The 57671-nt window shown below is 38.4% G+C and carries 53 protein-coding genes (2 of these 53 running past the window's edge); 26 read left to right on the top strand and 27 right to left on the bottom strand.

The genetic code is table 11. The features are described from left to right. The 4 genes from ansB to ACSQ7D_RS01400 form a co-directional block, all read left to right on the top strand. Positions 1–32 carry the final stretch of an L-asparaginase 2 gene (gene ansB, locus ACSQ7D_RS01415; RefSeq protein WP_009410063.1) on the top strand. 1027 nt of this gene lie to the left of the window's left edge, so only the last 32 of its 1059 coding nucleotides appear in the window; its start codon lies beyond the left edge, outside the window; its stop codon occupies positions 30–32. Between the two features lie 68 nt (positions 33–100). Then, positions 101–1264 carry a porin gene (locus tag ACSQ7D_RS01410; RefSeq protein WP_437135098.1) on the top strand — a complete coding sequence of 388 codons (1164 nt, stop codon included), beginning with the start codon at positions 101–103 and terminating at the stop codon, positions 1262–1264. A gap of 6 nt (positions 1265–1270) precedes the next feature. Then, positions 1271–2110 (top strand): helix-turn-helix domain-containing protein, encoded by an 840-nt coding sequence (locus ACSQ7D_RS01405; RefSeq protein WP_437135097.1) that lies wholly within the window; start codon positions 1271–1273, stop codon positions 2108–2110. An 83-nt stretch (positions 2111–2193) separates the two neighbouring features. Next, positions 2194–2823, top strand: a complete 630-nt coding sequence (locus ACSQ7D_RS01400; RefSeq protein WP_278590274.1) for a DUF417 family protein — start codon at positions 2194–2196, stop codon at positions 2821–2823. Positions 2824–2910: 87 nt separating this feature from the next. Here the strand turns inward: ACSQ7D_RS01400 and ACSQ7D_RS01395 are convergent, their stop codons facing one another. Together ACSQ7D_RS01395 and ACSQ7D_RS01390 are read right to left on the bottom strand one after the other, a co-directional pair. Continuing rightward, complete coding sequence (locus ACSQ7D_RS01395; RefSeq protein ID WP_002671200.1) at positions 2911–3429, bottom strand: KdsC family phosphatase; 519 nt, start codon at positions 3427–3429, stop codon at positions 2911–2913. Next, the gene (locus tag ACSQ7D_RS01390) at positions 3410–4180 is read right to left on the bottom strand and encodes a Rossmann-like and DUF2520 domain-containing protein (protein ID WP_437135096.1); all 771 of its coding nucleotides are present in this window, start codon (positions 4178–4180) and stop codon (positions 3410–3412) included. The genes ACSQ7D_RS01395 and ACSQ7D_RS01390 overlap by 20 nt, the downstream gene beginning before the upstream one ends. 534 nt (positions 4181–4714) lie before the next feature. Between ACSQ7D_RS01390 and ACSQ7D_RS01385 the strand changes: the two genes are divergently transcribed. The 15 genes from ACSQ7D_RS01385 to ACSQ7D_RS01315 all read left to right on the top strand — a co-directional run bounded on the left by ACSQ7D_RS01385 (position 4715) and on the right by ACSQ7D_RS01315 (position 25124). Beyond that, positions 4715–5317: an LUD domain-containing protein gene (locus ACSQ7D_RS01385; RefSeq protein WP_002671206.1), complete on the top strand. Its 603-nt coding sequence runs from the start codon at positions 4715–4717 to the stop codon at positions 5315–5317. Positions 5318–5323: 6 nt separating this feature from the next. Next, on the top strand, positions 5324–6166 hold the full coding sequence (locus ACSQ7D_RS01380; protein WP_181831986.1) for a phosphatidate cytidylyltransferase: 843 nt from the start codon (positions 5324–5326) through the stop codon (positions 6164–6166). After that, the gene (gene dapF, locus ACSQ7D_RS01375; protein WP_437135095.1) at positions 6166–6960 is read left to right on the top strand and encodes a diaminopimelate epimerase; all 795 of its coding nucleotides are present in this window, start codon (positions 6166–6168) and stop codon (positions 6958–6960) included. The genes ACSQ7D_RS01380 and dapF overlap by 1 nt, the downstream gene beginning before the upstream one ends. Next, positions 6957–7457, top strand: coding sequence for a GNAT family N-acetyltransferase (locus ACSQ7D_RS01370; protein ID WP_437135094.1), 501 nt, complete (start codon positions 6957–6959; stop codon positions 7455–7457). Before dapF ends, ACSQ7D_RS01370 begins: the two co-directional genes overlap by 4 nt. A gap of 8 nt (positions 7458–7465) precedes the next feature. Beyond that, positions 7466–8284, top strand: a complete 819-nt coding sequence (locus ACSQ7D_RS01365; protein WP_009417519.1) for a ZIP family metal transporter — start codon at positions 7466–7468, stop codon at positions 8282–8284. 102 nt (positions 8285–8386) lie between these two features. After that, positions 8387–9661 (top strand): serine hydroxymethyltransferase, encoded by a 1275-nt coding sequence (glyA, locus tag ACSQ7D_RS01360; protein WP_009410053.1) that lies wholly within the window; start codon positions 8387–8389, stop codon positions 9659–9661. A 210-nt stretch (positions 9662–9871) separates the two neighbouring features. Beyond that, complete coding sequence (locus ACSQ7D_RS01355) at positions 9872–16669, top strand: gliding motility-associated C-terminal domain-containing protein (protein ID WP_437135093.1); 6798 nt, start codon at positions 9872–9874, stop codon at positions 16667–16669. A 550-nt stretch (positions 16670–17219) separates the two neighbouring features. Next, entirely contained in the window at positions 17220–18029 is an 810-nt protein-coding gene (gene tatC, locus ACSQ7D_RS01350; RefSeq protein ID WP_002671220.1) for a twin-arginine translocase subunit TatC, read from the top strand. A gap of 8 nt (positions 18030–18037) precedes the next feature. Further along, positions 18038–18691, top strand: coding sequence for a hypothetical protein (locus ACSQ7D_RS01345; RefSeq protein ID WP_009410049.1), 654 nt, complete (start codon positions 18038–18040; stop codon positions 18689–18691). 6 nt (positions 18692–18697) lie between these two features. Next, a complete protein-coding gene (lptB, locus tag ACSQ7D_RS01340; protein WP_009410048.1) occupies positions 18698–19441 on the top strand; it encodes an LPS export ABC transporter ATP-binding protein in 744 nt (247 codons plus the stop codon). Between the two features lie 41 nt (positions 19442–19482). Further along, on the top strand, positions 19483–20706 hold the full coding sequence (pepT, locus tag ACSQ7D_RS01335) for a peptidase T (protein ID WP_437135092.1): 1224 nt from the start codon (positions 19483–19485) through the stop codon (positions 20704–20706). A 98-nt stretch (positions 20707–20804) separates the two neighbouring features. Then, positions 20805–21998 (top strand): pyridoxal phosphate-dependent aminotransferase, encoded by a 1194-nt coding sequence (locus ACSQ7D_RS01330; protein WP_015782704.1) that lies wholly within the window; start codon positions 20805–20807, stop codon positions 21996–21998. 156 nt (positions 21999–22154) lie between these two features. Then, complete coding sequence (gene pfkA / locus ACSQ7D_RS01325) at positions 22155–23135, top strand: 6-phosphofructokinase (protein WP_009419359.1); 981 nt, start codon at positions 22155–22157, stop codon at positions 23133–23135. A gap of 53 nt (positions 23136–23188) precedes the next feature. After that, the gene (gene gap / locus ACSQ7D_RS01320) at positions 23189–24187 is read left to right on the top strand and encodes a type I glyceraldehyde-3-phosphate dehydrogenase (protein ID WP_009419360.1); all 999 of its coding nucleotides are present in this window, start codon (positions 23189–23191) and stop codon (positions 24185–24187) included. A gap of 82 nt (positions 24188–24269) precedes the next feature. Next, positions 24270–25124, top strand: coding sequence for a hypothetical protein (locus ACSQ7D_RS01315; RefSeq protein ID WP_009419361.1), 855 nt, complete (start codon positions 24270–24272; stop codon positions 25122–25124). Positions 25125–25181: 57 nt separating this feature from the next. On the opposite strand, the gene ACSQ7D_RS01310 is transcribed toward ACSQ7D_RS01315, so the two are convergent. Together ACSQ7D_RS01310 and ACSQ7D_RS01305 are read right to left on the bottom strand one after the other, a co-directional pair. Continuing rightward, complete coding sequence (locus ACSQ7D_RS01310) at positions 25182–25796, bottom strand: deoxynucleoside kinase (RefSeq protein WP_002671237.1); 615 nt, start codon at positions 25794–25796, stop codon at positions 25182–25184. Positions 25797–25798: 2 nt separating this feature from the next. Continuing rightward, a complete protein-coding gene (locus tag ACSQ7D_RS01305; protein WP_002671239.1) occupies positions 25799–26287 on the bottom strand; it encodes an Lrp/AsnC family transcriptional regulator in 489 nt (162 codons plus the stop codon). Between the two features lie 677 nt (positions 26288–26964). Between ACSQ7D_RS01305 and ACSQ7D_RS01300 the strand changes: the two genes are divergently transcribed. The 4 genes from ACSQ7D_RS01300 to ACSQ7D_RS01285 all read left to right on the top strand — a co-directional run bounded on the left by ACSQ7D_RS01300 (position 26965) and on the right by ACSQ7D_RS01285 (position 31763). Further along, on the top strand, positions 26965–28047 hold the full coding sequence (locus ACSQ7D_RS01300; RefSeq protein ID WP_437135091.1) for an AMP-binding protein: 1083 nt from the start codon (positions 26965–26967) through the stop codon (positions 28045–28047). Between the two features lies 1 nt (position 28048). Beyond that, entirely contained in the window at positions 28049–29875 is a 1827-nt protein-coding gene (locus ACSQ7D_RS01295; RefSeq protein ID WP_437135090.1) for an ABC transporter ATP-binding protein, read from the top strand. A gap of 347 nt (positions 29876–30222) precedes the next feature. Further along, entirely contained in the window at positions 30223–31518 is a 1296-nt protein-coding gene (gene tyrS / locus ACSQ7D_RS01290; RefSeq protein WP_437135089.1) for a tyrosine--tRNA ligase, read from the top strand. Positions 31519–31604: 86 nt separating this feature from the next. Next, positions 31605–31763: a hypothetical protein gene (locus ACSQ7D_RS01285; protein ID WP_264853836.1), complete on the top strand. Its 159-nt coding sequence runs from the start codon at positions 31605–31607 to the stop codon at positions 31761–31763. Between the two features lie 38 nt (positions 31764–31801). On the opposite strand, the gene ACSQ7D_RS01280 is transcribed toward ACSQ7D_RS01285, so the two are convergent. From ACSQ7D_RS01280 to ACSQ7D_RS01250, 7 genes are all read right to left on the bottom strand, one after another. Next, positions 31802–32407 (bottom strand): IMPACT family protein, encoded by a 606-nt coding sequence (locus tag ACSQ7D_RS01280; RefSeq protein WP_264853838.1) that lies wholly within the window; start codon positions 32405–32407, stop codon positions 31802–31804. 9 nt (positions 32408–32416) lie between these two features. Next, positions 32417–39499: a cell surface protein SprA gene (gene sprA / locus ACSQ7D_RS01275; protein WP_437135088.1), complete on the bottom strand. Its 7083-nt coding sequence runs from the start codon at positions 39497–39499 to the stop codon at positions 32417–32419. A gap of 628 nt (positions 39500–40127) precedes the next feature. Further along, positions 40128–40625: a cytidine deaminase gene (gene cdd, locus ACSQ7D_RS01270; protein ID WP_437135174.1), complete on the bottom strand. Its 498-nt coding sequence runs from the start codon at positions 40623–40625 to the stop codon at positions 40128–40130. Positions 40626–40678: 53 nt separating this feature from the next. Continuing rightward, on the bottom strand, positions 40679–41293 hold the full coding sequence (locus ACSQ7D_RS01265; protein ID WP_002671253.1) for a DUF4230 domain-containing protein: 615 nt from the start codon (positions 41291–41293) through the stop codon (positions 40679–40681). Positions 41294–41366: 73 nt separating this feature from the next. Further along, the gene (crcB, locus tag ACSQ7D_RS01260) at positions 41367–41741 is read right to left on the bottom strand and encodes a fluoride efflux transporter CrcB (protein ID WP_437135087.1); all 375 of its coding nucleotides are present in this window, start codon (positions 41739–41741) and stop codon (positions 41367–41369) included. Positions 41742–41849: 108 nt separating this feature from the next. Then, entirely contained in the window at positions 41850–42464 is a 615-nt protein-coding gene (locus ACSQ7D_RS01255) for an endonuclease III domain-containing protein (protein ID WP_437135086.1), read from the bottom strand. A 268-nt stretch (positions 42465–42732) separates the two neighbouring features. Beyond that, on the bottom strand, positions 42733–43710 hold the full coding sequence (locus tag ACSQ7D_RS01250; RefSeq protein ID WP_437135085.1) for a hypothetical protein: 978 nt from the start codon (positions 43708–43710) through the stop codon (positions 42733–42735). Positions 43711–43828: 118 nt separating this feature from the next. On the opposite strand from ACSQ7D_RS01250, the gene ACSQ7D_RS01245 reads away from it, so the two are divergent. Next, complete coding sequence (locus ACSQ7D_RS01245) at positions 43829–45064, top strand: ketopantoate reductase family protein (protein ID WP_437135084.1); 1236 nt, start codon at positions 43829–43831, stop codon at positions 45062–45064. Positions 45065–45133: 69 nt separating this feature from the next. Here ACSQ7D_RS01245 and ACSQ7D_RS01240 read toward each other — a convergent pair whose 3' ends face one another. Next, complete coding sequence (locus ACSQ7D_RS01240) at positions 45134–45550, bottom strand: nuclear transport factor 2 family protein (RefSeq protein WP_308766481.1); 417 nt, start codon at positions 45548–45550, stop codon at positions 45134–45136. 134 nt (positions 45551–45684) lie between these two features. Between ACSQ7D_RS01240 and ACSQ7D_RS01235 the strand changes: the two genes are divergently transcribed. Then, positions 45685–45942: a winged helix-turn-helix transcriptional regulator gene (locus ACSQ7D_RS01235; protein ID WP_308766482.1), complete on the top strand. Its 258-nt coding sequence runs from the start codon at positions 45685–45687 to the stop codon at positions 45940–45942. A gap of 133 nt (positions 45943–46075) precedes the next feature. On the opposite strand, the gene ACSQ7D_RS01230 is transcribed toward ACSQ7D_RS01235, so the two are convergent. Together ACSQ7D_RS01230 and ACSQ7D_RS01225 are read right to left on the bottom strand one after the other, a co-directional pair. Then, on the bottom strand, positions 46076–46432 hold the full coding sequence (locus tag ACSQ7D_RS01230; protein ID WP_308766483.1) for a hypothetical protein: 357 nt from the start codon (positions 46430–46432) through the stop codon (positions 46076–46078). Between the two features lie 48 nt (positions 46433–46480). Next, positions 46481–46819 (bottom strand): DUF6261 family protein, encoded by a 339-nt coding sequence (locus ACSQ7D_RS01225; protein WP_437135083.1) that lies wholly within the window; start codon positions 46817–46819, stop codon positions 46481–46483. 174 nt (positions 46820–46993) lie between these two features. Between ACSQ7D_RS01225 and ACSQ7D_RS01220 the strand changes: the two genes are divergently transcribed. Next, positions 46994–48643: a hypothetical protein gene (locus ACSQ7D_RS01220; RefSeq protein WP_437135082.1), complete on the top strand. Its 1650-nt coding sequence runs from the start codon at positions 46994–46996 to the stop codon at positions 48641–48643. 520 nt (positions 48644–49163) lie between these two features. Here the strand turns inward: ACSQ7D_RS01220 and ACSQ7D_RS01215 are convergent. From ACSQ7D_RS01215 to ACSQ7D_RS01155, 13 genes are all read right to left on the bottom strand, one after another. Then, a complete protein-coding gene (locus ACSQ7D_RS01215) occupies positions 49164–49613 on the bottom strand; it encodes a MarR family winged helix-turn-helix transcriptional regulator (RefSeq protein ID WP_437135081.1) in 450 nt (149 codons plus the stop codon). Next, on the bottom strand, positions 49588–50040 hold the full coding sequence (locus ACSQ7D_RS01210; protein ID WP_095910636.1) for an EVE domain-containing protein: 453 nt from the start codon (positions 50038–50040) through the stop codon (positions 49588–49590). Before ACSQ7D_RS01210 ends, ACSQ7D_RS01215 begins: the two co-directional genes overlap by 26 nt. Continuing rightward, positions 50041–50415: a DoxX family membrane protein gene (locus ACSQ7D_RS01205; protein ID WP_437135080.1), complete on the bottom strand. Its 375-nt coding sequence runs from the start codon at positions 50413–50415 to the stop codon at positions 50041–50043. A 186-nt stretch (positions 50416–50601) separates the two neighbouring features. Next, positions 50602–51405 (bottom strand): hypothetical protein, encoded by an 804-nt coding sequence (locus tag ACSQ7D_RS01200; RefSeq protein ID WP_437135079.1) that lies wholly within the window; start codon positions 51403–51405, stop codon positions 50602–50604. A gap of 232 nt (positions 51406–51637) precedes the next feature. Next, on the bottom strand, positions 51638–52015 hold the full coding sequence (locus tag ACSQ7D_RS01195; RefSeq protein ID WP_437135078.1) for a VOC family protein: 378 nt from the start codon (positions 52013–52015) through the stop codon (positions 51638–51640). Between the two features lie 76 nt (positions 52016–52091). Beyond that, on the bottom strand, positions 52092–52871 hold the full coding sequence (locus ACSQ7D_RS01190) for an AraC family transcriptional regulator (protein ID WP_437135173.1): 780 nt from the start codon (positions 52869–52871) through the stop codon (positions 52092–52094). A gap of 79 nt (positions 52872–52950) precedes the next feature. Beyond that, positions 52951–53445, bottom strand: a complete 495-nt coding sequence (locus tag ACSQ7D_RS01185) for a 3'-5' exonuclease (RefSeq protein ID WP_437135077.1) — start codon at positions 53443–53445, stop codon at positions 52951–52953. A 44-nt stretch (positions 53446–53489) separates the two neighbouring features. Further along, positions 53490–54308 carry an alpha/beta hydrolase gene (locus ACSQ7D_RS01180; protein ID WP_437135076.1) on the bottom strand — a complete coding sequence of 273 codons (819 nt, stop codon included), beginning with the start codon at positions 54306–54308 and terminating at the stop codon, positions 53490–53492. A 216-nt stretch (positions 54309–54524) separates the two neighbouring features. Continuing rightward, a complete protein-coding gene (locus tag ACSQ7D_RS01175; RefSeq protein WP_009413888.1) occupies positions 54525–54974 on the bottom strand; it encodes a hypothetical protein in 450 nt (149 codons plus the stop codon). 160 nt (positions 54975–55134) lie between these two features. After that, positions 55135–55566, bottom strand: a complete 432-nt coding sequence (locus ACSQ7D_RS01170; RefSeq protein ID WP_308766492.1) for a hypothetical protein — start codon at positions 55564–55566, stop codon at positions 55135–55137. A gap of 107 nt (positions 55567–55673) precedes the next feature. Continuing rightward, complete coding sequence (locus tag ACSQ7D_RS01165) at positions 55674–56366, bottom strand: LytR/AlgR family response regulator transcription factor (RefSeq protein WP_437135075.1); 693 nt, start codon at positions 56364–56366, stop codon at positions 55674–55676. Continuing rightward, positions 56363–57442, bottom strand: coding sequence for a sensor histidine kinase (locus ACSQ7D_RS01160; protein ID WP_437135074.1), 1080 nt, complete (start codon positions 57440–57442; stop codon positions 56363–56365). Before ACSQ7D_RS01160 ends, ACSQ7D_RS01165 begins: the two co-directional genes overlap by 4 nt. Before the next feature lie 49 nt (positions 57443–57491). Next, positions 57492–57671: the final stretch of a DUF6268 family outer membrane beta-barrel protein gene (locus ACSQ7D_RS01155; RefSeq protein WP_437135073.1), read on the bottom strand. Its footprint extends 762 nt past the window's final position; only the last 180 of its 942 coding nucleotides appear in the window; its start codon lies beyond the right edge, outside the window; its stop codon occupies positions 57492–57494.

The raw sequence follows: 57671 nt of genomic DNA, 5'->3' as shown, positions 1-57671 counted from the left end.
AACAAATCCAAAAATACTTTAATGAATATTAAGATTTAGTCTTTAATCGTTAGTACTTAGCTAACGATTAAAGACTAACAATTAACGACTAATTTATACTATGAAAAAAATATTATTGGCAATGAGCCTTCTGGTAGGAGGTGTTGCCACTGCACAACAAGATTTGCAAGACCAAATCAACCAATTGAGGGCAGAAATCGACCAGTTAAAAGCTACTGCTCCTGCGCCTCTACCTATGTCACAAGATGGAGAAGAAAACCCTATTCATAAGAAGTTTAATATGTACTTCAACTTTCAATCGAGCTTTGATCTTGAAAAAGTAAAAGACCAAGATATGACTGCTCAATTCAAAGCGCGCCAATTGCGATTGGAGGTTCGAGGTGATATTACCGACCGTATTTTCTATCGCTTCCGTCATCGTTTGAACAAATCAAATGCAGCAACTTCTTTGGATAATCTCGCCAAAGCTACCGATATGCTCTATGCAGGTTTCCGTTTAGACGATAAATGGGCACTCACTGCAGGTAAAATGTGCCAAGCGTGGGGAGGTTTTGAGTTTGACCTAAACCCAATGAACATCTATGAATACTCTGATTTCATTGAAAATATGGATAACTTTATGTTAGGAGCAATGATAACCTATGCACCTAATAAAAACCACGAGTTCAATTTGCAGATTACTGATGTACGCAATGATAGCTTTGAAACACTTTATGGAACAGCTACGAATACTATCAATGCGAGCAAAGCACCTCTTACTTATATTTTTAATTGGAATGGTAACTTGTTTGACAATCTTATCCAAACTCGTTGGGGAGGAGGTTTGCAAAGTGAAGCCGACGGCTATAACAATTGGATGTTGATGTTGGGTACAAAGCTCAATTTGCCTAAGTTCCAAGTCTTCTTTGATTATATGATGGCTAATGAACAATTGGATAGATTGAAATATACTCCGATGAGTAGCACAGTACTTGTAAAAGATGCTAAGTACAACAGTTTTGTACTAAAAGCAGAATATCAACCTATTCCTCAACTCAATATCTTTGCACAAGGCTTATATGAAACTGCTAAAAATGACCTTACTGATAATAAAATGACAGGTATAGGTTATTTTGCAGGGGTTGAATACTTACCTTTTGAAAAGCAAGACTTGCGGTTCTTCTTGGCTTATATAGGAAGAAGTCGTGAAAACAAGCTTACGAATGTAACTACTGATACCAATCGCGTAAGTATTGGGTTGATGTACCGTATTAAGGCGTTTTAATAAACAGTGAATATAGCTGTTAAACATATTACATTACAACAATTCTCCACACCTGTACGTGTGGAGAATTATTGTGTATTTATATTTCGAGGAGAAGGAACTATTGCCGTAGATACGGTGCCCTATTCCTATGAAGGTAATACACTACTTTTTCTATCACCTTATCAATATTTTCAATGGGTAGAAGGTACTGCGAATGATAACCTACTGTTGGAATTCCACGGTGATTTCTACTGTATTGAGTACCATAAGAAAGAAGTAGCCTGTAACGGACTCCTATTTAACGCTATCTTCTTGCATCCTCATATCAAGGTTACTGATAAACGTTTTGCTGAAATAATAACCCTTTTTGAACGTATAGAAGACGAAAGCAAAACGCCTTCCCTTTATTCAGAACCAGTACTCAAATCATACTTGCAACTTATTTTGGCTTTAGCAAGTAAAGAAAAAAGCCTATTATTAGAGCATACCTCTCTTAAAACTGAACATCATTTAGCTAACGACTTCCAAAAACTCTTAGAAGACCATTTTATTACAGAACGCAACGTGTCCTTTTATGCATCAGCATTATGCCTTACTCCCGATAGTTTTAGCAAGAAAATAAAAACACTTTTAGGAAAAACACCCAATAAACTCATACAAGAACGTGTAGTGCTCGAAGCTAAAAAACTGCTTCATCTCACCTATAAATCCATTAAAGAAGTAGCCTTTGAACTCAACTTTGAAGATGAGTTTTATTTCAGTAGGTTTTTTAAGAAAAATGTAGGTCTCTCACCCAAACACTTCCGAAAAAAGGTGGGAATCTCTATCGTTGCCCAGCCTAAAACGGAAAAGTCTATGAAATAACCTTTTTTATCCATTCGAGATACGAAATAATGCCGTATCTTTGCCCCCGCAAATAAAAAGTTAATTTTAAATATTAAATCACTATGCAAAAATTATTATCATTTTTAGCCGATAGCGAACGTTGCTTTGTAAACTTTATCAGGGTCGCTATCTTTATTGTAATGGCTTGGATTGGTGGACTTAAAGTGTGCCAGTACGAAGCCGATGGTATTGTTCCCTTTGTAACGAATAGCCCGTTTATGAGTTTCTTTTACAACAATTCAGGCAAAACTGCCATTGATGAGAACGGCGTGACAGGTGAAGCAAACAAAGGTAAAGAAGTAGCCCAATACAAGCTACACAAGAATCCTGAAGGGAAGATGGTAAAAGCTAATATTGAATGGCATAAAGAGAACGGTACTTATGTGTTCTCATATGGTTTAGGAGCTTTTATTTGTTTGATAGGATTCCTTACTTTACTTGGTATTTGGTCGCCTAAAATAGGGGTGATAGGAGGCTTACTTACTTTCGGTATGAGTATAGTTACCCTCTCTTTCCTCATCACGACTCCTGAGGTGTATGTGCCTAACTTAGGTGGAGATATGCCTACGCCTGCTTATGGATTCCCTTATCTATCGGGAGCGGGACGTTTAGTATTGAAAGATATTATTATGTCGGCAGGTGGATTGATAGCAGCCTCAGAAGCTGCTCGCCGATTGCTAAAAAAGAAATAGAATTAAGAAAATATTAATTCTATCATCTAATTATAAGGGCTGTCTACCGCAAGGTAGACAGCCCTTTATATAATAAGTAAAGTGGGATTATTTATCTTCAAAAGTCCAATCGCCACGCACTTTAAGCACTTGTTCTATAATATCGCGCACAGCTCCCTGTCCGCCTTCAAGATGCGAAATGTAATCGGATACAGCTCTTACTTCGGGCACGGCATCTACGGGGCAAATAGCCAATCCTGCTCGCTTCATTGGGGGGATATCGGGCATATCGTCACCCATATAAAGTATTTGTTCTCTTTTAAGATGTTTTTCCTTTTGGTATTTCAAAAAGGTTTCGAGCTTTTGGTGACGGAGCATAAAGATATCTTTTACACCGAGGTTTTCGAAGCGTTTTTGTACGCCTACGTTACCTCCTCCTGTAATGATACATATGGTGTACCCTTTGGCGATAGCTGTTTTTACTGCAAATCCGTCCTTCATATTCATACTGCGCAATAGGTCGCCGTCGTTATTTACAAACACTTGAGTATTGGTAAATACGCCATCAACATCAAAAATAAAAGTTGTGATGTTCTTTAAACGTTCTTTATAGTTCTTTCTTTCCATAGGTGTTTATTATTGATTTTGTAATTATATTGTATATTTCTCGTTCATAACCTGCAAGCAAAGCTAAATGGTTAGCAATAGTTTGAGTATCGCCACGTCGTGCAGGTCCTGTTTGTGCTTCGAGGGCGGGCATTGTTTGGAGTTTTTCGAAAGTATTTTTTAGCAAAGGTTCTAATATTTCAAAAGGAATGGCGTGTGCCTCGCATATTCTTTGACTGATAGCCACCAAATGATTGGTGAAATTATTAACGAAAACAGCCGATAGGTGCATTATACTGCGTTGGTAACTACTGAGCGGATACACTTTTGTAGAAAGCTTTTGGGCTAATGGGTATAGAAGTCTTTCCATATCCTCAGTATGTTCAGCCTCTAAACAAAAAGGAATGTTTGAAAAATCGACCTGAGTGCTTTTTGAAAAGGATTGTAAGGGGTAAAACACGCCACGTCGGTTTTTGGGTGAGAGTACCTCCATAGGGGTATTGCCAGAGGTGTGCACAACCAATTGCCCTTCGAAAGGAAGAGAGGCTGAAACTTCACTAATAGCTTCGTCTTTCACGGCTATAATACATATATCGGTGGGGCGCAAGTCGGTAAGGCTGTGAATTTTATCTACCTGAAAATCATTAAACTCAGGGCTAAATTCACTACGGTTATACAACTGCTGAAGGTGCACCTCAGGGAGCTGATAGAGGGCTTTGGTGAGGTGATAAGCCACATTGCCTCCTCCTATGATACTAATATTAATAGCCATATTGACTGCAAAAAAAATGTTAAAAATTGCTTTTTCGCGAATATTCTTCAAAAAAAGATAAGGTTCTGTTTTTTTACCTCAAAAATATAAAAGTTTGATAATCAATGAATATTTTTAGCTCTTATCTTTTACTTTACCTCTACTTTACTCGAACCTAAGACGAAGGTAAGACGAACCTAAGACGAAGCTAAGGCGAAGGAAAGAGGGTATTAAGCTGAATATCAAACGGAAAAAAGCTGCTTTTAGTTTATTGAGAAAAAAATGTTAAAATTGCGTTTTTGGCGAAAAAAACGCAAAAAAATAAATATCATATATTCAGTAAGGGCACAAAGGTAGGAAAATAAAAGCAAATGACAAATTTTATAGAAAAAGTATATAGATTCATTTATTTTGTATATATTTGCAAAAAAATAGGGCTCATTGTATTATCTGCTGGGCAGATATGAATGGAATAAAATACTTCTTTTGTTGATTTTCAATGGATAAGAAGATTAAGTATTAGTTAGATTGCCAATTGTAAAAAACGGATTGTCAATGAATTTATTTAGAAGATTATTTAAAGGGAATGATATAAAAAGTGAAGATGAAGTACGCAAGTTAAATGAACAGCTTCCTGCTGATGAGCAATTTGCGATGAACTTTACTAAAAATGGCGGAAAGTTTATTTATTGCACTACCGAAATACAGGTGCAAGAGGTTTTTCGGCATATACTGAAAGAGTTGGGTGTATATGTGAAGATGAGTAGTAATGCTTCTCACACTATTAAAACAATGTTTGAAGAACACACGCCACTGTTTACTGCTGATATCGAAACTTCGAACGTGTATTTGACGGATTGTGAGTATCTTATCACTACTTTGGGCGGGATTATGCTCTCTTCGCATCAGTTGAGGCATAAGAATATCAATGAATTACCTGAAATATTTATTGTCTTTGCCAAAACGAGTCAGATGGTGAGAGATATCCCCGAAGGAATGAGGGGTATAAAGAACAAGTACCCACAACAATTTCCTACGGGGCTCATTACGCTACAAAGTTTTACCGATGACCCTGAGAAGAATAGTATCAACCATTACGGCACGAGTTCTAAGAGGACATACCTGATACTCTTAGAAGATTTACCTATTGATAAATAATAATTTATGAACGAACTCTTCAAAAGAACCATTACAGGCTTTATTTATGTTTTTCTATTGCTATCGGCGATTATGCTCAATGCTGATGCTTTTGACTTCTTGTTCTTATCCTTTGGTATTATTTGTTTATTTGAGTTTAAAAGGCTTATCAGATTAAAGGAATTGCATATATTTTTGCTTTTTTTGTTGGTTTGGTGGCTGTTTATTCACTTAAAAACTTATCCTTTCTCGGTTTATATACTGCTTTTGGCTACTTTGCTTACCAATATATACCTCACGATGATGCTTTTCAACGAAAAAACGCCTATCCGCAAGCAAAGTAACAATACTAAACTGCTTATTAGCCTACTGTATATAGGAGGCGGTTGTATATTTATGCCTCTGATTTACAAATATGAGAATAACCCGAACCCTAATTATTTTTATCAGAATATATTCAGCAACGAGTCGCAAATTACGATGATAGGACTGTTGTGTATTATATGGGCGAGTGATAGTTTTGCGTACCTTACAGGCAAAGCCTTTGGCAAACACAAGCTCTTTGAGCGCATTTCGCCTAAGAAAACTATTGAGGGTTTTGTGGGCGGACTCATAGGGGCGATGCTTATCGCTACGGCTATTTCGTATTACAGTGGCAGACCACTATGGCAATGGCTTATATTGGCAGTGATTTTGGTGGTTACCGGTGCGGTAGGCGACCTGGTAGAGTCTAGCTTTAAACGAACTGCTAAGGTAAAGGACAGCGGGACGATACTGCCAGGACACGGAGGTTTACTCGACCGCCTGGATAGCCTTATTTTTGCCTCGCCTTTTGCGTACTTAACCCTACTAATTTTTGACCTTTTTTGATGATGAAATTCTACAAATATCAAGGAACAGGGAATGATTTTGTGATGATAGACAATCGCAAAGGGGTATTTCCTAAAAATAATGAAACGCTTGTGGCACAATTGTGTCATAGGCGTTTTGGCATTGGAGCCGATGGATTAATATTGCTTGAGAACGACCCGCAGTATGATTTCCGTATGGTGTATTACAATTCTGACGGGCGTGAAAGTACGATGTGTGGCAATGGCGGGCGCTGTGTGGTGGCTTTTGCAAAACAATTGGGTATTATAGAATACGAAACACTATTTATAGCTGTAGATGGGGAACATCGTGCTACGATTGAAGGCGATAGCTACGTGCGCTTGCAAATGAAAAATGTAACTGAGGTAGAAGAACACAAAGGCTACGTATTCTTAAATACAGGGTCGCCTCACCACGTGCAATGGGTGGAAGAGGTAGATACCGTAGACGTGAAAAACGAAGGAGCTACTATACGCTATGGAGAACTTTATGCTACTCAGGGCGGTAGTAACGTGAATTTTGTGAGCAAAGGAGAGAAAGGCTTTAAAGTGCGCACTTATGAGCGTGGAGTGGAAGATGAAACTTACTCTTGCGGTACAGGGGTTACAGCCGTAGCGATTGCTCTTTATCACATAGGAGAAACCGATGCACAACAGATTACCCTGCACACTCGAGGAGGTGACTTGCAAGTGGCTTTCGATAGAGTAGGAGAGGGGTATGAGAATATCTATTTGAGTGGTAGTGCTCAATTCGTGTTTGAAGGAACAATAGAGGAGTTAAAAGGTAAAGAATGATAAAGTTAAGAGCGTTAGAACCTGAGGATATAGATTTCTTGTATCAGTTAGAAAACGAAGAAGCCTTGTGGGAGGTGAGTGACACCCAATTGCCTTTTGCTAAGCATTTGCTACAAGATTATATACGGAATGCCCAACAGGATATTTACGAAGCTAAGCAGTATCGCTATGTTATAGCGTTTGAAGAGGGAATGCCTATGGGCTGTGTAGATTTATACGATTTTAGTCCGAAGCACCATAGAGCAGCTGTGGGGATAGCTCTTTTGCCCGTCTATCGAGGGAAAGGTTATGCCAAAGAAGCCTTGCAACAGTTGATAGCTTATACACAACGATACTTAGACTTACACCAACTGATTGCTTATATCCCTGCTGATAATGAGGTGAGTATACGCCTTTTTGAGGGAGTAGGATTTTGTTGCAGTGGTGTACAAAAAGACTGGCTTTACAGTCAAGGAGTTTATAAAGATATGTTATTATACCAAAATATTTTCAGATAAGTCATAAAATGATACGAGATATTATTACTTATTTAGAGACCATAAACCCTATACTTGCTGCCTTATACGCTACCATTTTCACGTGGAGTGTAACAGCTTTGGGGGCTGCAGTGGTATTCTTTTTTAAGAAAGAAAACAAGACCGTGTTAGATGGTATGTTAGGCTTTACAGGAGGGGTGATGCTGGCAGCCAGTGTGTGGAGTTTGATAATACCCTCTATTAATATGACAGAAGGTGAAGGCTTTATAAAGGTTCTACCTGCTACGGTAGGGATATTTATGGGAGCACTTTTTCTTTATGTATTAGATAAGTTATTACCGCACTTTCACGCCAACTTCAAACAAACAGAAGGTATTAAAACCGATTGGCAAAAAACTACTTTGCTTATTTTAGCTATCACCTTGCACAACATTCCTGAAGGATTGGCGGTAGGGGTACTCTTTGGAGGAGTAGCCGCTGGTATTCCCGAAGCCTCTATTGCGGGAGCGGTAACTCTTGCCATCGGTATTGGGCTACAGAACTTTCCTGAAGGAATAGCCGTAGCGATGCCACTCAGACGTATGGGGGTGAGCAGATGTAAGAGCTTTTTTTATGGGCAACTTTCGGCTATTGTAGAACCCATAGCAGGGGTATTGGGTGCTTTTGCAGTACTCTTTTTTACTCCGATACTTCCTTATGCCCTTGCTTTTGCGGCAGGAGCGATGATTTATGTGGTCATAGAAGAGGTGATACCTGAAGCCCAGCAAAATGAGAACACCGATGTTTCTACCATAGGCTTTTTAATAGGTTTTGTAGTGATGATGGCAATGGACGTGGTATTGGGCTAACAAATATTTCTTTACAGATGTTTGTGTGATACTGAAAAAAAGCATATATTTGCCCAGAAATAGAAGCAATGAGAAGAGTATTAAACATTAAATAATTTTAATATGCAAAGAGACATTGATATTTTTGAACTAATTGAAGACGAAAGAGAGCGCCAAGAGTTGGGAATTGAGCTCATCGCTTCAGAGAATTTTGTGAGCGACCAAGTAATGGAAGCAGCAGGTTCGGTACTGACTAATAAATATGCTGAAGGTTATCCAGGCAAGCGTTACTACGGCGGTTGTGAAGTGATTGATGAAATAGAGCAAATAGCTATTAACCGCGCTAAAGCGCTTTTTGGTGCTAAATATGCCAATGTACAACCTCATAGCGGTTCGCAAGCTAATGCGGCAGTTTATGCTACTTGTCTTAAACCAGGCGATAAAATTCTCGGTTTCGACCTCTCACACGGCGGACACCTTACACACGGCTCACCTGTGAATTTCTCAGGTAGGTTGTATGAGCCCGTATTTTATGGGGTAGAAAAGGAAACAGGAAGACTCAATTACAACAATATATTAGAAATAGCGGAACGAGAGCGCCCTAAAATGATAGTAGCAGGAGCTTCGGCGTATTCTCGTGATATTGATTTTAAATGCTTTAGGGAAATAGCCGATAAGGTAGGTGCTATTCTCTTTGCTGATATTGCACACCCTGCGGGGCTTATAGCCAAAGGACTCTTGAACGACCCTATCCCGTATTGTCATATTGTAACTACTACTACTCATAAAACACTGCGAGGGCCTCGAGGAGGACTTATCTTGATGGGTAAAGATTTTGAGAACCCTTTTGGTATAAAGACTCCTAAGGGAGAAGTGCGAATGATGTCGTCACTTATAGACAGTGCGGTATTCCCAGGTAACCAAGGAGGTCCTTTGGAACATATCATCGCAGCAAAAGCGGTTGCTTTTGGCGAAGCACTCTCTGATGATTTTCTCTATTACGCTATACAAGTGCAAAAGAATGCGCGTAAATTAGCATCTGTACTTTTAGCAAAAGGCTATGATATCATCTCAAAAGGAACTGACAATCACCTAATGCTTATTGATTTGCGCAACAAAGATGTAAGTGGTAAAGAAGCAGAAGAAGCCCTTGGTAAAGCAGATATTACTGTGAACAAGAATATGGTGCCTTTTGATACTCGCTCGCCTTTTGTAACCAGTGGTATTAGGGTGGGAGTATCAGCAATCACTACTCGTGGACTGAAAGAAGCTGATATGGAACGCATTGCCGACTTTATAGACCGTGCGATTACTAATCGAGATAATGATGAAGTGCTTGAAGAAATAGCAGAAGAAGTAAATATGTTTATGGAAGACAGACCTTTGTTTGCATATTAGTAAATTATAGGCTACTTATATAAAGTATAAACATAGGCTCTTACTAAGTTTTTAGGACTTAGTAAGAGCTTTTTTGTTGCACAGTTTCGTAGAAAAAGTAACAATAGTTGAGAAGAAAAAGAAAATATTACTCAAAATATTTTGTATGTGAAAAATTTTCCCTACTTTTGCACCCCGAAAATCACTAACGAAACAATTATAAAACTCAAAATGTACAAACATTTAACTATTAAGTTATCGCTATTTATTTTACTATTTCTATTTGTAAAAGGACAAGCACAGTCGTGTGATGAAAACGTATTAAAAGGGTTGGAAAGAACCCGTATTTATTACCATAAAGAAGTAACCAAAGACAGTAATGCTTCATTCTTCATTAAAAACCCTCTGAAAGGAACTACCTATTCATTTATAGATAAGGCAACTGGTGTTGCTTATAGCAAACTTTACACAGGTATGCCTGAGGAACTCACTATTGAGATTCCAGTAGGGAAGGTAACTACTGAGCAGAGCTTTATATTTAGGGCTACCAACGGCGATTGTGCTTATCAATCGTTGGACAATCGCGATGTTAATAAGCGATATTATGTAATTACCCCCAATACTCAACTCAAACTTTCTCTCAGTGTCGAACATGAATGGTGTGCACACTCAGGAGCAGTGCATATGAATATGGTGGGTGATGATAATGCCAATTACAATTTCTTCTTCAAAAAGCCTAATGGCAATTTTGAGCAATTGGCAGGACATTCTTATACTAGTTTAGATGCGGGTACCTACGAAGTAAAAGCGGTAAACAAGAATGACAGTAGTAAAACCTATACACAAAAAGTAAAAATAGAGAAGCTTACCAAACATGTCGATTTTCAATTGAGTAGTGTAGCCGATGTGTGTACTGGCAAAATGGCTATTTATGTAGATACTAAAAAAGGAAAGGTAGGAGGTTCAGTTGATAACAGTTATCCCCTATTTTTTACTTTGCTCAAAAATAATGTAGAGATAAAAAATCAAACTTCTCCTATATTTAAAGATGTAGAAGAAGGAGCTACCTATGAAGTGCGTGTGTACGATGCCTGTGGTACCAGTGGTGGTAACTTTTCTACTCAAACTTACAAAGTCACCAAAAGATTAGGGTTCTTCAAGGTTACTAATCACAGTGGCTTCTCGCCTAAAGCCGATTGTCCTTATATGGTTTCGTTTACCTCGGAACTCTACGTGAAAGATGCAAGAGAAATGGTTGAAAAGAACTTGATTCCTTATCCACTTGCTTTTACTTTTGAGATGACTTCTCCTTCTAATAAGGTGTATCACTTCTCTTTTGTGGTGAATAACCAGCAAGAGTTAGAAGATACTTTTAATGTGAGTAGCAATAGTTTCGCACTAAGACCTCTCAAACTTTCTAACAACAATATTCCTTATGAGGCGGGCAAATGGAAACTTAAAGGGACTTATACTATTTGTGGCAAACAGAATGTTATCCCTGAAACTGAAAAAGAGGTCTTTTTGCCTATTACAGGGGTAGGGATAGGTACTGCTCAAGACGATTTGGCTATTAATTGTAGAAACCAAAAACTCGTTCTTACTAATAGTAATTATGTACAAACTTTAAAGAACTTCTATACAGTGTTAGAAAATGCTCCTGCTGGATTTGATTATCAGGCAGCGGGTTTTTATAAAATAACGACTTCTAATCCTCATTTGCAAAACAAATGGGTGAAATTCTTTGAAAGTGCTGATGGTAAAAAAACATTATTGCCTGCAAAGTTTGTAGAAGAAGGTAGTAATTACAAATTTAAAGTGGTAGACGAATGTACGAATACTACTAATGACCTCAGTTATACAGGTTACGCTACTAGTCAAGGACGTTTTACATTAGAGGCTAAAACCTATGCTACTTGTAGTAGTCCTTCGGGAACTCCCGATGATAATTCTCTTTGGAAAGAGGTTGTACTCCAAAGGGGAAATATTGCCGATGGTACCATTACCAAAGTCGAAATTATTTCCTATGAAAAAGATAGTCGCTTTGCCGACTATAGTGCCTTAATGCCTGTTACATTGCCTATCGATATTACCGAAGCCTATAGATCGGGAGCACAACAGTGGAGAATAAAGCTCCCCGCAGGAGTTTACAATGTGCGATGGTCGGGGTCGTGTAACAAGACTGAAACCCTCAAAGTACAAACCGGAGGTACTGAGAACACTGCCTTTGAATGGCAAGATGGTTGTAATCCCAAATTGATAGTGAAAAGAAACACCTCTTATTCGCTTACAGAGGGAATACAGTATATTTTAGAACGCTATGAGACTAAAGAAAACCGATGGGCATCGGTTACTTATGGTTATTATGGAGGAGATACTTTTCTTGATGCGAGAAGAGATAGATTTGAGTTCAATATCCCGAATCCTCAACAAGGTAAATATCGCGTCTTACGCATTATACAACCCGATAGTAGAAATAGATTTAAAGAATGTACCCGTGTGGTAGCTGAACACGAATTTACCGAAGGTGAAATGCAACAGCCTAAAGGAGTACGTATGGATTGCTCGGCAATAGGAGGGACTCAAAAATATCATATAGCCATTATTCCACAAGGGGGAGTGCCTCCTTATACTTTTGAACTATCGGAAGCTGAGATAGATGGTAGCACTACGAATGCTGTGTATCAAAATAATGCCGATAACAATTTCTTTATCAATATAGATGCTTCTAAACCTCAGGCTCGCTATAAGTTTTTGGTAAAAGATTCTTGTGGCAAAGGGAAAGTGTATGAAGAGACTCTTTCACAAATTGCACCTTTTGCTGTACAGAAAAACCAAGATTACTATTGCGTGGGATCTAAAGGAGTACTATCAGTGCCACAAATAAGTGGCGTTAGCTATCAGTGGTATCGCAACGATCAGCCTGCAACGGTGTTGAGTACAAACAATGAGCTTGTTATAAACAACCTTACTCAAGCCGATCTCGACAATACTTTTAGCTTGAAGCTAACACTTACTCATATTACCGACCCTAATGTAAAAAACTGTATAGAGCAAAATCTCAATGGTTTTGACACTATTCGTTTCAATGCTCACGCTCCTTATAGCCAAACTTATAAAGCTCCTATAGCGGTTAATAGAGTGGAGTGTTTAGACGAAACAAATAATAGTGTTAATAACATTTACGATGTAAATAAGCTGTTTAAAAACGTTCCTACTTCTTTTGAAAGTGGCGTTTCTTACGATATAATTGATAAGGATGGATTGATTTCTACTACCAAAATGGATTATGTGGGTATAAAAGATATGATTAAAATGAGTCCGGCACTTGTAGGAAAACATACTTTTATATACCGTATAAAATTGGCTTGTGGTTCTGTGATTACACAAACGGAAGCTACTTTAGAAGTAAAAACTTATAAAGGAATTCCCGCTACAAGTATAAATGTTTGTGAAGCCACCAAAACATTGGCTGAACTCGAAACGATTATTAAAAATACAAACGCAGGTATAACAACATCTATATTTGGTAATAACTTTGAGTTTCAGTGGTATCCTACTTCCGCAGATGCAATTAATGAAACGAATAGAATTACCGCTCCATCGCTGTCTCTATCCGAAGGGAATAATCAATATTACATAAAAGGGAAACACGTAGGCGATAGTTTCTGTTTTTCTTCACCTGCACAAGTGAATATTATGCGCCTTTCATCAGCTTCTAAAGGTGATAAAACCATAATACTTTGTGAAGGAACTACCGTAACCGACTTGAAGAAAGAAATTGCTAAGCCATCTACTTCCGATGTAAATAAAGTAGCTGTTTATAAGGGTACAACCCTACTTTCTAACGATGATGTGTTACAAACAGGCATTCAGTATACTTATACGTATAAAGTGGGCACTTGTGAAACACCTTCGGCTAACATAAATCTCACCCTCACCCCTATAACTCCCATACCTCCAGTAGAGAGTGTAACAGTTTGTGATTACGAGGTGGAAAATCTATCTTATTATACTACTTATGCTGTGGTAATGAATTACCTTCAAGCGAAGTATACAGATAAGACAGTTAAATTGTATCGAAGTTTTGGACCTAATTATATTCCTCAGGTAAAACCTACTGATAAAATATATCTGAATAATGATAGTTTTTCGTATACTTTGCAAGAAGCAGGAAAATGTGAATCAGCTAAACAGAAAATCATCGTTGTAGCCGATATTAATCGTGCTATAGCTACTTCGGTAGATATAAGTGTGTGTGAAGAAGATAAAGTATCGGCTATAAGAGCTAAATTAACAGGAAATAATATCAAAATCTATAAAAGATTAAAGACAAACTCTCAGCAGGCTGTTCTATCTATGGAAGTTAATGATAATGATAATATAGATTGGGCAGCAGGTATGGAATATTTCTATACTATAAAGAACACAGGAGATACTTGTGAAAGTAGAAAAGAAAGGATATACCTTTCAAAATCATTAGGAGGTAAAACTTTAGCACAGCCAGTCTCTTTATCATTGTGCAATAGCAATGCTACTATAAGGGATTTGAAAGTAGCCTTGCAGGGTAATGAAGTGAAAATCTATACACTTAATGGTCAAAATAAATATGTAGAGGAAGCAGATGCTACAGCTCTTAATGCTGTTACCAATTATTACTACACCCTTCGCGATATTGGGAAATGTGTGAGTGAAAAGGCTCCTATTACCTTTACACTTTTGCAGCGTCCTGCCACTCCTACAGTTACCCAAACTACCCAATCTTTCTGTAGTAATGCCACCATAGCTTCCTTGCAACCGCAAGGTGCTAATATAGTATGGTATGCTACAGCTACCAGCACAACACCTCTAGCAAATACAACACCTTTGGTAGCGGGTAGTACTTACTATGTAGCTCAGAGAAATGGCAGTTGTGAAAGTCTCCGTGCAGCAGTGAATGTAGTCTATAGCAATACATTAAGCCTTACTGTACCAGCACCTTTAACCATTGCTTGCGATGATGCTAACATAGCAACAACTGTAGGCAATTGGCTCAACCAAGCTACAGTTACCGATACTTGTGGTACGGCTACCCTTACCCACAACTACACTGCGGTGAAACCGACGGATTGGTGTAACACTTCGATAGTAACTATTACCTTTGTAGGTAAAGACCCATTAGGCAACACCGTTACCAAAACAAGCACTATCAAAGTATTGCAAATTGATGCTGTAGACGATACGCATACGGGTATCATCAATGGAGCCAATGGTGCTAATGATGTGATTGATGTATTGCAAAATGATAGGGTAGAAGGTATGCAAGCTACTACAAGCAATGTACAGCTTACGATAGTAACTCCTGCTACTGGAGGAACCAATGTACCTGCACTTAATACCGCTACAGGTAAAATATCAGTCCCTGCAGGCACTAAATCGGGTACTTATACTATTCAGTACAAAATCTGTCTTACCGAAAATAGTATAACCGTTTGCGACACAGCCACCGCCACTATAAAAGTAGGCAGTACGCCAATTGTTGCCAAAACTGATACTTATACGATAACCAATGGTACTAGCACAACAACTACCACAGGTACGGTATTAGATAACGATAAACTTGGCACTAAAATTCCAACCACCACCGATGTGATTCTTACCGTAGTAACTACCACCACCGATGTAGTAGGAGCAACTAAAACGCCTACGCTCAACAACAATGGTACTGTTACGGTACCTTCGGGAACTAAATCGGGTACTTATGAGATAGTGTATAGCATCTGTGAGCGTTTGAACCCTGATAATTGTGCAACAGCCACAGCTACTGTAAAAGTAGGCAGTACGCCAATTGTTGCCAAAGCCGATACTTATACGATAACCAATGGTACTAGCACAACAACTACCACCGGTACGGTATTAGATAACGATAAACTCGGCACTAAAACGCCAACAACTACCGATGTGATTCTTACCGTAGTAACTACCACCACCGATGTAGTAGGAGCGACTAAAACGCCTACGCTCAACAACAATGGTACTGTTACGGTACCTTCGGGTACTAAATCGGGTACTTATGAGATAGTATACAGCATCTGTGAGCGTTTGAACCCTGATAACTGTGCAACAGCCACAGCTACTGTAAAAGTGTTTGTTCCTACTGTAGTAACGCCAACGACTATTGAAGCAGTGAACGATGGGGTAACTACGATTACAAGCACTGTAGGTGGCACTACACCAAGCGTTCTTACTAACGATAAACTCAATGGTGTACCAAATCCAAGTATCAGTTCTGTAACACTTACTTGGAATACAGCAACTCCTACGGGCTTCACCTTGAACCCTAATGGAACGATTACGGTAGCACCAAACACCCCTGTGGGTATCCATACGATAAGCTACACTATATGCGCCGTAGCAAGTCCTACGGTATGTAGCACCGCAAGTATTGTGGTAACAGTGAGTGGTACAACCACAAGCACCACCCCAGTATTGCCAATAGCAGTAGATGATCGTTCTACAACCACTATCAATACTCCAGTAGTGGTGAATGTATTGGGTAACGATATCCCTAATGGAGCAACAACTCCTAATGTGGTAGCCACCCCTGCTAACGGTACAGTAGTTGTGAATGTAGATGGTTCTATAGAATATCGTCCAAATACTAATTTTGAGGGCACTGATACCTTTGTGTATAAACTTTGCAACACCGATGGTTGTGCTTCAGCTACTGTTACTGTCTATGTAGTGAACAAGATAGTGCCGTACAATGGTATGTCGGTAAATGGCGATGGCAAAAACGATTATTTTCATATCGGTGGCATTGAGCGTTACCCTAACAATGTGGTACGTATCTATAACCGTTGGGGTGTGAAAGTATTCGAGACCGAAGGTTATGACAATGTTACCCGCGTATTTAGAGGCATCTCTAACGGACGTGTAACTATCGAACAAGCCGATAAGCTCCCACAAGGAACGTATTACTACGTGATAGAGTATTATGATAGTAATAACAACAAAGAATCTTTAGTTGGTTGGTTATACGTTAAGAAATAGCATTATATAAATAGAAGAACCTCAAAAAAGGCTGTTCAGCATTTCGCTGAACAGCCTTTTTTGCATAATATATTGTGTGGCTCACATTTCTGATGTAGCTCACATCTAATTTTTCTTCTCTTTTCTTTCGTTTTATTACCCTCAAAGCTACGTTTTTTTCTTCACTCTTAATTATTCAGTATCAATTTTTTATATACCCTTTGTATATCTATCTTCCAAGATTCGTTCAAGCTTCCTATAAGCTTCCTATAAGCTAAGCATACCCAATTTACCTCTCATCTTTTACCTTTTGACTGAATTCTCACTTCTGATATCCTTCGTTTTTCTTCGATAGCACTGAGTCTTTCCGAGCTTCCCCGGAAAGTCTAAAAAGTCCAACTACTTTACTCACTTGCCCATCGTGCTACGACCTCTGGCAAAGATGATTATTGGTATTTTTGATATTACTGGTGGTAAGTTAAAAAAGTTAGTTGCTAATTGTGAATTATGAATTATTTATTATCTTTGCACCATCAAATTTGTTATAAAAGATAAAAACAACAAAGCAACGATGGAATCATCACAAGATGAAATGTCCTTTTTAGACCATTTGGAAGCCTTGCGCTGGCACTTGATACGTGCTATTATAGCTGTTTTAGCAGTGGGTGTGGTAGCGTTTGTGTGCAAGGATTTTATTTTCCAAATCATCTTTGCTCCTAAGAATGGTGATTTCTTTACTTACAGAATGTTCTGTAAGATAGGTCATCTTTTTGGATTTGAAAGTGCTTTTTGTGCTGAACAATTGCCTTTTACAATTCAAAGCCGTACAATGGCAGGGCAGTTTTCAGCTCATATCTGGACGTCTATTTGGGCAGGAGTGATTCTCGCATTTCCTTATGTACTTTATGAAGTGTGGAAATTCATCAGTCCAGCACTTTATGAAAACGAGCGTAAGCTGGCTCGTGGCTTTATTCTCATTGCTTCTTTGCTGTTTTTTATAGGAGTTTTGTTTGGCTATTATCTCATTACTCCACTATCAGTGAATTTCTTAGGGTCTTATTCAGTAAGTCCCGAAGTGAGAAACCAAATAGATTTAAACTCTTATATTTCGGTAGTACGCTCGTCAGTCATTTCGTGTGGCATTATTTTTGAGCTACCTATTGTTGTTTATTTTCTTACCAAATTAGGAGTGATAACACCTGCTTTTATGCGAAAATATCGCCGGCACGCAGTCATTGTAGTGCTTATCATTGCAGCAATTATAACCCCTCCTGATGTAGTAAGCCAAATTATCGTGTCGATACCGATAATGCTCTTATACGAAATAAGTATTTTTATTTCAGCTTACGTTTTAAAAAAAGAACAAAACAAGGTAATTTAATATTTTTAATGGATTGTAATACCTACTTACAGCACCTACCCAACGTAAAAACGTTGAAACAGCTTTGCAAAGGCGAAGCCGTATTAGATTGGATTATTTGTGGTCACGAGTTTGAAGTTTATCACACCTACTACAAAGTAAATGAAGAAGAATATGAAGGCTATGAAGCCCAATGGGGGCACGGCTTTGAAGATGAAGACGGTTCGTCGCTGTCGTTTTATTTTATTGATAAAGCCTGCTTAATCGTTCCCTCTTCGAGCGCCGAAGATAGCAAAGGAGGCGATAATCACGACTTCGAGAAGCGTATCCCGAAGGTGTTCTTGCCGTACTATCGTAAAAACTTTTCAGAAAGTGATATTCCTTTCGTGATATACTCTTTAGATGGCGAAACGTGGCAATGTGTAGAGAACTTCCCTGTGGAAGAACATATCGATAAGTTTGAGTATATTTCTACTGACCCTATGAAATACAAAGAATGGGCAGTGGAATACTTGGGCGACGAAGGATTCTTGCAAGAAGTAATGAGCGAACAAACCATTACCGACCTTTACGAAGGGAAAGTGCTTACCGAAGAGATGGTGTACAGTATCGTAACCGAAGTGCACGATTGGGTAGATTTAGAAACAGAACTCAACGAAATGCCTTATCGCTTTTCGTTTTAAGATTATATGAAATTAGTAGTAAATAACATCATCAAAATATACAAAGGAAGAAAAGTAGTAAAAGGCGTTTCGCTGGAAGTAAACCAAGGTGAAATCGTAGGACTCTTGGGACCTAACGGAGCAGGAAAAACGACTTCCTTTTATATGATAGTGGGACTCATCAAGCCCAACGGTGGTACTATTTTTTTGGATAATACCGAAATCACCAGTTATCCGATGTACAAACGTGCTCAAAGCGGTATTGGGTATTTGGCACAAGAGGCTTCGGTATTTAGAAAGCTGAGTATTGAGGACAATATCAAAAGTGTCCTACAACTCACCAAACTTTCTAAGGCAGAACAACAACGCAAAACCGATGAGCTGATAGAAGAGTTTGGCTTAGGACATATTCGTAAAAATCGTGGAGACTTGCTTTCAGGGGGAGAACGTCGTCGTACAGAAATTGCACGAGCTTTGGCTACTAGTCCGAAGTTTATTTTGCTCGACGAGCCCTTTGCAGGGGTAGACCCTATAGCGGTGGAAGATATCCAACGCATTGTAGCACAGCTCAAAGACAAGAATATAGGTATTCTCATCACCGACCACAATGTACAGGAAACACTAGCCATTACCGACCGCACTTATTTGATGTTCGAGGGAGGAATCCTCAAATCAGGAGTGCCTGAAGAATTGGCAGCTGATGAGATGGTAAGAAAAGTATACCTTGGAAGAAACTTTGAATTGAGACGCAAGAAAATATTAGAAGATTAGCCAATTAACAATAAGAAGAAATAACTAAAAACTATAATATAATGAAAAATTTAGTAGACCGTTTTATTAAGTATATAAAAATAGACTCTCAGTCCAACCCTGAGAGCGAAACAACTCCTAGCACCAAAAAACAATGGAATATGGCAAACCTATTGGTAGAAGAATTGAAAGCTATTGGTTTGCAAGACGTAACTGTAGATGAAAACGCCTACGTGATGGCTACGTTGCCATCGAATGTAGATTACCCAGTGCCTACCATTGGTTTTATTTCTCACTTCGATACATCACCTGACTTCTCTGGTGAAAACGTAAATCCACAGTTTATAGAAAATTATGATGGGGGAGATATCGTCCTCAATAAAGAACAAAACATAGTGTTATCACCTTCTTATTTTGAGGATTTGTTGCTCTACAAAGGCAATACCATTATCACAACCGATGGTACTACCCTTTTAGGAGCTGACGATAAGGCTGGTATTGCTGAAATTGTAACCGCTATGGAATACCTCGTGCAACACCCTGAAATCAAACACGGCAAAATACGCGTAGGCTTTACCCCTGATGAGGAAATAGGACGTGGAGCGCATAAATTCGATGTGAAAAAATTCGCTGCCGACTGGGCTTATACAATGGACGGCGGACAAATAGGCGAACTTGAATATGAGAGTTTCAATGCAGCTGGGGCTAAAATTCACTTCAAAGGAAAGAACGTGCATCCTGGTACTGCCAAAAACAAAATGATAAACTCAATGCTCGTAGCTACTCAGTTTATCAATGCACTACCAGCCGATGAGATTCCAGCTCGCACCGAAGGTCGCGAAGGGTTCTACCACATTACCGATATTTCTGGAGATGTAGAAAATACGGTAGTACAGCTTATCATCCGCGACCACGACCGAGACCTTTTCAACAAACGCAAAGCCTTAGTACAGCAAATTGTAGACGATCTTAACAAGCAAATCCCTAATGTAGCAGTAGCTGAAATAAAAGACCAATACTACAATATGGGTGAAAAAATCAAACCTGTGATGCATATTGTAGAAGTAGCCGAACGCGCGATGAAAGAATTAAGTATTACTCCTATTACTAAACCTATCCGCGGTGGTACCGATGGTTCTCAACTTAGCTTTATGGGCTTGCCTTGCCCTAATATCTTTGCAGGCGGACATAATTTCCACGGTAAATACGAATTTGTACCCGTAGAAAACCTCGAAAAAGCTACCGAAGTGATTATTCGCATTGCTGAATTAGTAGCAAAAAAATAATATAATTAGCCAATTTATCAATTAGCCAATGTGTTAATTGACAAATTGGCTAATTTGCTAATTTTTCCATTAATAATTAACCATTAATCATTAAAAAAATGCCTACAATATCACATAGAGCGCAAATATTGCCTCAGTCACCTATTAGAAAACTGACCCCTTACGCTGAAAAAGCAGCTAAGGAAGGGAAGACTATTTATCACCTCAATATTGGTCAGCCTGACATTAAAACCCCTGAAATAGCCGTACAAGCAGTCAAAGATTTTACCCCTAAGGTATTGGAATATACAAAAAGTGAGGGAATTGATTCTCTTAGAGAAAAGGTGGTGGAATACTACAAAAAACACGATATTAAGGTAGAAAGTAGTGATATTATCATCACTTGTGGAGGTTCTGAAGCTCTTACCTATGTAATTGCTACTGTTGCTAATGCCGATGATGAAATTATCATTCCAGAACCTTACTATGCGAACTATATTAGCTTTTCAGAAGCCTTTGATGCAGTGTGTGTGCCTATTACGTCTTCTTTTGATGATAACTTTGCCTTACCTCCTATAGAAGAGTTTGAGAAAAAGATAACTCCTAGAACCAAAGCTTTTCTCATTTGTAACCCCGGAAATCCTACAGGCTATTTGTATTCTAAAGAAGAAATCTTGCAATTGGCAACAATAGCTAAAAAACACGATATTTTCCTTATTTTCGATGAGGTATACCGAGAGTTCGTGTATGATGGTGCTACCCATTATTCCATTATGCAAGTAGAAGGCATTGAACAAAATGCTATAATGATAGATTCGGTATCTAAACGTTTCAGTATGTGTGGAGCGCGCATCGGGTGGGTAGTCTCTAAGAATAAAGACGTGATGATGTCTGTTTTGAAGTTCGCTCAAGCACGCTTGTCTCCCCCTACTTATTCACAAATAGGAGCTGAGCGCGCTTTTGATGTACCCGAAACTTATTTTGAAGAGGTATTAAAGGAATATACTCAGCGTAGGAACGTGCTCATTGAAGAACTCCGAAAAGTAGAAGGCGTGCGTGTATCGATGCCTAAGGGGGCTTTCTATTGTATAGCCGAATTGCCTGTAGAAAATGCAGAAGACTTCTGTATATGGCTTTTAGGCCATTTTTCAGTAAATAACGAAACGGTAATGTTAGCTCCTGCCGAAGGTTTTTATGCTACCGAAGGTTTAGGGCGCAACCAAGTGCGTATAGCTTATGTGCTCGAGAAGGAGAAGATAGTAAAAGCTATTCACATATTAGGTGAAGCTCTAAAGGAATACAACAAACATTAAGATTTAATGAAGATTTTATAAAACTAACTTTTAACACCTATTTTCTAATTCCTAATAAACTAAACAGTTATATTTTTTAGTGTTAAAAAAATATATAAAATTATTGCTGTATCAAAAATATTTTGTACTTTTGAGGCGGAAAATTAAAAACAGACAATGTCAGTAAAAAAAATAGCAGTATTAACATCAGGAGGAGACGCTCCTGGTATGAACGCCGCCATTCGTTCAGTGGTGCGTACTTGTGCATATCACAACATCGAAGTGGTAGGTGTATATCGTGGCTATCAGGGAATGATAGAAGGCGATTTTGAAGAAATGAACGCACGTAGCGTTCGAGATATTATCAATAGAGGAGGTACTATCTTGAAATCAGCCCGCTCTAAAGATTTTAAAACTCCTGAAGGGCGCAAGGCAGCTTATGAAAAATTAAAAGCTGCAGGAGTAGATTCTTTGGTAGTAATAGGAGGTGATGGCTCTTTCACAGGGGCACTCTTGTTCAACAAAGAATTTGGTTTCCCCGTAATGGGAATCCCTGGTACTATCGATAACGATATCTATGGTACTGATTTTACTTTGGGATATGATACCGCTCTCAACACTGTAATTGAGGCTATCGACAAGATTAGAGATACCGCAAGCTCCCACAACCGCTTGTTTTTCATAGAAGTAATGGGGCGTGATGCAGGACACATCGCCTTGAACTCTGGAGTAGGGGCAGGTGCTGAAGAAATCTTGATTCCAGAAGAGAATATAGGACTTAAAAAGCTACTTGAATCTTTGGAAAAAAGTCGTAGGACTGGTAAAACTTCCAGCTTGGTAGTGGTTGCTGAAGGCGATAAAATAGGTAAAAACGTATTCGAACTTAAAGAATATGTAGAACAACACCACCCCGATTACGATGTGCGTGTATCAGTATTAGGACATATGCAACGTGGAGGTGCTCCTTCTTGCTTCGACCGCGTATTGGCAAGCCGTATGGGGGTAAAAGCAGTAGAATCACTCCTTGAAGGGAAATCTAACTATATGGTGGGTACTCGCAACAACAAAATGGAACTCACTCCGCTTGAAAAAGCTATCAAAGGCAGTTCTAAAATAGATACAGAACTCCTCCGTGTAGCCGAAATAATGGCAACTTAGTAACGTAACAAACTTAAAATTAAATAACGAATAAATTAAATTAAAAGAGAATTATGTCAGTAAAAATTGGAATTAACGGTTTCGGACGTATTGGACGTCTCGTATTCCGTGCTGCTTATGAAAGAGCCGACGTAGAAATCGTTGGTATTAACGACCTTTTGGATGTAAATTACATCGCTTATCTTTTGAAATACGATTCAGTTCACGGAACTTTTAAAGGTGATGTGAAAGTAGAAAATGGTCACTTAGTAGTAGATGGCAAAAAAGTGCGTATCACTGCTGAAAAAGACCCTAACAACCTTAAATGGAACGAAGTACACGCCGATGTAGTTGCTGAATGTACTGGTATCTTTACTACCTTAGAAAAAGCACAAGCTCACATCAATGCTGGGGCTAAAAAAGTAGTTATTTCTGCTCCATCAGCTGATGCTCCTATGTTTGTAATGGGTGTGAACCACAAATCAGTAAAACCTACTGATACTATCGTGTCTAACGCTTCTTGTACTACCAACTGTTTATCTCCTGTTGCTAAAGTATTGAATGATAACTTTGGTATTGAAGAAGCCTTAATGACTACAGTTCACGCTACAACAGCTACACAATTAACTGTAGACGGTCCTTCTAAAAAAGACTGGAGAGGTGGACGTTCAGCACTTTGCAACATTATCCCTTCTACTACTGGTGCTGCTAAGGCTGTAGGTAAAGTAATCCCTGAATTGAATGGTAAACTTACTGGTATGGCATTCCGTGTGCCTACTGCTGATGTTTCAGTAGTAGATGTTACCGTTCGTACTAAAAAGGCAACTACCTTAGAAGAAATCAATGCTGCTATGAAAAAAGCATCAGAAGGTGAATTGAAAGGTATCCTTGGCTACACTGAAGACCTTGTAGTTTCTCAAGATTTTGTAGGTTGCAAACTTACTTCTATTTACGATGCTAAAGCTGGTATCGGTTTGAGTGCTAACTTCTTCAAAGTAGTTTCTTGGTACGATAACGAGACTGGTTATTCAAACAAATTGGTAGATTTAGCACAACACATTGCTAAATTGTAATTCATAAAGAAAAAAGGTGAGTTGCCTATGGAGGCATACTCACCTTTTTTAATAGTAAACAACTTAATAAAACCGAAACGATATGATTTTAATTGTAGACAGTGGAGCTACTAAGGCGGATTGGACAGCCTTAAATAGCAAAGGTGAAAAAATATTTTTTACTCAAACTTTAGGGTTAAATCCTGAAGTTCTTACAGAAGAAATTCTCGTAGAGCGTATTACCACCAATTATCAATTGTTTGAGAACAGAAATTCAGTATCAGAAATTTATTTCTATGGTGCTGGTTGTGGTACTGAACGCATTCGTTACTTTGTAGAACGCAGTTTGGCAACTATCTTCAAAAACGCTAAAATAGATGTGAAAGAAGATACTTATGCAGCTGTGTTTGCCACTACAGCTCCCACCGATAAAGCTATCGTATGTATCTTAGGTACAGGTGCTAACTGCTCTTATTGGAATGGTAAAGAATTATACCAAGCAGTAGATTCATTAGGCTATATTTTGATGGACGAATCAAGTGGGAACTTTTATGGTAAACGATTGATTATCGACTATTACTTCAAGAAAATGCCATCAGACCTTGTACAAAAATTTGAAAACCAATATGAATTGGGCTCAGATGTGATTAAAAATCATTTGTACAAGATGCCAAATCCTAACAGTTACTTGGCTACTTTTGCGAAATTCGTAGTAGAAAATAAGAATCACGAATATTGCCGTGAGATGGTGAGAAAAGGTATGCAACTATTTGTAGACCACTGGATTTCTCAGTATGAAGACCGTTACGAAGTGCCTATCAACTTTGTAGGTAGTATTGCTTTCTTCCTCCAAGATATTTTGGAAGAAATATTGACAGAAAACAACCTTAAATTGGGTACAGTGCTAAGAAAACCAATTGATGGTTTGGTTGCTTTCCACGTAAACAAATTCTTTTAATAACGAATAAAAGATAAAATAAAAAAGACACTCACTATTGTGGGTGTCTTTTTTATTTTAGAACAGTCCGTAGAGGAGAGCATCTATTTTATTGATGATTTCACCTAAATCTTCAGGGTTGTTTACGAAATCAATGTTGTCTACTTCTATAATGAGTAGTTTCCCCTTGTCGTAACTTTTTATCCACTGTTCGTATCGCTGGTTGAGGCGGTTGAGATAGTCTATTGAGATTGTATTTTCGTAATCTCGACCGCGCTTTTGTATTTGGTTTACTAAGTTGGGTACTGAGCTTCTGAGGTAAATCAGTAGGTCTGGTGGGAGAACAAGGCGCTCCATCAGAGCGAATAGTGACTTGTAATTATCGAAATCACGAGAGCTCATCAGTCCCATTTCGTGTAAGTTAGGAGCAAAGATGTGAGCATCTTCGTAAATAGTGCGGTCTTGAATGATGTTATTTCCTTTCTCTCTAAAATCCAAAATCTGTCGGAAGCGACTGTTTAGAAAGTATATTTGTAAATTAAAACTCCAGCGCTCCATTTGGTGATAAAAATCATCTAAATAAGGGTTATCTACCACATCTTCGAAATGGGCTTCCCATTGGTAGTGTTTGGCTAATAGAGAGGTAAGGGTAGTTTTTCCAGCTCCTATATTTCCTGCAATTGCTATGTGCATTTTTAATTAGTTTTTTCAGCTTCTTCACGTAGACATTTAATCATAGAGGTGTTCTTGATTTCTTGTATTACGAAAGAGCTTTGAATGTTAGAGATAATTTCTAATTTAGATATTTTGTGTACTACAAATCTCTGATAATCCTCCATATCGTTGAGCATAACTTTTAGCAGAAAGTCATAGCCTCCTGCCATATACGAGGCTTCTAACACTTCATCTAAAGTGCTTATATATTTTTCGAACTCATTAAATAATTCGGCACTATGCTTAAGAAGTTTTACTTGACAATAAGCTACCAATTTTTTTCCGAGAGCTTTAGGATTGGCTACCGCTACATATCTTTGAATTATTCCTAGTGATTCTAATCGTTTGATACGTTCGTGAACTGGAGTGATTGACAGGCTTACTTTCTCGGATAATTTTTTAATAGATTGTTTGCTATCTTGTTGTAATTCATCTAAAAGTGCTAAATCAATACGGTCTAATGCATACATACTTTTATAAATTTATTGGGGGTAAAATTAGAAAATATTTTTGATATAGCAGGGAAAAAGACAAAATATTTTTTCTGTTGTTTTATAAAAGGCTCATAATCATTATTATTTTTAGATGAATAATTAGGTTGTAAAAGACTAAAACTATAGAAATATTTTCTGAGTAAAGCATATTTTACAGAATAGGTTAATTCTAATAATAGTTTGTATTGTCTTTAAATTGATTATCAATTTAATCAACTTTGCCAAAGTGTGTGTCGCAAAAAGAACACATTAGAGTTTTTTTTCGGAGAGACTCAGCACTATCGGAGGAAAACGAAGAATATCAAAAGATGATTAGAGGGGTTTTTGATGAAAAAAGGGTGTAAGGAGGGTGGGGTTAGCTTATAGAGAGCTTATAGGAAGCTTATACGAATCTTGGACGATTGGTATAGAAAGGGTATATAAGTAGTTGATTTATACTGTAATATAGCAAGGCTAAAAGTGCTAAAAACGAGGTTTCGAGGCGAAAGTAATAGAAAGATAAAATGAGAATAGAGCGATGGTTTGGTAATTGCCGACAACTCTAATGAGGGCGAATTGTAACGATGAAAATATAAGATTTTACATTTAATTTTGCTCATTTCGTTTAATTATTGTAGCTTTGCCACTGCTATTAAAACAATATTACATTTAAGATGAACGAAATAGACTATAAATTTGTACATAAAGATTTTAGAATCAATGGATTTCCTATAGATAGAGAACGACTTATTATCTTGGCGGTAGCCTACGTGAAAGATGGTTTGCCTTACCGTAAATCGGTGGGGAGGTTTCTTTTGGATTGGCTTGACGACAGGGATTATATAGAAGCGACAACCTCTGGCTCTACTGGCATTCCTAAGCAAATTCACCTTAAGAAGCAAGGTATGGTTAATTCGGCTTTGGCTACGGGTGAATACCTTAATCTTTCACCTAAGAATCGTGCTTTGTTGTGTTTGCCAGCTGACTTTATTGCAGGTAAGATGATGCTTATTCGTGCCATTATTTTAGGTTTACACCTTGATATCATTCGCCCTTCGTCTATGCCTTTATCGCTTACCAGTAAGGATTATGATTTTTGTGCAATGATACCTTTGCAAGCGGCGAAATCTCTTACTGATTTGCCTCGTGTGAAGAAGGTAATATTAGGAGGAGCTTCTATTGATGGAGAATTAGAAGCTAAATTACAGAATATTCCCACAGAAGTGTATTCGTCTTACGGAATGACTGAAACTATTTCGCATATTGCGATGCGCAGGGTAAATCACACGATGGATCACGAAACTACCTATAAAGCAATGCCTAATGTTACGTTTACCCAAGACGACCGCAATTGTTTGGTAATAAATGCACCTTTGATTGCCGACCACCCTGTGATTACTAATGATATTGTAAATCTCATATCGCATAGCGAATTTGAGTGGTTAGGGCGTTTTGACAATATTATCAATTCGGGAGGCTTTAAAGTCTTTCCAGAAAGTGTAGAGCACAAGATTAAGAAGTACATCAAAGGTGATTACTTTATTACTAAAGAACCTGATGATGAGTTAGGGCAACGAGCAGTGCTTTACGTACAGGGTGAGGAGAAGGATTACCCTACTTTGGCACACGATATTTATATGGATAAAGATATACTGAAATACGAAGTGCCTCGCCAAATCTATTTCGTTCCTAAGTTTGTGTATACCGATAATCAAAAGCTAAGAAGGGACGAAACGGTTAAGAAATACAAGAATTAAGATGAAACTCAAGAGATTTATCCCTTATATATTGCCTTATAAGAAACAGGCAATACTGAACATATTTTTCAATATTCTTTATTCACTCTTTAGTGCACTTTCGTTTGTGGCACTTATCCCGATGCTTGATGTACTTTTTGGCAAAGCGCAAACAGTAGCTGAAGCTCCTGTATATTCGGGTAATTTGTTGGATTTAGGGAGTTATGGTAAAGCCTACTTAAACTACAAAGTAGGAATTCTTGCGGGAGAAAATACTATTTGGGCTCTTGGAATAGTGATTGCTTTGGTAATTTCACTCTTCTTGCTGAAGAATATGTTTAGCTATTTAGCTTCTTTTTTCATCACTTACCTTCGCAATGGTGTATTACGCGATTTGCGTGATGCACTTTACAAAAAAGTTGTAAGCCAACCAATAGCATTTTTCTCAGAACAACGCAAAGGCGATATTATGTCGCGTATGGTAGGTGATGTAAACGAAGTACAATACTCATTGCTCTCGGGATTGGAGGCTTTTGTGAGAGAACCTCTTACTATTCTCTTTTCTATTTTGGTGATGCTAGGTATTAGCGTGAAACTCACAGTATTTACCTTTGTATTTATTCCTATTGCAGCGGCAGTAATTTCGAGGATAGGCAAATCACTAAAAAAGAATTCAATAGCTTTACAACAAGAACAGGGACGATTTCTTTCGCTCATAGAAGAGACTATAGGGGGATTACGCATTATAAAGGCATTTAATGCTGAGGGTATTTTCTCTAAGAAATTTAAGGAATCTAGTAATACTTTTAACCGATTGAGCAATAAGGTAATGAATCGTCAGAACTTAGGATCGCCAATGAGTGAGTTTCTCGGTATCCTGATGATTGCTATTTTGCTGTGGTTTGGAGGCTCGTTAGTGTTGGTAGATAAAACATTAGAGGGCACTCAATTCATTGCCTTTATGGGATTGGCGTACAATATTCTCACCCCCGCAAAGGCTATCAGTAAGGCATCATACGATATGCGAAAAGGGAATGCAGCAGCCGAACGTATTTTGGAAATTCTTGATTACGAGAATCCTATTAAAGAGTGTAAAAATCCTGTTGTAATTTCTGATTTTACCACTGCTGTAGCTCTGAAAGATATTACTTTTGCGTATGCTGAACTGCCCGTACTCACTCATTTTTCTTTGGAAATACCTAAAGGGAAGACAATTGCCTTAGTAGGACAATCGGGGAGTGGCAAGAGTACTATTGCGAATCTTATTACTCGTTTTTACGATGTAAATCAGGGAGAGGTACTTATCGATGGGGTGAATGTAAAAGATATGCAAACTGCCTCCTTGCGAAAGCTCATAGGGGTGGTATCGCAGGATTCTATTCTTTTTAATGATACGGTAAAGAACAATCTGCTGATAGGAAAGCCCGATGCTACTGATGAAGAACTAGTGACAGCGGCTAAAATAGCCAATGCTTATGAATTTATAAAAGACCTTCCCAAGGGTTTCGATACCAACATAGGCGATGCAGGTAGTAAACTGAGTGGCGGACAAAAACAACGTCTTAGTATTGCTCGTGCAGTGCTGAAAAACCCACCTATAATGGTACTCGATGAGGCAACTTCGGCACTTGATACAGAAAGCGAGCGTTTGGTACAGAATGCCTTAGAAAATATGATGAAGAATCGCACCTCGGTAGTGATTGCACATCGCCTTTCAACAATCCAAAATGCTGACCAAATAGTAGTAATGCAAAAAGGGCAAATAGTAGAGCAGGGTACCCATACTGAACTGATACAAAAGAACGGTATGTATAAAAAGTTAGTGGAAATGCAATCGTTTGAGCAATAAGCTTAGGGTATAGGTGCGAGTCGCACGGTCAGATAAACAAAAGACGAACAAAAGACGAACAAAAGACGAACAAAAGACGAACAAAAGACGAACAAAAGACGAACAATGAACGAACAATGAACGAACAATGAACGAACAATGAACGAACAATGAACGAACAATGAACGAACAATGAACGAACAATGAACGAACAATGAACGAACCTAAACCGAAGAAAAGGCGGATAATAAAACAACTACAAACAGATATTTATACTTACATATTTAGAACTTTAGCAAGAAGAGAAGAGTGTTTTTACTTTTTTCGTACCTTTGCCCAAATTATAAATTATAAACGAACAAAAACTAATGAAGAATTTTATAGAAGAATTGCGTTGGCGCGGTATGATTCAGGATATAATGCCTGAAACTGAACAACATCTTATGGAAGGATTACGCGCCGCTTATGTGGGGTTTGACCCTACAGCCGACTCACTGCATATCGGTCATTTAGTGGGCGTAATGATATTGCGCCACTTCCAAAATTGCGGTCATAAACCCTATGCACTTGTAGGGGGGGCAACAGGAATGATAGGCGACCCTTCAGGTAAATCGGCTGAACGCAATTTGCTTACCGAAGAAGTATTAGCACATAATATAGAGGGTATTAAAAAACAATTGGCAAAATTTCTTGATTTTGAAAGCACTGCGCCTAATCGCGCTGAACTCGTGAATAACTACGATTGGATGAAAGAGTTCTCATTCCTTTCATTCATTCGCGATATTGGTAAGCACATCACCGTAAACTATATGATGGCTAAGGATTCGGTAAAAAAACGCTTCGACCCTAATGAAAATACTGATGGAATGTCGTTTACTGAGTTCTCATACCAACTTTTGCAAGGTTACGACTTTTTGCATCTCTATCGCGAGAAAAACCTCACTTTACAAATAGGAGGCTCTGACCAATGGGGAAATATCACTACGGGTACTGAACTTATTCGCCGTATTGCAGGCGGAAAGGCGTATGCCCTTACTTGCCCGCTGATTACCAAAGCCGATGGCACTAAATTTGGTAAAAGTGAAGGTGGTAATGTGTGGCTTGATCCTGAGAAAACCTCGCCTTACAAGTTCTTCCAATATTGGATTAATACTTCCGATGCCGATGCCGAACGCTATATTAAAATCTTTACAATGCTCAGCAAAGAGGAAATCAATGCTCTCATCGCACAGCACACCGAGGCACCTCACTTGCGCATATTGCAAAACAAATTGGCAGAAGAACTCACCTTATTAGTACACGGACGCGAAGAGCTTGAGAAAGCTAAAAAAGCATCACAAATCCTCTTTGGTAACTCTACTTCTACCGATTTGCGCACTTTAGACGAAAAAACTTTCTTAGAAGTGTTTGACGGCGTACCTCAAGCCGAAGTAAGTGTCGCCGATATTACTGGTGGACTTGATATGATTGCCATTCTTTCAGCAAAAACAGGTTTTATCAATTCTAATTCCGAAGCACGTCGTGCCTTGAAAGAGAACTCTATTTCCGTAAATAAAGAGAAAGTAGGTGAAGACTACCAAATAGGGGAAAAAGATCTTGTAGATGGGAAATTTATCTTATTACAACGCGGAAAGAAAAACTACTTTATAGTGAAGAAAGTGTAGTTCTCTATAATATTCAACTTTGCCAAGGGAGCGAGCCGTGCAGGCAGAAAAACTTTGGCAAAGTTTTTAACTTCTAGCTCTTAACGATGAAACTCCTCTTACCCTTCATTTTATGCTTCTTACTTACAGCTTGTAAAACAGTAGATATGACGGTGCTAAATGATGTGCCCTTTTTGGTGTACCAACAACAAAAGGCAGTAGTAAAAAAGCTTTCGGTTGCATTTTTAAAAAATAGATACAAATAGACAATCAATGAAAGTAAGCACCCAAGAAAAGAAACACCCTAATCTTCTTCTATTATATGTACCCCAAAGAGATTACTAAAAATCTCTTTTACTTTTATAAAATCACTTTGTCGTACGGCTAAATGTAGCACACAGTTTTCAGTGAGCAGTTGATGAGTGATGGTGAGGTCTTGCTCTTTTACTACCCGCATTACTTTGTTCATCAGTGGATATTCAAAACTGATGATGAGTTCCTCGGTAATGAGCTTTTCTACAATTTCTACTTCTTGCAAGGTGAGTTGGGCAGTAGTTTTGTAAGCCTGCACCAATCCGCCTACCCCTAATTTAATCCCTCCGAAATAGCGCACTACTACCACCAGTACGTTAGTAAGCTCAAACGACTGTATTTGCCCATAAATAGGAATCCCTGCTGTATTGTTAGGTTCACCGTCGTCGTTAGTGCGATAACGCTGGGTAGTGCCATATCCCAATTGCCACGCATAACACCAATGCCGTGCCGAGAAATGTGCTTTCTTCACAGCTTCGAGATGCACCTTTATCTCCTCTTCAGAAGTAATCGGGAAAGCATAGCCTAAAAACTTACTGCTTTTCTCCTTAAAAATCACCTCTTCTACCGAGGTTGCTATGGTTTTGTAGGTATCCAAATCAGCTAATTATTGAAAGGTATATTTCACTGAAAGTCCTGTGCGAATAGTCGTCATTGGGAAGGCAGTTGAGATAGCCGATTTAGAGAAATTGTATTGGAAATAATACGATGCCAAAAGATTACGAGTAAGAGCATATTCGGCAGTAAGGTTACCCAACCACGAGGTTTGTCCTGCCGTTACTTGGTTGTTGAATATTTCCATATTGCGTATTACCGTAAACTCATTGAGGTAGGAAAGAGTGCCTTTTAGTACCAAATCGCTCTTCAAGGTAGTGAGATTACCATTTACTCGGGTAACAAAGCGCAAATCTTTAAATCGGTATCCTACCCCGAATTTGTATTCGCGTTTGAGAATCTCAGTTAGGTAATCATTATCTAAGCTGATAGAAATAGTACGGTCTCGGTTGAATTCTGCCAAGAAGCTCATAGAGTTTTTGAATTCCATATCTGCCCTAATAAGCGGATTGAACTGCTCAGCGAGAGTAACAGTAGAATAGAGTTTCTCATTGAGAAAATCGCCTGCTACGTTCGTTTTATTAGGGTTAGCCGGTTCATATTCTAAATTAGTGCGGAACTCACTAAGCGAGTAGCTAGCACGATAACCGTGTGCCAATGAGAAACGACGGAAAGTATTCTTTATAAACTCTACACGCATTAGTCCGGTATAGCGTATATTCCATTCAGGGATAGGAATATTCTTGAAAGCATCAAGCGATACGCCACTAGCACTACTTCCTGAATAGGCTGCAAAGAAAGCAGGTATCATCACTGCTTGGCTCTTTTTGCTATAACCTATAGGGTAACCTTCTGCATCTACGCTACCTGGATTCAAACCGCGCGCCTCAGCCAAACGACGTGCTACGGTAAGTCGGTTTTCTTTGAAACGTTCAAAGGCTTCCGACTTGTATTCATCAATCTTATTAAAGGTAGTAGCTATCAAGTTGGTAGAGATATTGAAGCTACCTACTTGGTTACCTACTAATGGATTATAAACAAAGTTGCGCACTTCAAAGGTTTCAGTATAGTTCTCGGTATACTGACGATTAGCCTTTAAGTTGATTTGCAAATCAGGGATAGGTTGCAAATTAGCCGTAAGCAATAGTTGTCTTTCTTGTGATTTGATGTATTGGTCGTTGAAATCAGGAAACTCAGTAAGGTAACCGCGTTTTGCCATCTCGTAACGCAAGTCAGTTTGATCGCCAAACATAAAGCCTGCCGATGGTTTAAAGGTACCTAAGAAGCCCACTTGTTGCGTATATCCTGGTATGGTGCGAGCATTGGTAACTGAGTAGTTCACTCCTACTGTTTTGAGCATTGTCAAGAAAGTTTTAGCTACACTGGCTTTTTCTCCTCTTGGAGTAGCTTTTACGCCTAAGTAACGATACAGCTGGTCGAAAGTAAGGTTTGCTGTAAAGTTATGCGTATTGCCGTTTTGCAAGGTGTTTACTTCTTGGCGTGCCAATTGTAAGAGAGTTTGTGAACCGCGCTGATAGTCGAAATCACCAGAATAAGTATAGTTAGCTTTCATAAATTCAAAGAAAGGGAACTTACTAAAAGGTAAATCGTAGTTCACTTGGAACTTCGAGAAGAAGTGGTCTGGAGTTCCTAAATCCCAGAAATCTGACCAAAGTGATACTTCTTTATTAATGCCTGATATATCGCCATTGCCATCGTACACATAGTAGTTGCGAATGATACTGTTATTAGTAGCATTAAAGTTTAATCGCAATGATTTAGTCAAATTGTAGTTAATAGCGTATTGGTGATTCATCTGGTAATTGCGCTGTTGTAGCTCAGGGAGTGCTTTTTGCTGATTTGCATTCACACCATCAAAATGTACATCGCGGAACAATTGCTTGGTGAAAGAACGATTGATATCACTAGTAAACATAATGCTGGTAGGCAGAATGTTTAAGTTTACATCTGCTAACCATTGCCAATAGCGCTTATTAGCAAACTTACTACTTTTCTTGAAAGGCTCTACGGCAGTAGGTTTGAAAGTATAGTTGTACATAAAGCCTGCGCGCACTTGTTGTTCATCTTCGTAACGCAACTCGTAATCGCGGTGGTTCTTCTCGTTGTAAGCATAGTTAAAAGTAAAGTTCTCTATGTTGTAAATACGGTTTTTCTGTCCTTCGCCTAAGTTTTTCTTCACCCCGATGAGGTTAATACCGCGTCTTAGTGTATAATCTTCTGCTTGTTCTTTAATAATTTCTCGCTCGCGTGCGTTTTGTGCTACGTCCAATCGGTCTTCTAATTTGATGTCTTGATATACGGGGTCGTACTCTGGGGTCGAGAGTTTCTGCGAGTGATTCAAACCTACCGGTATTTGCATATTCCACTTAGGAGGGAGCAGTTTCCCCGCATTGATGTTCATCATTACATCGTATTCGCGGGTACTTTCTAAGGCGCGCTGATTAGGAGCTTGGTCTACCGCTCCAAAACCTACGGTATGCATACGTCCTGTAGCCGAGATGTTCATTAGTTCAGAGGCATTCGCATCAAGAGAGCCTACGGCTGCCCAACCGCCGTGGTTTTCCAATTCGGCTACACGCAATTCGTTGAACCAATATTCCCCACTCAGTCCATTACTGCCCGAAACGTTTTTCACCCCTATCATTACGGCTCTTACACTACCGAGCGATGGATTCCCTTTGATTACATAACGGTTTTGTCCCGCTACGTGTGGTGCACTCTCAGGTACTACATTGTAGTTTGCATCGTAGTATACCGCATCACTCATTGTTTGGTTGCGTATGCTGATAGCTTTTAACTTGGTGAGCACGTCCATTGGGATAACCAATTGGTTGTTTTGTGGCCATATCAGTTGCTCTGTCGAAGCACCCGCAGGCGTTACCTGTAAGGGTACTTCCACTTGGTAATAGTTGTCGTTAAAGTCAGTACCTACCCGCAAGAAAGCCACTGCCTGATTATCGCTCAGCGGTTTGTTCTTATAGGCTTCAGCGTGTACAAACATCTTTATATACTTGTATTGTCGAAGGTCAAAGCGCATTGCCTTGTATACCGCCCTACTATCGTTGTTTTCAAGGTTATCCACTATGTAAGATAAAGCCTGCTCGTTTTGTTCTACCAAGGTGTTGTTGGTATTAATACGCTCACGGCGTACCCCTGGTGGCATACGGTAAGGGATAGGCTGACGGGTTTCGTTCTCAATTAAGTTTACTGAATTGATTTCTACTTTGGTGCCGTCATCACTTGGGTCGTCCTTATCAGTGCTGAGGGTATAGTTGTAATAACGCCAATCACCGCGAATGAGGTCAAGTGTACCAAAGCGTAATAGCATTTCTTGAGGGAAGCCTGTAAGGTACATACGCATATGGGTCATCGAGTTGATGATATCCATCTTGTCGTTGTTGTTCAATGGATATTGGAACCCTTCTCGCCACATCTCACCGCTGGCAATCGGTATTTTAAACTGTATCCAGCGGGCACTTACTTGTTGCCCGTTAGGTGCTTCTACCGATACCACGCGAATATCATTCACATAAGGGTCAGCAGTGGTGATATTAGGTTTAATACGCACTCTGTATTCAAGGTAGTTGTTGGCGGTGTTCATTGTATAATCACCGTTGATATCTTCATAATCAGGAATTGTGGTCGAACCTCTGTTCGTATTAGTCACTGCCACAGGCGAGTTACCTTGGGTACCATTGTAGTTGTAATAACGGTTTAAGATACCACCACTACGCGCCAAAAAGTATTCGTAGTTATCCATCGCAGGGTCGTTAGGTGAGGTAGCTACGTTATTGTTGTATATTCTCGATTCTTCGGTGTCGTTGAGTCCATCTAATCCTATATCTTGCGAGGCACGGTTAGATGAGTTGTCATCAAAAGCATATATCAGCGATTGTGCCGCAGGTACTTTACCCCAAGACGAGGTATTAACACTTGAGGTAGAAGAAAGTCCTGGTAAGCCGTTTTCATACTGTTTCCTACCGTCTTTAAGTACGTCTTCTGATATATTTCCTAAGTTGAACACCAATTCTCCATCACCACTGTATTCACCTGAATAATAAGGATCCATCACCCAGAACTGCAAGAACTCTATGTTACTTTCTTGAAAATCCGAATAGCTCATACCGCGCATAATCCCTGCCCATTTGTCGTTTTGGGTACGAGAAGCAAAACTTGGGTCGTTGTTATAAGGACCTTTTACATTAGGGTAATAAGCTAAGTCTAAGGTAGTTTGTACTAACGATTGTCCTTGGGCTAATTGCTGTTGTGGGAAGATTTCTTCTATAAAAATGCGACGTGTACTATTCTTAGAGATTTCGCTACTGCTTATCTCCGAAGGCTTTTGGTTTGAATAGAACACAGGGTCTATGGTATACCACGATAGTTTAGCACGCCCATAACCATTGCGTAAGTTATTGGGGTCATCAGGCCCATTACCGTATAGGGTGCGCGAAGCTGTACCACTGCCTTGTCCAAATTCCAAAGGCGTGCTTGCCAATTTCCACGCAAGGGGCGAACGCATATCAATAGTGGCTTGCGCTGCCTCAAAGTCGTCTAAGTACACGGTAGTTTCTCCGTCAAAATCATCTGCCTTAGGGGTACCGGCTCTTAGGTAAGCAAATTCACCTCGTATAGATAGATTCGACGGCGCATCGCTCTTAATCGTAGGAATACGGTTTACCCACCGAGTGAGGAAAGGTAGCTCAGTAGAGTAAGTTCCTCCAAAACCGAAGATAGTATTGTTTACGGCTTCTTGTCCGTAGCTGGTCTTTTGGGTATAAGGTCGTTCGCGTAGGTTCACGATAGACCCCCCAATGATAAATTTATCGTTGAATTTGTGTTCCACATTCACGCCCATAAAGCGGGTGGTTTGTCCACCGAAAATCAGGTTGTTTTCTACTGAAACCTGTATAGGCAAGTTGCTGGCTTCAAGACTCGGATTGATAATCTCCACAATTCCTGATTGATAGTCTACTAAATAGTCTAACCCTTCTACCAGTATACGCCCACCTGCAATCACGGTTACTGAACCACGAGGCACATTGAAAGCCCCTAACGAAATTCCCCTTCTTCCCGATGACTTATAGCGTCCTTTCATTTGGAACTTATTCTTATCACCGTCCATCTGGGCTTGGGTTTTCGTATTTTTGTATAATGAAGTATAAACGTATTTTCGTTGGTTGTCATTATAAGTTGCAGGGTCGTCGTAATTTGCACCACCACCTAAGGTGTTGTAGAGGTATTCACCAAAAGGCTCTACTTTGGTAAAGAATATTTTTCCGTATTGTTCGTCTACGGTAATGCCCGGAACAAAATCAAAGAACCCGTCACCACCTGGCTGAGGGTCGTTGTATTTGTTGAGGCGGTCGAAGTTGAAGAGATTTAACAAAATGCGGTCTTCCAATCCGGTAGGCCAACCGTTATTGTTTACTTTTTCGATATAGTTAATAGGGGAGGGGTTGGAGTAGAAGATATTCATACGGAAATCTTCTGGTGAAAGCTGTGCTGAACCTACTGAATACACGTTCTTCATCATCAAATCCCAAATAGGGTCTTTCACATTCAGGCGGTTACTTTTAAGCATCTTCAACACCAAAAGGTTGTTGGTAATCGCATTGTTACCACCTCCGTAGAACTGATTGGTAGTTGCCGAGATACCGTCGTTGGCAAACTCACCCACTTGATACACTTGGCTACCGTAGGTATATTGATAAGCCACCGCCAATACCTCATCGCTACTAAGGGCTGTGTTCAGCGATATATAACCGAGTTTGGTATCTACTTTATAGTCCACTCCCTCTTCAAGTTTACGAGCGTTCTCTATAACAGCGTAGTCGTAACCCTGACTCACATAGGAGCTGTTCGTGCCAAAACCTTGTTGTACCGTAGCCACATCCCGAATAGCGCTGGTAAGTACTGAATTTGGCGTGCCCAAACGTGTAGGGTCGTATTTGTTAGCCCCATTGGCAGGCATATTATTGGTAGTAGCATTAAAGAAGCTAGCTCCTGCTTTATTTCCCAAACGCGTATTCTCCATTTTGGGTTCACCTAAGTCCTGTACAGCCAAGATATTGCGGATATTCCCCATACGGCTATTGCGGTTGGTTACCCACACCTCCAAACGGGTAATTTGCACTTTACTATTGATAAATGGGTAGTTTTCTAAAGCGCGGTCGTAGTTATCACGGAAGAACTGTGCCAGGAAGTAGTTGCGGTTTTCGTCGTAGTCAAGAGCCGAAAATTCAAACTCTGTAATAGTACCACTGCCTTGGGCACTTACGGTCTTGCGCTCCGATTTCTGTTCAGAGAAAACACCCGTGACAGTAGTACGCCCAAATTTAAGTTCTGTCTTCACCCCAAAAAGGCTCTGCGAACCTGTGATGAGTGAGTTAGACATCGGCATTGAGATATTACCCAATTCTATTTTTTGTACGATATCGTCTTCATCAGGGGTATATTCTAATTTAAATACATTTTGGAAATCAAAAGAGGCTTGTGTGTCGTACTGAGCGTTAAGTGTTAGGCGTGTACCTATCTTACCGGTAAGCCCTAAGCTGATGCGCTGTTCAAAATCTAAGCCCCACGAACTGCGGTAACGCGGACTCACTACGGGGTTGTCGTTGCGCGTATAGCGTACGCCTAAATCTACCCCTACACTTCCCTGCGGAATCAGTTCTATATTGCGCCCCCCGAACACGCTTTCAAAAAAGTCAGAATTTACGTATAATTCAGGCAAGAGGTCGCGTTGCGTTTTTTTCTTATCGGCAGTATTGCTTTGGGTATCGCCTATGGCGTCCAATTTAGTTCGGTAGTATTCCTTCATACGCTCACGCAACACCAAGTTTTCATATTGTTGCACTGTGAGAAACATAGGGGTAGAAAGGTCGTAATTCCCTAATTTCTCAGTGTATACATAGCGGTCGAGCGTCGGGTTATAGGTATACTGATGCACAATGCTTTTAGGTTGCTCTAACCCTATACGCCCAATGCCATTCCGCACAGTCGTCTCAGTTTGAGTACTCGTAGCGGTTTGGGTCGTAGGGGTTACTTGTGCTTGAACACTGAATCCTGCTAAAAGTAGTAGAAATAAGGTTAAACGTTGCTTTACTGACATCTTATAAGAAATAATTAAACACCTATAAACCAAATTATTGCTATAACGTTATAACCTCTTTTTTGGCAGATAGGTACATTATGAGATAATGTAATTTGGTGCAAAAATATAAAATAAAGTATAATTAGCAAAGGATATCACTTTTTTTCTACACCAAATGTGTAAATTATTTTTTTAAATAAACTTCACCTTCACCCTATCTTATCATTATCCTACCTTCGCCTTTTAAACGGATAACCACCCCAGTTGAAATCATCTTTCCCCTCCTAATACACTCTTCACTTTCGTTTTTTTTCCTCATTATCCTTCACTTAATTAACATTTTTTAACTTTTTAATATCTGCTCTTACCCTCTCATTATTAACTACTTATATACCCTTTCTATACCAATCGTCCAAGATTCGTATAAGCTTCCTATAAGCTTTCTATAAGCTAACTATACCATAACCCTATCTTCGATATCTTCCGTGTATATCCGAAATACTCCGATAATGCACTTTTGTAAATCCCTCTCTTTTGCAAAAAATAAGGCAATGGTTTTTCATACCATTGCCTTATAGCAGTTACTCTTTGTATTTCTTTTTTACGTTTATCTATTAACTCTCACCTGCCCTTGTGGCTCGCACTTTTACATCAAACTACCGTCAAAGAGGAAAGGTAGTAAATCTTTGATAGAAGCTGTTCTGATGATATTCCCTTCTGCTCCCATAAAATAAACAGGTATTAGCTTTTTCTGCTTAGTCTCGTATTCTGAAAGTGATTGCCTACACGCTCCACACGGAGAAACAGGGTAACAAGTAGGGGCTTCGGCAGTGCCCGAAATAGCAATCATCTCTATTTCTTCATCAGGACATTGGGTAGAAGCCTGATAAATAGCCACTCTTTCAGCACATAACCCCGACGGATAAGCAGCATTCTCCTGATTAGAACCTATGAAAATCTGTCCGTTTTTAAGACGAACCGCCGCTCCTACTTTAAATTTCGAGTAAGGAGCATAAGCATTTTCTCTAGCCATAATAGCTTGTTGCATTAGTTCTTGTGCTTTTTTTGGCAGGTCAGTAACCCCCTCAAAAACGCTATATTTAATATTTAATTGTTTTTCCGTTTTCATAAGTGAATATTCAATATTTGATTTATGGGGCAAATATACAGAAAATAATCAAAACTAATACACTTTTGTTATGGTTTCAGCATTTTAAAATCTTCTCTACTCTCAATAGGCGTATTTTGGTACTCTAACGTCCAGCCCACAGCTCGGGTAGCAAAAATAAGATTAGAAAGTTCGGTAAGCAATCGATTTTCGGCATTGCTCCTTAGGGTTGAAGCATTCACTTTGCGTTCCAACTCGGCTTTTACCTTCTTCTGTATCTTCTCTACATCGGTAGGAGTAAAAGGGTTCACCTGACTCTGGCTCACGTCATAATATTTCATCGTTGGGTATATCTTTACCTCTGCCTCTGGTAACGATTTAATGATGACTTTCTTTTGCTCTTCGTTTACCTCATAACTGATTTTGTGCAGGTCGTAAGCTACCGTTACATCAGCATTTACTACTGTGAGGATTTTCTTGTCAAACGAAAGCAAATCCATAAAGTACTTTTGAGTATCGGTATACGAGAGTACTTCTGCAAAATGTCCTTCAGTAACAACCAACTTGCTTACGTTGGCTATTTGCGTTTGTATCAGAGCCGTATCAGCCTCCAATCTCTCTTTGTCTTCTTTCTTATCAGTAAAATACTTTATTAATAGCAAGGCTACTACAGCCACAGCTACTCCTAACAAAAATTTCTTCATTGTCGTATATATTTTTTTAATGTAAAAACTTCTTATTTAAACACCAGCTATCGCTGGCTTAATCTATTACCTTTTACCTGTTGCCTATAATGTATCCCAAAAAGCACGCCAAAATTCCTAATCCTACACTTCCTACTACATAAAAAGTAGCTTTTAGTAGTTCATTTTGCTGAAATAAATGCAGTACTTCCAATGAAAAAGTAGAGAACGTGGTGAAGCCTCCCAAAACGCCTGTCATTAGTAATAAAACTAAATAGCTATCTACTTCTTTATTCTTGAAATAACCGTAGAGTATTCCTATCAAGAAACACCCCAATATATTTACCATAAAAATACTTATTGGGAAGGACAATATTTTACCCCATCTGCTTAATCCTACTGAAAGCACATAACGAAAAACTCCGCCCATAAAGCTCCCAAGTCCTACTATTAAAACTGATTTTATCATACTTACAATTATTTTGTTAGATTTGTTCATCACGCAAGGTTACCTTTACTTCTTCTTGTGTTTGGGCAATGATATTTTTCCATATTTTGCTCATAATTTTTTTATTTATTACTCTAACAACCACTGTTCATCGGTAAAACCTTTGCGGTAAGCTTTGCCGTGTACATCAATCACAGCGTGCCATTCTTGGCAGGTTTCTAAGGGAATTTCAGCAACTAAGGGCATACATTCTTCGCGTAGGGCTTTATAGGTTTGTGCGGTAGAAAGGTTCAGGCGGTTCAAAAGTCGTATAGCGTACTGGTCGGCTATGAACACCTTTCGCTCAAAAATGTACAACAACATTGCATCGGCAGTTTCTTCGCCCACACCTTTGATAGAGAGTAGTTCCTTGCGAAGCTCCTCAGTAGGGATAGCCTCAAACTTTTGTAAGGAAGCTCCGTGCGACACATACCATTCCATTAGGGCTTTGATGTAAGTGCTTTTTTGCTTGTAGAAGCCTGCCGGACGTATATATTCCTGTAAAGTGTTCAGTTCCATAGCGTGTAAAGCCTCTACTGATAGATTGCCCTCTAAGTTAGCAAGGGCTTTTTCGGTATTCTGTTGGGTGGTTTGTTGAATGAGAATCATCGATATCCAGTCGGTAATGCGATTGGGGTCATTCCACCAATGTTGCTTGCCGTAATGGGCTAATAATTTATTGAAAACTTTGATTTTTTGAGACATAGAAGCTAATACCTAAGGTGTTTTATAAGTTAACGTCAATTCGATATAATAATATAATACTGATTTTACAGTTGTGTTTATATTGTAATCTGTGAAATCCAGCAACGCAGTTGCCAATCCGTGCGCGTCACAATTGTCAATTGAAAGACTATCCGTGCAATCCGTGTAATCTGTGCGAGACTTTCAGGCAACTTGTTGCCTATTTGTTTGATTTTTTAAAGATTTGTAAGATTTCTGTAGCGTAAGCTACACTTTTCTTACGTTGAACTTACGTTAAGTTACTGTAATTACACAAGGATATTTCTTTTAAACCTCTGTCGAAAAGAGAAGTTAAGCAAAATTTACCTGTGATATTTTTGACTTTGTGTTTTGTCATTCCTTTAGGCAAGAAAATATTGCTATATTCGCGAGTGGTGAGCGAAAAGACTTTTTGATTGCCCTTCCAATCATCGGTTTTAAAAACAGGTGTTAGTATCACATATTCAGATTCTGTGAAACAGCCATTAACACCGCGTTTTTTATGATCGGTATGCAAATTGTCCGATTCAATAATTTTCTCGATGACCTTCCCTTCGGCAGAAATTTGTGCGAGCGCATAATAATCCATTCCCCATTTATTGACCGATGAAGCGCTTTCACCTGAAATGAAGGCGTAGATTTTTTTATCCGATATTTTAAGACTGTCTATTTTTGGGGTATCGGTTGTTCTGTTGTCACGATGTGTAAATGCTTTTTTATCTATCCAAGAAAAGGATTTCCATTTGGCAGTTTTGGCTACCTCATCAAATTCTAAAAGGGCGAAACATCTTGCATTGCCGTAATAAACTTCATTTTCAAAGCAAACAGGAATCGTTTGACTGTCGGATATATTTTGAAAATACCTCTGTTCAGCCCTCTCAGGTACAATGTTATATCTGAGTAATGATTTATTTTTTATCGGAATGAGTGTTGGCGACGAATGTACCTCTGAGTAATACCGCACTTCTTTTGTCGAGATGATGATGCCAACCCCTTCTTTATATCTGAAAAGGACAGGATAATCTCTGTCGGATGTTGGGGTATATTCAATGGGAATTGTTTTGACGCCTTCGGTTGAAAGAACAAGGGCGTAATATTTATGCCAATCGGTATGATCCGAAGTTAGGATTACAGCCGTGCCATTGGGTAGTAAAATTGAAGCATAAACAAATGAGAATTCATTGTCAAATTCCCATTTTCTCAAAAGTGTTAGTTTAAAATCGCTCATATCCTTTCTTTTTTGCTGACAATTTATTCGGCAAAAGTAGTAAATAATTTGCTAATTAGCTAATTAGCAAATTGACTAAATTATTATTATCTTTGTGCCTTAAAAAAAACATATTATTATGGAATTGCAAGTAGGAAAGAGCTATCGGGTAAAAAATGATATTTTCAGCTTTAAAGCGGGTGAAGTTTGGTCGTTAGTAGATGAGGGATACCAAGTGTACTACGGCGAACAAAATTATGTATTCGTTAATGCCGAGAAAAATTGTCATTTTATGGTATTGCGTAATACTTCCGATGAAGATATGGAAATAGGATGCCATTTGGATAGGTATTTTGAGGAAATTGAAGGGGATGATAATAATTTCATATCTTTGTCCTTAGATAAAAAAGACACTATGAAAATCTTAGTAATAGGCATAGGCGTTATAGGCTCTATTTACGGCTATGTATTTTCTAAAGCAGGACACACAGTAACACATTACCTTAGAAAAGACAGTAAAAAGAATAACATACACACTTTAAACGTTCATATCTTGGACGGACGTGGACACAAGAAAGGACTTTCGTATACCGATAGCTATTCTATTGAGCACGCCACGGAAAAGGAGTATGATTTTATCTTCATTGCGGTACCTTCTGGAAAATTAGCAAGTGTGATAGAAGAACTCAATAGAGAGCATATTACAGGAACACTGCTCATTGCTTGTGGTATTTGGGAAGATAAGAATTATCTGGAAAAACTCTTAGGTAATCGTCCTTATGTATTGGGTTATCCCGTAGCAGGAGGCAATTTAGAAGGTGAGACTCTTAATGCTTGTCTGTTTGACCATTTTATGCTGGAGAGCAAAGCAAAAACTACTATCGATAATTATGACGATTTATTAAAGCTATTTAGTGATTGCCACATAGCCTTAGAACACCCTTACGATATGCTCGAATGGATATGGTTACATCTGGCTATTAATGCGGGAGTTATTTCGGTAGCAAGTACTACAATGGAAAATTATAGCAATAATGCACAAACTACTGAGGCAGCCGAGAAGCTAATGCAGTCTGCCAAACTACTGAAGCAAGCCGTAAAATCGGTACGTGAAACGGTGAAGATAGTAGCCTCACGAGGAGTGGTACTAAAACACTACAACAACGAGTTACTACCTTACAAATTGCCTACTTTCCTTTCAGCACCTTTGATGAAAAGAATGTTTGCCAACAATATCCTCACCCAAAAAATAATGACCCTTCACAACAACCTCCCCGACTTATTATATGTATGCAAGTGCGTGTATGAAGAAGGTAAGAAAAAAGGTATAGAAGCACCTTTGTTCTATAAAAATTGCAGTAAGTTACCAATGTAATGGAAATACCTAAGGTTTAGTATAACATAAAAATCCCCGCTCATAGTATTCTCTACGAGCGGGGAAATATTATCTCTGTTGGTTAGATAACCTGAGGACTTCTGTCCAGAAAGCGTCCTCTTCGTCTATGTGTTCAGAGAATAACCAAACCTCTTGTATTTTGTCATTCTCTACCCGATAGAGATCAATACCTCTCATTCGCATACTTTTGTCAAAAGCAAAGACCTCAAAAGCAACAGCAGCAGCTACTAAAGGGTCGTTTTCGGTGATATAATCAATTTGGTCAATAGCAAAAGTGCCTCCACTGAGTTGCGACATTCTTCCCAAATGAGAGAATACAGCCTCTTTACCTTTGTAACTGCCTGAAAGAGCCCCTTTCCCTGGTTGGTGCCATACTAAATCATCGGCTAATAAACTGCCTACTTTCTCAAAATCTCCTTTAGCTAAGGAGACATAAAACTGATGTACAATTTCTGTTTTTGTCATTTTTATATGAATTTTTCCTTGTTATTTCACTGCAAAATTATACCTTTGTATCCAAGCACACAAGTACTTACGAGAAAGTAAGCACCTTACAAAAAAGTTAGAATTACTCAGTATCAAATAGAAAAAATATTGCGATGAACGAAAAAAATATTAACAAAGACTGTCCTGTATGGCGAACAATGCAAATAATGGGAAGCAAATGGGCAATGCTTATACTGTTTCATCTCAGTCAGCGCACACATCGTTATGGGGAACTAAAGCGTGCCATTCCACAAGTGAGTGAAAAAGTACTCAATGAAGAACTAAAAACGCTCTGCACTCATCAATTGGTAGCAAAAGTAAGTTATCCAGAAGTACCCCCGCGAGTGGAGTATATTCCCTTACCGATTTAGGTAAAGAAGCCTTGCCTATCATAGAAGCAATTATCCGTTTTGGAAATGACCACTTGAAGAATAGCTAATAAAAACCCTCCTCACTTATAGTATTCTCTACCAGTGGGGAGGGTGTTGTATCTTTTCCAAAAGCTTATGACTTGGCGGGAGTCGTTGGGGTATCTTTACCTTTAGCACTGCGAGTGGAACGTACTTTAATGGCAGTGTTCGTATCGGTGATGATTTGCGTTACAGTATCGGCGAAATGGCGGTACTTGGTCGCATCTACCATTTTCATTGTAGTGGCGTAAGGCACGAGCTTTTCGTTGATGAGCGTGAACATAGGGGCTTTCATCTGAGTAGCCGAATCCTGCTTTACGTTATGCACCAACGTTTTCTCATAGCCTACACGATGCGTATTGAACGCCTCTTGTGCCTGCCGTATTCCGTCTATACACTCGGTTACCCCTTGTAGCTCTGCTATGAGGGTCGTAAGGTCTGGGGATTGCAAATCCTTCAGAAGCGCAGCGATATAGGACGATTTATCCGTATAATTTTTCTAGATAAGTCGTAACCCATACTTGGAAAACACCTTGTGCAGGCGTTCGCCCTTTTGCTTAACGGTAGCGATGGGCATAGCGCGGTAACCTTCGATTACCTTGGAAAAAGTGCGAATAGCGTTGTTGCGCACTTTGTCAGCCTTTTCGAGTTCGGAGACTCCTTTATCGCGCTTGATAGCCTCGGTAAGATTAGCCGAGAGTGTTTCCATTTCGGTAAATAGAGATTTAAGAAAAGCGTCCTCAGCGAGGGCGGTTTCGCTCTTGAAGAGCGCCACGAGGCGGTCGGAAGTATCATCCACCTCAGTGATACGGGCTTTTTGTAATAGCTTAATTCCCATAGTTTTGATATTTTTGTGCTTTTAGCTGTTAATTTTCTACTACAAAAGTACGAATTATTTTTGAATTGACAAGAGATGGAGTAATATTTTTTTATTATCTTTGCAATTGTATTTTTCTCTTAAAAATATACTATTTAATTTATCAATTGTTTAATAAAAATCAAATTATACGATATGCCAGTAATTAGATATGAAAATATGGATATTTATATATCTAATAAAGAATATGAAATTTTATATTGGGATGAAATATCTCAAATTATTAAAAACAAATATTTTATAAAAACAGAAGAAATATATGATTACAATATAATTAAGGATATATTATATGATATTTTTAATTTTTTCTGTGATAGAATAGATGATCTAATTAAGAAAGAAAATAGATTTTCTTTTTATTTATATTGTATTTATATAAATGAAGGAATGAGTAATATATATATGAAACAAATAAAAGAAAAGCATATATTAAAAATTGATGAACAAGATTTCATATTAATGAGAAGATCATTAAAGATAATAATAGAGCAATCTGTAAAATATAATTTAATAGGATGTAATAATTTTAGTTTTGAAATTGAAAATAATATTAATGAGTATATAGACTATTTAGATAAATTATTATTAGTTACTAAAGAGGCTATAAAAATAAGTGAACTTATAGCTATAAATGAACATTTTAATAGTTCTATATCAATAAAATATTTTCGGGGAAATAATAATATAAAAATAAATATTAATTTTCCATATAATGAACTATTTAAAAAGATATACCTTAACTATATATATGATAATAAAGATGTATCTCTATCTAAAATTATTTACAAGTTTAAAGAATTCATTTTTAAAGAATATAAGATATCATATGATAATCTATGTGATTTCTATCATTATTTGAATAACAATAATACTGACTTTACTGTTATGTTATTAGATAAAGGAATTAATAACTTAAAAAATGATCATAAATTAGCTAATGGTAATTTTATTGATAGTTTTTTTGAAGGTATTACTCTTTCTAAAGAAAATGTAATAGAAACTAAAAAAAGTATAATTAATGCCTTAAATCAAAATAGATATATTTTTAGACCTATACTTAGACATAATATAGATGGGAAAATATACTATAAAATAGGTATAAATCAATGGCAAGAAAGTATGTGCTTATTGACAATAAATCATATCCCATTTGGGATTTATCCTACTGAATGGAAAAAGAATAAGGAATTAGAAATGTTCTTTAATAAATATAATGAAAAATTTCACGATAAAGAGCTACAGGAACCTATTACTGTTTTATTGAATGATAGGGAAATCCCTTATGAAATAGATATAGAAAGCTTTATTACTCAAAATAGTCACAATATAAATATAAAGAATGATATAGGAGATATAGATATTTTATTTATTAATGATAATAATAGAACTATTTATATTTGTGAATGTAAAAATATTAGATTTAAACACGATTATAAAGAGTATAAAAAAGACTATGATAAATTTAAAGCTAAGTTTGAACCTCAATTAGAAAGAAAAATAAATTGGGCTAATAAAAATAGAGAAATTATTCAAGAACATTTTAAATTAAGAGACAATAAAATAGAAACTATAGATATTTTAAATTATAAAATTGAAGGTATTTTTATAATTAACGCCTCAACAACCTATATGTATAATGGAAAATATAAATGTTATACTATTCATACTTTTGCAAGAATGTTAGATGGAGAAAATGTGTTTGAGGAAATAGATTTAGAATATAACGGTAAAGATTACATTATTGAATATCCATATTTTGATAATGTAGGAAAGATATTTATTTAAATTCTATTTTTTCAAAAAATAATCTTTGATAATTATACAATAACCACCCATTGCCCGCGAGAAAAGGGTATCTTTATAAATATTTTAGGCTTTTTCCCGCAGGAAAAAGCCTAAAATATTCGTTTTTCTATATTTTTTTAAAATGCCAAAGGTTGCCCAAGCGATAAGTTAGCCTTTGGGAAAAATGCCACAAGTCCATAAAGTGTTTTTGTAAGGTTTTTTCACCTGAAAAATACCTAAAACACCCCTTGCGTTGCTGTTTTTCATTGTGCCATTAGCTAAAAAAGCATTTGCGCTATGCATGGCACGAGGAAAAACGCTTTTCTTTATTCTCTGTTGTTCATCGTCCAGCAGTCGGTGATTTTCCCGTCTTTAATTTTTAGAAAATCAGTACCTACTTTCACAGCCTTTTTATCTCCTAACGTAGCAGTTACACGACTCTCCCTTCTTCAAAGCATTCACTCCATTAATACCCAAACAAAAACCTATATCAAGGATAGCAAGGAGCAAAACGATTCTGCTAATTCGTCAAAAGTTTGTGCAGTTGAGCGTTGAACGAGGACTGTTCGGTAGTCAAAATACTGAAAAATTCATCGTCAAAAGCCTCGACCTTAGCGACGGCTTGCGCGATAAGTTCAGCACCTTGAGCGGTGATAGCAACTACTTTGGCGCGGGTGTCGGTCTTGTGTTCTTCCCTTGTAATAAGGTCTTTGCTCTGCAAAGTGCGCACCACTTGCGAGGTGGTCATTGGGTCTATCTTGGTGAAATTTGCCAAAGACACCTGCGTGATTTCCTTTCCTTGTTGGGCAAACCACTGGGCACTCGCCAAGAGTACAAACTGGGGGTGTGTGAGGTCGAAAGGTTGCAACACTTTTTTGATTCCGCGTTGCCATAACATACTTACCTGCCAAAGTAAAAGCCCTGAGCTTTCTTCGGCTTTCAAATTAAAAATTGAGGGCTGAGAGGTCATTGTGTAACATTTTAGAGGCTATAAGTTTAAAATCGTTTTCGGATATTTCCAAAATACCAAAGCGAAAAGGATATCCCCACGCCTTTTTGTTGGGTATAAAGTCCAATAGCTCGATAAGGTCGGCTATGGGTGTTTCTTCGCAGTCTACAAAAGTAATATTTCTCCTAAACGGACAGAAATTTTCACTCATCTGAAAGGCATAGACTTCCTCGTCTTTCACTCTACCAATAGCCGTGAAGGCTTGGCATTTGTCTTCTTTTCCGAAATAGCGTTTGGAAGAGTAATAGAGAATACCGTCTCCCTCCTGCATACGTTTCAAAGGCTGTGCCTTGCCGTGGCAGGCTTGGGCAAAGCCTCCCGCAACGCCCATTTGTACATGGTCTCTGCTCGCCACGATAATCCAATATTTGATAGGTCTGTTTTTCATTTATAAATGGAATAGGAGTTCGTAATAATTTCTATATGAATATAGTAAAAATACATTCATCAAGAAAATAAATAAGCCAGGTCCTACCACAGGAGGAGCTACAAATAAGTGAAATAGCAAAATATTGATAGAGATAGGTAACAATATCAATATTGCTAAGGGCGCTAAATACCCTGAGAGTAACAAAATTCCAACAATCAATTCTGTTACTTGCACAAAAGTAAGCAAATAGCCCGTTTCTTGAAAAGCTTGCATAATGTGTTGTGCTTTTTCAGGCATTTTTGGTTTAAAAGCCTTGATAAAAAGAGCATTCACTGGAAATACTACCAATATAACCCCTAATACAATACGTACAATAAGTGTAGCGGTTGTCATAAAAATTAATATTTGTAATTCGGGCGCAAAGGTAATATGTTTTTATATAATAAGCAAACTTACTATATATTATTTTATAAATATTTTTTTGAGGTGTAAGTATTACTATAAGTTAGGGATATAAAAACTCCCCGCTGGTAGATTTCTCTATAAGCGGGGAGGGGCTTTGTATGTTTTCTAAAGGTTTTATGGCTTTTCATAGGTTGGTGAAGGAGAGGCACTATAACCACCCACGAACCATTCCTTTTTTTCGCTATCATATCTTAGAATCTCTGTAGATGAATTGTCCTTGATATAGAAAAAATAAGTGAAATTTTGATATTCAGACCTAAATAGATAAGAAATTTCTATATTATCAGGGGCTAATTTGAGCCTTATGAGTAGCTTTTTTATAAAAAGAGAAGTTTCCTTGTCTTCTTTTAGGCTTTCAAAAGATTTATCTATATCGGAAATGCGTTTTCCAAGATTATTATCAGGAATGTAGTCATACATTTCATTAGTTTTAGGGTTAAAGTAGCCTAATATATTAGCTCTCCCACCGTATTGTTGTCCTGCTTCAATATGAAAATAGAATATACCTTTATATTCTTTGGTTTCCATACTATGTGCGAGATTTGCAAAAGCTCCCGTATGAGAGTATAATCCTATATAATAGGTTTTGTGTGTTTTTGTAGTTAAATCAAAACTTACAGCGGTTACTACTCCCCAACAAGAATAGAAAACAAGTAGTTTGTTGTCCAAATGAAATCCTTTGATGATATTATAAGTATGATATGCACCTTCTCCTAAATATTTACTTGTTGCCCAATTAGAGTCCTTTTTATAAGTAGAGAGAAATATTTTAGTTGCTTCTCCTGATTTTTTGTCTATATAAAGTGTACGGAATTCGGCTTGCTTCTCACCACTATCATCTCTGACTAATCGCAGGGTAAAATCCTCGAAATCTTGTTTGTAGATGGTATCTATATCTGTCTTAGTTTGACTAAACATATTTTGAGAATAGTTAAGCATAAAGATTAAGAATAGGAATATTCTCATAGGTTAATTTTTAGAGGATTGTTTGAGAGCAAATAGTTTGCCTCCTAACCAAATGGCGAATTACAAATTACGAATGACGAACGACGAATGACGAATTACGAATGATGAGTGCAAAAATAGTGAATAATTAGCAAATTAAAAAATCCCTGCTGAGAGATTTCTCTTTCAGAGGGGATTTTCATTTTTATTCGGGTGCGGAATAGGTTACGATGTCAATGCCGATGCCGTTGGGGTCTATAATAGCAAAATGGCGGTCGCCCCAAGGCTCTTCGCGTAAGTCTATGGCAATGGGTACGCCCTGCTCTTTTAACTTGTGGTAATACTCATCTACATTCTCTACTTCAATGGTGAGGTATACGCCCTGTTGGGTAAAAGGTTTTTGGAAGAGAGGCTGTTGCGAAGGGTGATTAGGCAACAAAAAACTGATTTCTGCCTCGTGATTAGGGGTGTGCAACAGCAAATAAAAGTCGTTTTCGAAAGTAACACCAAATTGCAATACTTGGGTGTAGAAAACTTTGCTCTCGGCTAATTTCTCGGTGATAATACCTGCGTTTAATTTCATTCTGATAATGTATTTGTTATTCGGGGGCAAAAGTACCGCAAGCGCAGGGAATACGATTGTAAAAAACGGACATTCTTCAGCCCAACACCTTGCTCGGGGTATCGCCATAGAATGTTTTAAACGATTTGATAAAGTAGGCTTGGTCGTAATAAGTGTCTAAAAAAGAATGGTTGTGATAGGCTTTTGCACTTAGTATATGTTGGAAGCGCACAATATTGCTAAAAGTCTTAGGGCTATCGCCTATGTAGTAGTCGAAAAGGCGGCGCAACTGTCGGGCACTGATACCAGTATCTAACTCACTGATGTGCATCGTGCCTTTGCTCTGTAATATCTGCAAAAGTGCCGAGAAAAAGCGGTTGTCTATCTGCAAAGGGCGTTGTGATAGGTGGCGGAGAAAATAGTTGTCTAAGCATTGTGCAATGGTAGCTAACGAAAGGGGAGTTTCCAACTGCTGAGCTATAAAAGTAGCCAGTGCGGGCACTACCTCGCGCAAGGGGATTTCTTGTGCGCTGATTTCAAAAGCATCTTGACCAAAAAGCAGCGGAAAGGCACTGGGCAGAAAGCGCACCCCTACATAGTGGAAAGCCCCCGTTATAGGAAACTCTATGTATGTATTGCAATAGCCCATAACGGAACTCATCTGCGGGGCGTTGCAGTCAAAAAATAGGTCTATACAACCATCGGCAACTACTCGGTAAAAGAAAGGCGTGTTACGCGGAGGTGATTTCAGTTCCCAATAGCAATAGATAAATGAGCGCAAAGCCTCACACGGAAGAAACTCGGTATAGGTAACCTCTTTTTCTTCCGCAGGTATAATCGATTGTATGGGGTGATAATAGGGGCGAAGTGATAACACGTTGTTTGCTATTGATAGAGTGCAAAAGTACAAATAATTAGCCAATTTTTTAGATTTGCTAAAATTTTTGCTTGCTATCTTACTTGAAAAGTTCTAAAGCAATATGTGCGCAAGCCTCGGCATCGGCTAAGGCGTGGTGATGTTGCTTGAGATCAAATCCAAAATAAGCGGATACGGTGTTTAGCTTGTGATTCGCAAGCTGTGGGAGGCTCTTGCGCGCTGCTCTTAAAGTACAAAAGAAAAGATTGGTGTGCTGTGGGAGCGCGTAATAAGCTAATACTGCTCGCAAACAACCTTCATCAAACACACTATTATGAGCTACAAGGGGTAAATCTTTTATTTTTGGCAATATTTCTGCCCATACTTCGGGGAAGAGCGGTGCTTTTTCGGTGTCGCGCTGTGAAAGACCGTGTATTTGGGTATTGAAATAACTATAAAAGTTTGGTGCAGGTTTAATCAGTTGGTAATAAGTATCGACAATCTCGTTATTTTCTACAAAAACGAGTCCGATACTGCATACGCTACTGCGGTATTGGTTGGCGGTTTCAAAGTCTAAGGCTGCGAAAGTGTTCATTTTATTCAGGTAACAAGTAAAGTCAGTGTTATATCGAACTCACGTTATTTAAGTTGTTTTTTCATCCATTGACTTACCTCGGTGGCGGGGATATCTTCTTGGTTAGAGAAAATGTGGTCGGCTTTTGGAGTGATTGTTAATTCGGCGTTTTTGTAGAAATACAAAAGATATTCACTATACGAGTAAGGTACAGCTCTATCACCTGTTCCGTGAATGATTTTTACCTTTCCTTTGTAACGCTTAGCGGCTTCAAAAGGCTTTATGCGTTGCCCTGAAAGAATATAGTCCTTGCCTACGGTAATTTTGCCTGAGGAGAGGCTCACCTTATCGGGGACATTTAGGGGGTCGAAGGTAGTGCCAAAAAAAGACCCTTGTAACATATTATCGTGAATGATAACTGCTGGAGCTAGCATTGCTACTGCCTTGATTTTGCTCTTGCCGAGTTCTGAACTGAGCAATATTGAGATCAGCCCTCCTTGTGAATGGCCATAGATGCCTATTTTACTCACAAAAGGCAGTTGTTCAACATACTGAACAATACGGCGCGCATCTTCTAATTCGTTATCGAGGCTCATTTTCTCGAAGTCGCCATCGCTTTTCCCGTGTCCGTTGAAGTCGAAACGCACAGAAGCAATACCTTCTTTGGCAAGGGTTTCGGCTATAGTAATGTTTATTTTCTCGTTGATATTTCCAGTAAAACCGTGAAACATAATCACCACGGGGATTTTCTTTTGGTTAAAATTGTCGGGAGTAGTAAGCACCCCTCGGAGTTTGCCTACCGCACCTTGTATTTCTAAGGGTTCAGTTTTGGCATTAGCCCAAAAAAACGTCGTTAAGAACAATAAAGTCAATACTTTTTCCATCTTATCTGATATTTAGTGTTTATTATTTTACAGGGACTATATAGTTATCCATTTGAAATGACTCTGTGATAAATAATGAAAGTTCAACGTAAGTAATTATTTAAAAAACAGCAAAGTATTTTAATCTTCCACAAAACCAGCGAGTTGGCGCTGCTGGGTAATGTGGAAGATAAATTTTCACGAAATTGACAATTTTACGTTTACTAATTTTGAAGACTACTTTTTCAATCGTTTGAAAACAAAGCGGGTGATAAAAAGCCCTGTAGAATCGTCTTTACCTGAATTACTTTCTACACCACTGGTAACAAAGGCGAGCTCCCATCCTTCTTCACTCATTGCATTGAGTTTGGAAGTGATAAGGGCATCGTTGGCAGCGATATTCTGAAAGCGAATCCCTCCGAGGTTAAAGAAGTTTAGCAACTTGGTTTCGTCAAAACCTTTGACACGAATCTCATCACGGTCGCTTTTGTTACGTTCATCCCCGTCTTCGGAGCGGGTGGTGGTAAAATCTTTGTAATTGCGCTCATCGTTAGTTGAGATCAAACGAGAACGACCGATTCCATAAGGTACGACCGATTCTACAGCAGTTACGACTTTAAATTCGTAGGTTTGTGCTGTAGCTACAAAGCCCACAAGGGCTAAACAGAATAAAAAAATCTTTTTCATTGGATTTGTATTTGATGATTTAGGGGCAAAGATACGAAAATAATTAGCAAATTAGCTAATGTGATAATTAACTTCTTCTTACTTAAAAAGTTTCAAAGTCTAAGGTTATGAAAGTATTCATTTGTTCAGGTAAAGGAAAATATAGCAGAGTTTTTACAAGTTAATTTTTAGAGGATTGCTTGATTTTATCGAGTTTTATCCCTAACCAAATGGCTACCCCTAAGGTTTGTATACCACAGGAATATAAGAATGCTTCGCGTATTTCATATAAATGATGTCTATCAATCCATTTACCATCTTCTAAAAAACTGAAAACTATGGCGCCTATATTTACAGAAATAAAGGTGAGTACAAAAAATAGAAGAACACCTATTATTGCGTTTTTAGAAGTGAGTTTTATGTACTTTTCTATGATTTTAGCTATTAAGAAAGAGGGAATTACTCCTGCAAGTAAGGGGATAAAGATAATCCCTATAATTGAATCGGCTGCATCTGTTCCGCCATAGATTGTTCCTAATATATATACTGAAATAACAACAACTATAGTCTCTATTATAATTGCCTTGCAAAGTAATGAAGAGGTATGAGGCATAATTTTAATGACGAATGATGAATGACGAATGACGAATGATGAATGATGAATGACGAATGATGAATGATGAATGACGAATGATGAGTGCAAAAGTAGTGAATAATTAGCTAATTAGCAAATTTGCTAATTACTTCATACGCCCTGCCTATAGGAATTTCTGTCTCACCTATATACACAAACTGGTGGGTGTAGGAAGTAATGTGTTGTATATTCACTACATAACTCTTATTGACGCGTACAAATACCGAATCGGGGAGCTGACTATGTATGTTTTTGAGATTGATCCACGTGATGTACTTATCGGTGAAGGTGTGGATAATCACATAATCTTTCAATGCTTCTATATATAGGATATCGTTATGAGGAATGCGGTAATTGCGTCTATTGGCGCGGATACTGATGTATTGCGTATCGGTAGCTTCAAAGTCGGTTTTCTGCTGAGAGAGCAGTTGGAGATAATTTTCGGCTTTGGCAACGGCTTTTTTAAATCGTTCGGGAGTAATAGGCTTTACTAAATAGTCGAGGGCATCTACTTCATAGCTGTCTAAGGCATATTGGCTGTAGGCGGTAGTAAAGATAACCAAAGTATGTTCAGGTAAGGTTTTGGCAAACTCCAAGCCGTTTACCCCAGGCATCTCTATATCCAAAAAGAGTAGGTGTACTTCGTTCTTTTTCAGAAAGTCAGCAATGCCTACAGTGTTTTTGAAGGTGCCTACTACCTTCAAGTTGCTGTATTGCCTTACAAGGCGCTCCATACCAATACGGGCTAAGGGTTCATCGTCTATTATCAAACAATTCATAGTTGTAGCGCTAAGGTTACTAAATATTCTTGTGGTAGTGCTTCTTGTGACAGTTTAAAACGGTTGCCATAGAGCAGTTCTAACCGCCGGCGGAGGTTAGTTAATCCTATACCGCTGAATTTTTGTTGAGGATTAGGTTGCAAAGGTACGGAATTGCGTACAGAAAAGTGTAACCATCCCTCTTTTTGTTCACATTTTATATAGATATAGGTAGGAGCAAGGGCATCAATGCTATGTTTTACAGCATTTTCAGCTAAGATAAGCAGTATGTTGGGGGGAATTTGTATGCCTTGTACGTTCTTTTCATTGTAGGTAATCTCATAAGTAAAATCATCGCGGCGCATTGCTTCCAAAGAGAGAAAATCGGTGAGAAAACGCAATTCGGAAGAGAGGAAAACTCGCTCTTCGTGCGATTGATAGAGCAAATGTCGCAAGAAATCGGATAGTTTTGCGATGCTATAAGAGGCTTTTTCGGGGTCGATATACAACAATGTGTTGATACTATTGAGCATATTGAACAAAAAGTGTGGTTGTATCTGGCTACGGAGGGCTTGTAGCTCACTTTTGGCAGCTTGTTGTTCTAATTCTTGCATCTTTTCGGTGCTTTTTATCCACAATTGGAATATTTTTATGAGTGTGGATAGCATTATAAAGGGCAATAAACTCAATAATGAAAAGATAAATAGGGTAGGGATAGGCAAAGCCATCGCTTTTTTTAGGTCTTCACTGATAATATACTCTCTCCATATTACTGTGTTTAGGTAATAGGTAATCACTTGGCAAATAAGGAGAACCCCTATAAGGCTAAAAGCATAGATAACAAGCTTTCCCCTGAACAAAAAGCGTGGGATAAGGACATAGAGATTTAGGTAAAAAGCCAGCGTGATAATCATACACCTTTCTATCCAGTCCCAATGGTCTACAAAACCTTTGTAGGCTCCCCATTCTTTAGTAATTAGGAAAAACAACAACAATGATAAACAAGCAGTTATATGCCGATAGATGCGGTATCTATCAGCTATAAGAAACTGCAAGAAGAAGTTGTTTTTTAGAAATATATAGGGATTTTCGTCCATAGTTTCTATTTGGTAAAGTCTTACCTTTTTAGATTTTTGAAGCCTGTTATTAGTTTCCTCCGATTGTAATCCCTGCCGAAAGGTAAAAAGCAGGATTGAACTGACTGGAACGAGGGGTGCCATCTTCATTTTTGGCTTCAGACTTGAACATCGCAGAGAGTTTACGCTCTTGATATACACCCGAACGCAAAAAGTTAGCCCCTGCTATAATAGGAATACTTAGGTGTTT

The sequence above is a fragment of the Capnocytophaga sp. G1920 genome, assembly GCF_051417515.1.
This window is presented reverse-complemented; position numbering and strand designations above follow the sequence as displayed.

What these genes read in the sequence shown, in the direction of transcription:
- ACSQ7D_RS01410 (WP_437135098.1), top strand. Translation starts at nt 101, where the DNA reads ATGAAAAAAATATTATTGGCAATGAGCCTTCTGGTAGGAGGTGTTGCC.
- ACSQ7D_RS01400 (WP_278590274.1), top strand. Translation starts at nt 2,194, where the DNA reads ATGCAAAAATTATTATCATTTTTAGCCGATAGCGAACGTTGCTTTGTA.
- ACSQ7D_RS01395 (WP_002671200.1), bottom strand. Translation starts at nt 3,429, where the DNA reads ATGGAAAGAAAGAACTATAAAGAACGTTTAAAGAACATCACAACTTTT.
- ACSQ7D_RS01390 (WP_437135096.1), bottom strand. Translation starts at nt 4,180, where the DNA reads ATGGCTATTAATATTAGTATCATAGGAGGAGGCAATGTGGCTTATCAC.
- ACSQ7D_RS01385 (WP_002671206.1), top strand. Translation starts at nt 4,715, where the DNA reads ATGAATTTATTTAGAAGATTATTTAAAGGGAATGATATAAAAAGTGAA.
- ACSQ7D_RS01380 (WP_181831986.1), top strand. Translation starts at nt 5,324, where the DNA reads ATGAACGAACTCTTCAAAAGAACCATTACAGGCTTTATTTATGTTTTT.
- dapF (WP_437135095.1), top strand. Translation starts at nt 6,166, where the DNA reads ATGATGAAATTCTACAAATATCAAGGAACAGGGAATGATTTTGTGATG.
- ACSQ7D_RS01370 (WP_437135094.1), top strand. Translation starts at nt 6,957, where the DNA reads ATGATAAAGTTAAGAGCGTTAGAACCTGAGGATATAGATTTCTTGTAT.
- ACSQ7D_RS01365 (WP_009417519.1), top strand. Translation starts at nt 7,466, where the DNA reads ATGATACGAGATATTATTACTTATTTAGAGACCATAAACCCTATACTT.
- glyA (WP_009410053.1), top strand. Translation starts at nt 8,387, where the DNA reads ATGCAAAGAGACATTGATATTTTTGAACTAATTGAAGACGAAAGAGAG.
- ACSQ7D_RS01355 (WP_437135093.1), top strand. Translation starts at nt 9,872, where the DNA reads ATGTACAAACATTTAACTATTAAGTTATCGCTATTTATTTTACTATTT.
- tatC (WP_002671220.1), top strand. Translation starts at nt 17,220, where the DNA reads ATGGAATCATCACAAGATGAAATGTCCTTTTTAGACCATTTGGAAGCC.
- ACSQ7D_RS01345 (WP_009410049.1), top strand. Translation starts at nt 18,038, where the DNA reads ATGGATTGTAATACCTACTTACAGCACCTACCCAACGTAAAAACGTTG.
- lptB (WP_009410048.1), top strand. Translation starts at nt 18,698, where the DNA reads ATGAAATTAGTAGTAAATAACATCATCAAAATATACAAAGGAAGAAAA.
- pepT (WP_437135092.1), top strand. Translation starts at nt 19,483, where the DNA reads ATGAAAAATTTAGTAGACCGTTTTATTAAGTATATAAAAATAGACTCT.
- ACSQ7D_RS01330 (WP_015782704.1), top strand. Translation starts at nt 20,805, where the DNA reads ATGCCTACAATATCACATAGAGCGCAAATATTGCCTCAGTCACCTATT.
- pfkA (WP_009419359.1), top strand. Translation starts at nt 22,155, where the DNA reads ATGTCAGTAAAAAAAATAGCAGTATTAACATCAGGAGGAGACGCTCCT.
- gap (WP_009419360.1), top strand. Translation starts at nt 23,189, where the DNA reads ATGTCAGTAAAAATTGGAATTAACGGTTTCGGACGTATTGGACGTCTC.
- ACSQ7D_RS01315 (WP_009419361.1), top strand. Translation starts at nt 24,270, where the DNA reads ATGATTTTAATTGTAGACAGTGGAGCTACTAAGGCGGATTGGACAGCC.
- ACSQ7D_RS01310 (WP_002671237.1), bottom strand. Translation starts at nt 25,796, where the DNA reads ATGCACATAGCAATTGCAGGAAATATAGGAGCTGGAAAAACTACCCTT.
- ACSQ7D_RS01305 (WP_002671239.1), bottom strand. Translation starts at nt 26,287, where the DNA reads ATGTATGCATTAGACCGTATTGATTTAGCACTTTTAGATGAATTACAA.
- ACSQ7D_RS01300 (WP_437135091.1), top strand. Translation starts at nt 26,965, where the DNA reads ATGAACGAAATAGACTATAAATTTGTACATAAAGATTTTAGAATCAAT.
- ACSQ7D_RS01295 (WP_437135090.1), top strand. Translation starts at nt 28,049, where the DNA reads ATGAAACTCAAGAGATTTATCCCTTATATATTGCCTTATAAGAAACAG.
- tyrS (WP_437135089.1), top strand. Translation starts at nt 30,223, where the DNA reads ATGAAGAATTTTATAGAAGAATTGCGTTGGCGCGGTATGATTCAGGAT.
- ACSQ7D_RS01285 (WP_264853836.1), top strand. Translation starts at nt 31,605, where the DNA reads ATGAAACTCCTCTTACCCTTCATTTTATGCTTCTTACTTACAGCTTGT.
- sprA (WP_437135088.1), bottom strand. Translation starts at nt 39,499, where the DNA reads ATGTCAGTAAAGCAACGTTTAACCTTATTTCTACTACTTTTAGCAGGA.
- ACSQ7D_RS01265 (WP_002671253.1), bottom strand. Translation starts at nt 41,293, where the DNA reads ATGAAGAAATTTTTGTTAGGAGTAGCTGTGGCTGTAGTAGCCTTGCTA.
- crcB (WP_437135087.1), bottom strand. Translation starts at nt 41,741, where the DNA reads ATGATAAAATCAGTTTTAATAGTAGGACTTGGGAGCTTTATGGGCGGA.
- ACSQ7D_RS01255 (WP_437135086.1), bottom strand. Translation starts at nt 42,464, where the DNA reads ATGTCTCAAAAAATCAAAGTTTTCAATAAATTATTAGCCCATTACGGC.
- ACSQ7D_RS01250 (WP_437135085.1), bottom strand. Translation starts at nt 43,710, where the DNA reads ATGAGCGATTTTAAACTAACACTTTTGAGAAAATGGGAATTTGACAAT.
- ACSQ7D_RS01245 (WP_437135084.1), top strand. Translation starts at nt 43,829, where the DNA reads ATGGAATTGCAAGTAGGAAAGAGCTATCGGGTAAAAAATGATATTTTC.
- ACSQ7D_RS01240 (WP_308766481.1), bottom strand. Translation starts at nt 45,550, where the DNA reads ATGACAAAAACAGAAATTGTACATCAGTTTTATGTCTCCTTAGCTAAA.
- ACSQ7D_RS01235 (WP_308766482.1), top strand. Translation starts at nt 45,685, where the DNA reads ATGAACGAAAAAAATATTAACAAAGACTGTCCTGTATGGCGAACAATG.
- ACSQ7D_RS01225 (WP_437135083.1), bottom strand. Translation starts at nt 46,819, where the DNA reads ATGGGAATTAAGCTATTACAAAAAGCCCGTATCACTGAGGTGGATGAT.
- ACSQ7D_RS01220 (WP_437135082.1), top strand. Translation starts at nt 46,994, where the DNA reads ATGCCAGTAATTAGATATGAAAATATGGATATTTATATATCTAATAAA.
- ACSQ7D_RS01215 (WP_437135081.1), bottom strand. Translation starts at nt 49,613, where the DNA reads ATGACCTCTCAGCCCTCAATTTTTAATTTGAAAGCCGAAGAAAGCTCA.
- ACSQ7D_RS01210 (WP_095910636.1), bottom strand. Translation starts at nt 50,040, where the DNA reads ATGAAAAACAGACCTATCAAATATTGGATTATCGTGGCGAGCAGAGAC.
- ACSQ7D_RS01205 (WP_437135080.1), bottom strand. Translation starts at nt 50,415, where the DNA reads ATGACAACCGCTACACTTATTGTACGTATTGTATTAGGGGTTATATTG.
- ACSQ7D_RS01200 (WP_437135079.1), bottom strand. Translation starts at nt 51,405, where the DNA reads ATGTTTAGTCAAACTAAGACAGATATAGATACCATCTACAAACAAGAT.
- ACSQ7D_RS01195 (WP_437135078.1), bottom strand. Translation starts at nt 52,015, where the DNA reads ATGAAATTAAACGCAGGTATTATCACCGAGAAATTAGCCGAGAGCAAA.
- ACSQ7D_RS01185 (WP_437135077.1), bottom strand. Translation starts at nt 53,445, where the DNA reads ATGAACACTTTCGCAGCCTTAGACTTTGAAACCGCCAACCAATACCGC.
- ACSQ7D_RS01180 (WP_437135076.1), bottom strand. Translation starts at nt 54,308, where the DNA reads ATGGAAAAAGTATTGACTTTATTGTTCTTAACGACGTTTTTTTGGGCT.
- ACSQ7D_RS01175 (WP_009413888.1), bottom strand. Translation starts at nt 54,974, where the DNA reads ATGAAAAAGATTTTTTTATTCTGTTTAGCCCTTGTGGGCTTTGTAGCT.
- ACSQ7D_RS01170 (WP_308766492.1), bottom strand. Translation starts at nt 55,566, where the DNA reads ATGCCTCATACCTCTTCATTACTTTGCAAGGCAATTATAATAGAGACT.
- ACSQ7D_RS01165 (WP_437135075.1), bottom strand. Translation starts at nt 56,366, where the DNA reads ATGAATTGTTTGATAATAGACGATGAACCCTTAGCCCGTATTGGTATG.
- ACSQ7D_RS01160 (WP_437135074.1), bottom strand. Translation starts at nt 57,442, where the DNA reads ATGGACGAAAATCCCTATATATTTCTAAAAAACAACTTCTTCTTGCAG.